This window comes from Vibrio sp. 947, from assembly GCF_033339115.1.
In the GTDB taxonomy this organism is placed as follows: domain Bacteria; phylum Pseudomonadota; class Gammaproteobacteria; order Enterobacterales; family Vibrionaceae; genus Vibrio; species Vibrio alginolyticus.
On record NZ_JAWOTX010000023.1, the window covers coordinates 1 to 57,671 of the forward strand.

The 57,671-nt window shown below is 46.1% G+C and carries 54 protein-coding genes (1 of these 54 running past the window's edge); 18 read left to right on the plus strand and 36 right to left on the minus strand.

The window, feature by feature from the left end:
* Positions 1-269: 269 nt before the first annotated feature.
* Together R7Q39_RS22440 and R7Q39_RS22445 are read left to right on the plus strand one after the other, a co-directional pair.
* Positions 270-2,048 carry a S8 family peptidase gene (locus R7Q39_RS22440; RefSeq protein ID WP_318076886.1) on the plus strand — a complete coding sequence of 593 codons (1,779 nt, stop codon included), beginning with the start codon at positions 270-272 and terminating at the stop codon, positions 2,046-2,048.
* A 12-nt stretch (positions 2,049-2,060) separates the two neighbouring features.
* Positions 2,061-2,516 carry a hypothetical protein gene (locus tag R7Q39_RS22445; protein WP_005375850.1) on the plus strand — a complete coding sequence of 152 codons (456 nt, stop codon included), beginning with the start codon at positions 2,061-2,063 and terminating at the stop codon, positions 2,514-2,516.
* 146 nt (positions 2,517-2,662) lie between these two features.
* Here R7Q39_RS22445 and R7Q39_RS22450 read toward each other — a convergent pair whose 3' ends face one another.
* The 3 genes from R7Q39_RS22450 to R7Q39_RS22460 form a co-directional block, all read right to left on the minus strand.
* Positions 2,663-3,592, minus strand: a complete 930-nt coding sequence (locus R7Q39_RS22450) for an SRPBCC family protein (RefSeq protein ID WP_318076887.1) — start codon at positions 3,590-3,592, stop codon at positions 2,663-2,665.
* A 137-nt stretch (positions 3,593-3,729) separates the two neighbouring features.
* Positions 3,730-4,971 (minus strand): sensor histidine kinase, encoded by a 1,242-nt coding sequence (locus R7Q39_RS22455; protein WP_017634216.1) that lies wholly within the window; start codon positions 4,969-4,971, stop codon positions 3,730-3,732.
* A complete protein-coding gene (locus R7Q39_RS22460) occupies positions 4,943-5,611 on the minus strand; it encodes a response regulator transcription factor (protein ID WP_017820242.1) in 669 nt (222 codons plus the stop codon). The genes R7Q39_RS22455 and R7Q39_RS22460 overlap by 29 nt, the downstream gene beginning before the upstream one ends.
* An 89-nt stretch (positions 5,612-5,700) precedes the next feature.
* Here R7Q39_RS22460 and R7Q39_RS22465 point away from each other — a divergent pair, with 89 nt between their 5' ends.
* On the plus strand, positions 5,701-6,900 hold the full coding sequence (locus tag R7Q39_RS22465; RefSeq protein ID WP_318076888.1) for a DUF5666 domain-containing protein: 1,200 nt from the start codon (positions 5,701-5,703) through the stop codon (positions 6,898-6,900).
* A 149-nt stretch (positions 6,901-7,049) separates the two neighbouring features.
* Entirely contained in the window at positions 7,050-7,346 is a 297-nt protein-coding gene (locus R7Q39_RS22470) for a hypothetical protein (RefSeq protein WP_086047333.1), read from the plus strand.
* Between the two features lie 96 nt (positions 7,347-7,442).
* Here R7Q39_RS22470 and R7Q39_RS22475 read toward each other — a convergent pair whose 3' ends face one another.
* The gene (locus R7Q39_RS22475; protein WP_086047332.1) at positions 7,443-8,492 is read right to left on the minus strand and encodes a Preprotein translocase subunit SecY; all 1,050 of its coding nucleotides are present in this window, start codon (positions 8,490-8,492) and stop codon (positions 7,443-7,445) included.
* Between the two features lie 439 nt (positions 8,493-8,931).
* Between R7Q39_RS22475 and R7Q39_RS22480 the strand changes: the two genes are divergently transcribed.
* Complete coding sequence (locus R7Q39_RS22480; RefSeq protein ID WP_005388493.1) at positions 8,932-9,393, plus strand: hypothetical protein; 462 nt, start codon at positions 8,932-8,934, stop codon at positions 9,391-9,393.
* Positions 9,394-9,486: 93 nt separating this feature from the next.
* Positions 9,487-9,960: a copper chaperone PCu(A)C gene (locus R7Q39_RS22485; RefSeq protein WP_318076889.1), complete on the plus strand. Its 474-nt coding sequence runs from the start codon at positions 9,487-9,489 to the stop codon at positions 9,958-9,960.
* A 340-nt stretch (positions 9,961-10,300) separates the two neighbouring features.
* On the opposite strand, the gene yegD is transcribed toward R7Q39_RS22485, so the two are convergent.
* The 4 genes from yegD to R7Q39_RS22505 all read right to left on the minus strand — a co-directional run bounded on the left by yegD (position 10,301) and on the right by R7Q39_RS22505 (position 13,636).
* The gene (gene yegD / locus R7Q39_RS22490; protein WP_005375838.1) at positions 10,301-11,653 is read right to left on the minus strand and encodes a molecular chaperone; all 1,353 of its coding nucleotides are present in this window, start codon (positions 11,651-11,653) and stop codon (positions 10,301-10,303) included.
* 121 nt (positions 11,654-11,774) lie between these two features.
* Positions 11,775-12,398, minus strand: a complete 624-nt coding sequence (locus tag R7Q39_RS22495; RefSeq protein ID WP_086047331.1) for a hypothetical protein — start codon at positions 12,396-12,398, stop codon at positions 11,775-11,777.
* A gap of 326 nt (positions 12,399-12,724) precedes the next feature.
* The gene (locus R7Q39_RS22500) at positions 12,725-13,045 is read right to left on the minus strand and encodes a DOPA 4,5-dioxygenase family protein (RefSeq protein ID WP_005375836.1); all 321 of its coding nucleotides are present in this window, start codon (positions 13,043-13,045) and stop codon (positions 12,725-12,727) included.
* Between the two features lie 396 nt (positions 13,046-13,441).
* On the minus strand, positions 13,442-13,636 hold the full coding sequence (locus R7Q39_RS22505) for a hypothetical protein (RefSeq protein WP_127891143.1): 195 nt from the start codon (positions 13,634-13,636) through the stop codon (positions 13,442-13,444).
* A gap of 65 nt (positions 13,637-13,701) precedes the next feature.
* On the opposite strand from R7Q39_RS22505, the gene pdhA reads away from it, so the two are divergent.
* Genes pdhA through R7Q39_RS22520 form a run of 3 tightly spaced genes read left to right on the plus strand, consistent with a single transcriptional unit; the run spans position 13,702 to position 16,917 of the window.
* Positions 13,702-14,796 (plus strand): pyruvate dehydrogenase (acetyl-transferring) E1 component subunit alpha, encoded by a 1,095-nt coding sequence (pdhA, locus tag R7Q39_RS22510; protein WP_025998586.1) that lies wholly within the window; start codon positions 13,702-13,704, stop codon positions 14,794-14,796.
* Entirely contained in the window at positions 14,789-15,772 is a 984-nt protein-coding gene (locus R7Q39_RS22515; protein ID WP_017634235.1) for an alpha-ketoacid dehydrogenase subunit beta, read from the plus strand. Before pdhA ends, R7Q39_RS22515 begins: the two co-directional genes overlap by 8 nt.
* Complete coding sequence (locus R7Q39_RS22520) at positions 15,769-16,917, plus strand: dihydrolipoamide acetyltransferase family protein (RefSeq protein WP_085568971.1); 1,149 nt, start codon at positions 15,769-15,771, stop codon at positions 16,915-16,917. Before R7Q39_RS22515 ends, R7Q39_RS22520 begins: the two co-directional genes overlap by 4 nt.
* 67 nt (positions 16,918-16,984) lie before the next feature.
* Here the strand turns inward: R7Q39_RS22520 and R7Q39_RS22525 are convergent, their stop codons facing one another.
* On the minus strand, positions 16,985-17,950 hold the full coding sequence (locus R7Q39_RS22525; RefSeq protein ID WP_005375829.1) for an electron transfer flavoprotein subunit alpha/FixB family protein: 966 nt from the start codon (positions 17,948-17,950) through the stop codon (positions 16,985-16,987).
* A 137-nt stretch (positions 17,951-18,087) separates the two neighbouring features.
* Between R7Q39_RS22525 and R7Q39_RS22530 the strand changes: the two genes are divergently transcribed.
* Complete coding sequence (locus tag R7Q39_RS22530) at positions 18,088-19,749, plus strand: electron transfer flavoprotein-ubiquinone oxidoreductase (RefSeq protein WP_258490102.1); 1,662 nt, start codon at positions 18,088-18,090, stop codon at positions 19,747-19,749.
* Positions 19,750-19,808: 59 nt separating this feature from the next.
* Here the strand turns inward: R7Q39_RS22530 and R7Q39_RS22535 are convergent, their stop codons facing one another.
* The gene (locus R7Q39_RS22535) at positions 19,809-20,693 is read right to left on the minus strand and encodes a LysR family transcriptional regulator (protein WP_206957571.1); all 885 of its coding nucleotides are present in this window, start codon (positions 20,691-20,693) and stop codon (positions 19,809-19,811) included.
* A gap of 117 nt (positions 20,694-20,810) precedes the next feature.
* Between R7Q39_RS22535 and R7Q39_RS22540 the strand changes: the two genes are divergently transcribed.
* A complete protein-coding gene (locus tag R7Q39_RS22540; RefSeq protein WP_005375824.1) occupies positions 20,811-21,482 on the plus strand; it encodes a type 1 glutamine amidotransferase domain-containing protein in 672 nt (223 codons plus the stop codon).
* Positions 21,483-21,566: 84 nt separating this feature from the next.
* Here R7Q39_RS22540 and R7Q39_RS22545 read toward each other — a convergent pair whose 3' ends face one another.
* Positions 21,567-22,214, minus strand: a complete 648-nt coding sequence (locus R7Q39_RS22545; protein WP_005375815.1) for a glutathione S-transferase family protein — start codon at positions 22,212-22,214, stop codon at positions 21,567-21,569.
* A 118-nt stretch (positions 22,215-22,332) separates the two neighbouring features.
* On the opposite strand from R7Q39_RS22545, the gene R7Q39_RS22550 reads away from it, so the two are divergent.
* Complete coding sequence (locus R7Q39_RS22550) at positions 22,333-23,163, plus strand: LysR family transcriptional regulator (RefSeq protein WP_213916930.1); 831 nt, start codon at positions 22,333-22,335, stop codon at positions 23,161-23,163.
* Positions 23,164-23,172: 9 nt separating this feature from the next.
* On the opposite strand, the gene R7Q39_RS22555 is transcribed toward R7Q39_RS22550, so the two are convergent.
* The 5 genes from R7Q39_RS22555 to artP all read right to left on the minus strand — a co-directional run bounded on the left by R7Q39_RS22555 (position 23,173) and on the right by artP (position 26,798).
* Positions 23,173-23,745, minus strand: coding sequence for a protocatechuate 3,4-dioxygenase (locus R7Q39_RS22555; protein ID WP_318076890.1), 573 nt, complete (start codon positions 23,743-23,745; stop codon positions 23,173-23,175).
* Between the two features lie 136 nt (positions 23,746-23,881).
* Complete coding sequence (artM, locus tag R7Q39_RS22560; RefSeq protein ID WP_005388569.1) at positions 23,882-24,550, minus strand: arginine ABC transporter permease ArtM; 669 nt, start codon at positions 24,548-24,550, stop codon at positions 23,882-23,884.
* The gene (gene artQ, locus R7Q39_RS22565; protein ID WP_005388570.1) at positions 24,547-25,236 is read right to left on the minus strand and encodes an arginine ABC transporter permease ArtQ; all 690 of its coding nucleotides are present in this window, start codon (positions 25,234-25,236) and stop codon (positions 24,547-24,549) included. Before artQ ends, artM begins: the two co-directional genes overlap by 4 nt.
* 1 nt (position 25,237) lies before the next feature.
* A complete protein-coding gene (locus tag R7Q39_RS22570; RefSeq protein WP_005388572.1) occupies positions 25,238-25,981 on the minus strand; it encodes an arginine ABC transporter substrate-binding protein in 744 nt (247 codons plus the stop codon).
* Positions 25,982-26,069: 88 nt separating this feature from the next.
* On the minus strand, positions 26,070-26,798 hold the full coding sequence (artP, locus tag R7Q39_RS22575; protein ID WP_154203907.1) for an arginine ABC transporter ATP-binding protein ArtP: 729 nt from the start codon (positions 26,796-26,798) through the stop codon (positions 26,070-26,072).
* A gap of 425 nt (positions 26,799-27,223) precedes the next feature.
* Between artP and R7Q39_RS22580 the strand changes: the two genes are divergently transcribed.
* Together R7Q39_RS22580 and R7Q39_RS22585 are read left to right on the plus strand one after the other, a co-directional pair.
* Complete coding sequence (locus tag R7Q39_RS22580; protein WP_318076891.1) at positions 27,224-29,458, plus strand: hypothetical protein; 2,235 nt, start codon at positions 27,224-27,226, stop codon at positions 29,456-29,458.
* A gap of 141 nt (positions 29,459-29,599) precedes the next feature.
* On the plus strand, positions 29,600-30,595 hold the full coding sequence (locus R7Q39_RS22585; RefSeq protein WP_138940348.1) for an ABC transporter substrate-binding protein: 996 nt from the start codon (positions 29,600-29,602) through the stop codon (positions 30,593-30,595).
* A gap of 82 nt (positions 30,596-30,677) precedes the next feature.
* On the opposite strand, the gene R7Q39_RS22590 is transcribed toward R7Q39_RS22585, so the two are convergent.
* The 7 genes from R7Q39_RS22590 to R7Q39_RS22620 form a co-directional block, all read right to left on the minus strand.
* Complete coding sequence (locus R7Q39_RS22590) at positions 30,678-31,055, minus strand: nuclear transport factor 2 family protein (protein ID WP_318076908.1); 378 nt, start codon at positions 31,053-31,055, stop codon at positions 30,678-30,680.
* Between the two features lie 142 nt (positions 31,056-31,197).
* Positions 31,198-31,929, minus strand: coding sequence for a DUF3726 domain-containing protein (locus R7Q39_RS22595; protein ID WP_025767672.1), 732 nt, complete (start codon positions 31,927-31,929; stop codon positions 31,198-31,200).
* Positions 31,926-33,662: a hypothetical protein gene (locus R7Q39_RS22600; RefSeq protein WP_318076892.1), complete on the minus strand. Its 1,737-nt coding sequence runs from the start codon at positions 33,660-33,662 to the stop codon at positions 31,926-31,928. The genes R7Q39_RS22595 and R7Q39_RS22600 overlap by 4 nt, the downstream gene beginning before the upstream one ends.
* Before the next feature lie 101 nt (positions 33,663-33,763).
* Positions 33,764-35,365 carry a BCCT family transporter gene (locus R7Q39_RS22605; protein WP_318076893.1) on the minus strand — a complete coding sequence of 534 codons (1,602 nt, stop codon included), beginning with the start codon at positions 35,363-35,365 and terminating at the stop codon, positions 33,764-33,766.
* A gap of 109 nt (positions 35,366-35,474) precedes the next feature.
* Positions 35,475-36,464, minus strand: coding sequence for a membrane dipeptidase (locus tag R7Q39_RS22610; RefSeq protein WP_017634252.1), 990 nt, complete (start codon positions 36,462-36,464; stop codon positions 35,475-35,477).
* Positions 36,465-36,533: 69 nt separating this feature from the next.
* Positions 36,534-37,994: an aldehyde dehydrogenase family protein gene (locus tag R7Q39_RS22615; protein WP_017634253.1), complete on the minus strand. Its 1,461-nt coding sequence runs from the start codon at positions 37,992-37,994 to the stop codon at positions 36,534-36,536.
* Positions 37,995-38,067: 73 nt separating this feature from the next.
* Positions 38,068-38,466, minus strand: a complete 399-nt coding sequence (locus tag R7Q39_RS22620; protein WP_017634254.1) for a RidA family protein — start codon at positions 38,464-38,466, stop codon at positions 38,068-38,070.
* 155 nt (positions 38,467-38,621) lie between these two features.
* Here R7Q39_RS22620 and R7Q39_RS22625 point away from each other — a divergent pair, with 155 nt between their 5' ends.
* Positions 38,622-39,512, plus strand: coding sequence for a LysR family transcriptional regulator (locus tag R7Q39_RS22625; RefSeq protein ID WP_318076894.1), 891 nt, complete (start codon positions 38,622-38,624; stop codon positions 39,510-39,512).
* 80 nt (positions 39,513-39,592) lie between these two features.
* Here R7Q39_RS22625 and R7Q39_RS22630 read toward each other — a convergent pair whose 3' ends face one another.
* The 13 genes from R7Q39_RS22630 to R7Q39_RS22690 form a co-directional block, all read right to left on the minus strand.
* Positions 39,593-40,699, minus strand: a complete 1,107-nt coding sequence (locus tag R7Q39_RS22630) for an NADH:flavin oxidoreductase (protein WP_017634255.1) — start codon at positions 40,697-40,699, stop codon at positions 39,593-39,595.
* 671 nt (positions 40,700-41,370) lie between these two features.
* Positions 41,371-42,285 (minus strand): heme o synthase, encoded by a 915-nt coding sequence (cyoE, locus tag R7Q39_RS22635; RefSeq protein ID WP_318076895.1) that lies wholly within the window; start codon positions 42,283-42,285, stop codon positions 41,371-41,373.
* Positions 42,246-42,557, minus strand: a complete 312-nt coding sequence (gene cyoD / locus R7Q39_RS22640; RefSeq protein WP_017634258.1) for a cytochrome o ubiquinol oxidase subunit IV — start codon at positions 42,555-42,557, stop codon at positions 42,246-42,248. Before cyoD ends, cyoE begins: the two co-directional genes overlap by 40 nt.
* Complete coding sequence (gene cyoC / locus R7Q39_RS22645) at positions 42,557-43,159, minus strand: cytochrome o ubiquinol oxidase subunit III (RefSeq protein ID WP_318076896.1); 603 nt, start codon at positions 43,157-43,159, stop codon at positions 42,557-42,559. The genes cyoD and cyoC overlap by 1 nt, the downstream gene beginning before the upstream one ends.
* Complete coding sequence (gene cyoB / locus R7Q39_RS22650; RefSeq protein WP_005375781.1) at positions 43,149-45,185, minus strand: cytochrome o ubiquinol oxidase subunit I; 2,037 nt, start codon at positions 45,183-45,185, stop codon at positions 43,149-43,151. Before cyoB ends, cyoC begins: the two co-directional genes overlap by 11 nt.
* 5 nt (positions 45,186-45,190) lie before the next feature.
* Positions 45,191-46,072: a ubiquinol oxidase subunit II gene (gene cyoA / locus R7Q39_RS22655; RefSeq protein WP_005388604.1), complete on the minus strand. Its 882-nt coding sequence runs from the start codon at positions 46,070-46,072 to the stop codon at positions 45,191-45,193.
* Positions 46,073-46,870: 798 nt separating this feature from the next.
* Complete coding sequence (locus R7Q39_RS22660) at positions 46,871-47,629, minus strand: SDR family oxidoreductase (protein WP_005375778.1); 759 nt, start codon at positions 47,627-47,629, stop codon at positions 46,871-46,873.
* Positions 47,630-47,739: 110 nt separating this feature from the next.
* The gene (gene mmsB, locus R7Q39_RS22665; RefSeq protein ID WP_005375775.1) at positions 47,740-48,645 is read right to left on the minus strand and encodes a 3-hydroxyisobutyrate dehydrogenase; all 906 of its coding nucleotides are present in this window, start codon (positions 48,643-48,645) and stop codon (positions 47,740-47,742) included.
* Positions 48,646-48,656: 11 nt separating this feature from the next.
* A complete protein-coding gene (locus R7Q39_RS22670) occupies positions 48,657-49,796 on the minus strand; it encodes an enoyl-CoA hydratase/isomerase family protein (protein WP_025767666.1) in 1,140 nt (379 codons plus the stop codon).
* A gap of 8 nt (positions 49,797-49,804) precedes the next feature.
* Entirely contained in the window at positions 49,805-50,590 is a 786-nt protein-coding gene (locus R7Q39_RS22675; RefSeq protein ID WP_025767665.1) for an enoyl-CoA hydratase, read from the minus strand.
* A 38-nt stretch (positions 50,591-50,628) separates the two neighbouring features.
* A complete protein-coding gene (locus R7Q39_RS22680) occupies positions 50,629-51,783 on the minus strand; it encodes an acyl-CoA dehydrogenase family protein (RefSeq protein WP_318076897.1) in 1,155 nt (384 codons plus the stop codon).
* 19 nt (positions 51,784-51,802) lie between these two features.
* The gene (locus tag R7Q39_RS22685) at positions 51,803-53,296 is read right to left on the minus strand and encodes a CoA-acylating methylmalonate-semialdehyde dehydrogenase (RefSeq protein ID WP_238972472.1); all 1,494 of its coding nucleotides are present in this window, start codon (positions 53,294-53,296) and stop codon (positions 51,803-51,805) included.
* Between the two features lie 23 nt (positions 53,297-53,319).
* Positions 53,320-54,531 (minus strand): acetyl-CoA C-acyltransferase, encoded by a 1,212-nt coding sequence (locus R7Q39_RS22690; RefSeq protein ID WP_262635906.1) that lies wholly within the window; start codon positions 54,529-54,531, stop codon positions 53,320-53,322.
* A 275-nt stretch (positions 54,532-54,806) separates the two neighbouring features.
* Between R7Q39_RS22690 and R7Q39_RS22695 the strand changes: the two genes are divergently transcribed.
* The 3 genes from R7Q39_RS22695 to R7Q39_RS22705 form a co-directional block, all read left to right on the plus strand.
* Positions 54,807-55,181 carry a MerR family transcriptional regulator gene (locus R7Q39_RS22695; protein WP_262635907.1) on the plus strand — a complete coding sequence of 125 codons (375 nt, stop codon included), beginning with the start codon at positions 54,807-54,809 and terminating at the stop codon, positions 55,179-55,181.
* 66 nt (positions 55,182-55,247) lie between these two features.
* Complete coding sequence (locus tag R7Q39_RS22700) at positions 55,248-56,417, plus strand: isovaleryl-CoA dehydrogenase (protein ID WP_318076898.1); 1,170 nt, start codon at positions 55,248-55,250, stop codon at positions 56,415-56,417.
* Positions 56,418-56,442: 25 nt separating this feature from the next.
* A protein-coding gene (locus R7Q39_RS22705; RefSeq protein ID WP_262635908.1) for a carboxyl transferase domain-containing protein crosses the window boundary here: on the plus strand, positions 56,443-57,671 show its 5' portion. It continues 376 nt past the right edge of the window; the window shows 1,229 of its 1,605 coding nt (coding positions 1-1,229); it begins with the start codon at positions 56,443-56,445; the stop codon falls past the right edge of the window.

Sequence of the window (57,671 nt, forward strand, 5' to 3'; positions counted from 1 at the left end):
GGCTACGATGCTTGATGGGTGTAGCCGATCAGATCGTATCTTTTTGATTTAGTTCCATCGATTTAAGCAACAAAGCCTGTTCGATGCGACATATAAAAACCTCATAGTTTCAGTAAATTAACAAAGACTTATGTTGTCCATCGAACTTTTAATGTAAACAAGTTGTAAATGGTTTTCGTCCTTATTCTTTGTCGTTAGCTTTGTTTGTTCCTGTTAGCGGAATATGAAACAGGAACTAAAAAATTCCAAACAAAGACATGAGGTCAAAAATGGAAATACGCATTAATCGCCTATTTGCTGCTATGTTGGCAGTAGGCATTGCACCTGCCGTCTCGGCGTTTGATCCACTCTATTCTGAACAATGGCACTTAGACAACACGGGGCAAACTGCGTTTGCGGCTAATCCTGCTGTTGCTGGGAACGACTTAAACACTAAGCTCACTCAGGCAATGGGGATTGCAGGTGTTGGTGTGAAAGTTGCTGTTATTGATTCTGGAGTGCAGATCGATCACCCCGACCTTGCAGGTAATATAGTTACAGGTAGCAGAAACTTCGTCGAAGACTCTTCATTCCCACCAAGTTATCCGGTTGATACTAATGGTCATGGCACTGCTGTAGCCGGTTTGATTAGCGCCGTCGGCAACAACGGTGAAGGCGGACGCGGTGTCGCTTATCACTCTTCCCTCATCGGTTTTAACTGGTTAGCCAACCAGACATTAGAAGGCTGGTTAATCTCCCATGGCATGGACCCAGCAACACGCGATGTTCGCGTATTTAACCAAAGTTACGGTTTCAGCCCTATAAACCCGATTACTTTTGATGAAAGCGACCCTCAGCTAAAACTTGAAATGGACGTGATGAAAAACGTCAGCGAGAGTAACGCATGGGGTCGAGGTGCTGTATTTGTAAAGTCAGCAGGTAATGGTTACCGTTATTTCAATGCAGGGCGATTCTTCGTATTGCCAAGTAACTTCTTTGCTGGTGGAGACAATCAAGGCTTACCGATGCACAACTCTGCTCAGTCTTATGATAACGCCAATTACTTCAATCTAGTCACTAGTGCATTGCGAGCGGATGGTACGAGAGCGAGTTACTCATCGGTGGGGTCGAACGTGTGGGTTGCAGCACCAGCAGGTGAATATGGGCAAGATTTCCCTGCTATGGTCACCACTGATTTAATGGGTTGTGAAGAAGGGCAAAATACCAGTGATGGCCTTGGCATTAATGGGTTACACGGCGGAACGGAGCTCGATCCGAACTGTAACTATACCAGTACGATGAACGGAACCTCATCGGCTGCGCCAAACACATCGGGTGCCATCGCGGCAATCATGTCAACCAACCACGCACTTTCTGCTCGTGATGTACGTGCTTTACTAGCGGAAACAGCAAAAGTAACGGATAAAGCGCATCCAGGCGTACAGCTTGAATTTACTAACCATAAAGGTGAACAGGTTAGCTACGAGGCAATTGCCCCTTGGCAAAAAAACGCAGCAGGCGTAGATTTCCATACTTTTTATGGCTTAGGCGCTGTAGATTTAGATGAAGCGATGCAACGTGCTCGCATGACGAATCGTGTTTTGCCAACTCAAGTCATTACGCCATGGGTTAATAACGCTACAGAAGTAAGTGTACCCGATGCAAGTCTAGTTGGTGGTTCTTCAAGTATCGCCATTGCCGATGAGCTGACAGTAGAATCCGTTCAAGTGACATTGACACTGGACCACGCTCGTCTGCCCGACTTAGCTATCGAGCTCATTTCGCCATCAGGGACTCGTTCCGTTTTGCAAACACCGCGCAATGGTCTTGTTGGTCAATCTCTTGATTCATCGATTACTGGCTACAAAGATCAATTAATGTTGTCTAACCAATTTTATGGCGAAGATGCAAAAGGCGAATGGACGTTGCGAGCAATAGATACGAACGGCGATGAAGTCTATTCTTACATTGCATATTTCAACTCTTCCACCATCTATGACGTTCCGATGGCAAACAACGCTCAGCCCGGTGTTATTAAGAACTGGTCGATGCGCATATTTGGACACTAAGGAGTCAATAACATGAAATACAAATCATTTTCTATGCTGGCTCTCGTTATCATGACGTCGAGTGTATACGCTGAGCAACAGCTCTCTCAACAGCCTGCACCAGAACTGTTTGTGCCATCAGAAGCGGTTGAGATTAATGGCCAAGATTATCGAAAAGTGCAAACTGGCACTATTAGAACCCTATCTGAAGACGTAAAACTTCAAGCGGGTGATGAGGTGTTTAAGAATGCGTTTAGTAACGTATCCAAAGCCACTGGACTGGTTTATATCACCGTAAACAATCCTAACGAAGCGAAAGCAGTCGCCAAAGAGTTAAAATTAGAAGTTATCTTCGCAGAGGGGGAATCAGCGGTGTTAAAAGCATCTCAAGATCAAGATCTGCTAAGTATTAGCGACTACCTAAACGCAGACAGCCGGGTAAAAGCGTCTAAAATTGAACTAAACAGCGGTAAATACCGTGCACAATAATTCTCTAACAAGAGAAGTTGGCCTGTAAAACCATGCCTCAGCGATTGCTGAGGCATTTTTATGGGTAGGAACAGATAGGCTATTATTCTTTAATAACATTTCGCATAACCAGTATGATACCTAAACACCCTACTCGCCTGCGCCTGTCATTTCTTAAACAAAATAATTTCCGTTCTTAGCTCTTCTTCCGTGGTTTCCTTCGGGCTATTCAGATAGCGTTCGATTCCTAAAGGACTGGTTTTGACTTTCATACCACTCTGAAGAACCAAGTTCATCGCTAAAGCCCATGCATTTCCCAAAAACTGATATTCACCTCGGTGTTCAACGACAAATGTTTCACTCTCAGGAATGGTACCGGTAACCGCCCCTTGAGGCGCTGGTACTGAGTTATGAAGAGGAAAGCAAGTGATAAACTCGAATGTACCTTTCTGCATATCCATCGACTGGTAATAACAAAACAATTCACCATTCACGGATAGGGTTTCGTCACTAATTAACTGTTCTAGTTGCTGAACATGCTTCTCAATTACCGAACCTAATTCCTGCAAGCTAGCCACACCCTTGATCCCAATGTAATGAATTTGAGGCAACGTTCGGTTACCTATTTCGACTAAGTCTGAATGCACTCTTCCGGTTTCAAGCTTACTTTTGAGCATGCGTAACCCACGTTGATAATCCATCTCTATCATCGACTTAAACATACTTTTCAGAAAGAACAGATACCAAGGGACGCGAGATTGCATTTGCCATTCGACTAAACAGCCATTTTGTGACGGCGTCACGATTAGAGTCACCTTTCCATGGCTCTTGATTGGGCGAAAGAAATGTAGCTCCATATCTAATCGATGCTCTTGAGTACTTTCCAGTACAATCGCGCCAGTCCCAATACGCTGACCATTCCATTGATAACCAGCTCCAACGTGGCCCTGATTATCACTGAATGTCAGCTCGCAGCTTGGTTCAAGAATGATCCATGGTGACCAGCTGGGCCAGTTATTGAAGTTCTTGAGATAGCCAATAATTTCACTTTGATTCTTATTAATTTCAATACTTCGGCTGACCTGATAAGAGAGCATAACGGTTCCTCGAGTTTCCGCTTCACTAACTTCAGTCTAATTCAAATTCCAGTTTTTTCTTGTTTGACTACGGATTAGATGCGTACGACAAGAAAAATCCAGAGCGTTAATTCTCACTTGAATCAATACGCGCAAAGCTAAGAGCAGAACTCCACTTTTGCACTAAATCGAACACCATCATCGTCCAGTACTAACGCCCACCCCATCCGTTCACATATTCGTTGTACGATAACAAGCCCACAACCATAACCAGCGTTGTACGTCTCGTTGCCATCGTGACGGTTTAGGATCTTAAGCGCATGACCTTTCAACTCAATTTCAATATCTCCCACACTATAGCTAAAGGCGTTTTTAATCAGATTGTTGATAACAATGGTCACAAAACTCTCTGGTGCCTTCACTACACCACTATGTTGTTCGTGCAAAGCGTAGTTCGAATCTTGCTTGGCAAATAAAGGAGCCAGCTCTTCCAGTTGTTTTTGTAAACAAGTAAGAAGCTGATGCTCTCCGTAATGTTGAGGCTCTATTTTCTCTTTACCAAGTAAGAGAAACGCTTCTGTCAGTACACGCATCTCGTCACAAGCTGACTGCATCCTCGTGATGGCTTTTTGCGCAACTCGAGGTTGATCAGGGAGACGCGTCAGAATGTCTGTTGAGCCTTTAATCACCATGATTGGCGTTCTCAACTCATGCGATGCAAAACGGCTAAATTCTTGTTCTCGTTTGAAATAGCCCGCGATATCGTTCTTATTATCCAGCAAAGTCTGCTCTATCTGGCGTGTTTCGCTGAACTTAGTTTCAACTTGGAAAGCGGGTTGATCCGGTGACATTTGGCTAATTTTGTCTTCAATTTGCGCTAATGGCCGAGACAATATTCGCACCATGTAAATGCCATACCCAACCATGACAAATGAAAACAAACCACCGAGCAGCAGCGTAAACTGATGCAGCGAGCTTTCGTATTCGTCCAAGTAATCATCGGAGTCATCTTGAAATACAATGTACATAAGCCCCTTCCCTGAGGGGTGGTTCAATACAACAAAGTGTTTGTCTTCTTCACCAAGCAGGTATTCGTAAAAACCAGGTGAAGTAAAAGAGAGCAACCAATCGGGTGTCGGTGCTTCACTCCAATATGAGTTGAATTCCAATACGTTTGGCAATGGCGCATCCCAGCCCTGTTTCTCGAAATTCTCACTATAAAGCGCAGCTTCAGTATCTAGCCAGTGATGTAAACTCAGCACTTCCAGTTTGTTTTCTGCCACATAAATCAGCGACCAAAAAAGAGTAAACATCACAAACGTCATGACCCCAAAACCCCAACGGATCTTGCGATAAATGCTTGGATATTCGTTATGCTTTAAGTCGGTAACCTTGTCCATGAATAGTCTCTAATCGTGATTCTTCAAAACCTTTGTCTAGCGCGGTTCTTAAACCGTAAATATGGCTACGAAGTGCATCACTTCCGGGTGGTTCGTCTCCCCACACACTATCGATCACTTCTGTGCGCGAGACCGCTGCTGGAGCACGTTGGAGGAGCAATTTTAAAATTTTAGTTTGAATTCGACTCAGCTTAATTTCTTTGTCTTTTCTCGTTACTTTTCCTGTCCGCGCATCTAAACAAATATCTGCAAATTTGAGCGTTCCGATATCTTGTCTTGGACCACGATTAGCCAAAGCATGAACACGCAAACTGAGCTCTTCCATCGCAAATGGCTTCATTAAATAATCATCTCCCCCCGCTTTAAAAGCCGCGATTTTGTCCTCTAGCGTATCTTTTGCCGTTAGGAAGAGAATTGGCGTTCCACATAACTTATCTTGTCGAAGCTTCTGTACCGTACTGATGCCATCGAGCTTCGGCATCATGATATCCATGATGATTACATCGTAATGATTTTCCTCGATTAACTTAATCGCAGCCTCTCCATGAAACGCACAATCGATAATCATGCCTTCTAGCTCAAGATAGTCTGCAATCGTCTCCGAGACGTTATGGTTGTCATCTACAATTAAAATTTTCATAAAATCACATTTCTTCACGATCTCTTCACGATATGCCCAATAAGATACAGGCAATTTCCTAAACTCGCTCGTAAATTGAGGTTAATACAATGAAAAAACTCGCTCTTATTTCTGTAGTAGGTTTGGCATTGTCTGGTTGTGGTGGTTCAGGTGGTGGCAGCAATAGCGATAGCACATCAACTCAACCAGCAGTGAAACCAAGTGTAGCGATTGGCTCTGTTGAAGCGGTCAACGCTGAAGAAAGCACGTTAACCGTCAATGGACATACGTATCGTGTGTCTGAGGTGGTTTATGACGACACACAAGTGCAACTGGCCGATGTAAAACCAAAAATGGTGGTTCGCGTAGGTTCAGATATTCGGCAAACTTCGGACAATGGCGTCCGAGTCATACTTGAACCAACCATTACTGGACGTGTGACAGCAATTGATCATGTGAAGAAAAAATTCACGGTAAACGGCGTAGAGCTGCAGTTTGACGATTTAAGTGATGATATAGAGGTCAACGACTGGGTGATGGTGTCATCATTGCCAACTGCTGATGCGGGTTATCGAGTGTTGTCTGTGGTCGAGCTCGACGTAGATAACGATTACCCAGCACTTGATAACGACTACGAACTGGAAGGCCGTATTACCAGTATCGATGCAAATGCTGGAACATTTAAGTTAGGTGGAAAAGTAACGGTGACATATAACAACGTTAACCAGCTTAGCATTGGTCAATGGATTGAAGCCGAAGGTGAAATGCAAAACGGTATCTTCATGGCACATGAGGTAGAAGTTGAAGGCTACGACGTCATAAGCAATGACAGCGATGTGGAAGGCATCGTCACTTGGGTTGCAAATGACTACAGTGAGTTCTCACTAAACTACCGAGGTGCATTCTTCATCGATAACGCAACACGATTTGAAGATGGCAGCAAAGCGAACCTAAAACAAGGCCAAGAAGTGGAAGTAACGTCTGTCATGAAAAATGGCAATCGCATCGCTACCGTTATTGAGTTTGAGCAACCAGACTTTGACGATAACAACCAATGGCAAGGTAAAGAATTTGAATGTGAAGGATACGTATCAAACTACGATGCTGAAGCAAGAACATTTGAAATCGAGCATTGTGAGAATGATGCTGATCAAGTACTAACTAACACCACCGTTGTGATTGATGCACAAACACGCTTCCAAGGCATTGAAGAACTTAACCTAAATGGTGCTCGTGTCGAAGTCGAAGGTGTGATCATTAACGAGCAAAATATTGCCCGTGAAGTGGAGTTAGACGTTTACGACAACTAATCCCTTCTACGCTTAAGAAAAAGTGTCACTTCGGTGGCACTTGTTCTTTTCACCTTACTTTGCTTCCCAAGCTCAAACCAACAAATTCTCAGTCAAAGCCTTTTCTCTCCGTTACACTTTACCTATGTTTCACAACATTGGTGACGAATATGAAAAAACGCAACCTCATTTTGTTAATCTTGTTTTTTGGTTCAGCCACGAGCTTAGCTAGCGTTATGGATCCTGACTGCGATGCAGAAAAGGCAGCTAAAGCCGCTGCGACAAAAGCCGTGGTTGGTGTTGGTGGTCGCTGTACGCCTAAAGAGGCACTGAAAGATACCGCAGTTGATGCAGGAAAAGACAAATTGCCAGATGAAGGGGTGGCGGGTAAAGCTGTTGATGCAATTACACCGGAAAAAGAGAAGAAAACGGTGAAAGACGTAACCAAAAAGCTCAATAAAGATTGATACGCTTTCTTGTCGTTAACTTTAATAGCGAAACTCCCCCCTCCCCAAAAAAAGAGCGCCGATTGACGCTCTTTCCGAACTCTAATAGATAACCAATTATGCGGTTTCTGCTTCACCTATCCAATGATAATGGTGGTTAGCTTTTTTCCCCACTAAACCGAGCTCTGCCAATTCTTCAAATACCTTGTCTACCTCTTCCGCAGACAGCCTAAACTGTTTAGCAACGGCTTTTTTGGTGCACGTAATTTGATGCGTTTTAAGTGCATCGCTAACTTGCTCTAACAAGGTTTTCGGTTCCTTTGGTTCTTCTGGCTCCGGCGCTACTGGTATTTCTTGCTCTTCTTCCTCTTTTATATGAGGAAGATAACCCGCAGGCGCTGGGTCTATATCGCGAACTGTTTTCAATATCATGCCCTCATTTCTGCGATAGAAATATCGGAACCGTTGCTCTTCACCAATCAAGCCAACAAAAAATGCAGCAAAGAAGTCCAAAAGAATCGAAAGAAATACAACCAAGCCAAGCTGAGCTTGCTGAGAGGTGGTACCAAATGCGTTGGCTAGGCTATCAATCAAACCAATCACTGAGCCTTGCGTAACCGGCGGTAAACTATCACGCTCCATAGCCAAGCGTTGCTGCTCTTCACGTAAGGTTTTGTTTTGATCCTGAATGCGAGTTACACCAGTCGCGATACGCTCCATCTCGATGTATTTCTGCGCTGCCATATTGTTGAGCTCAATCTGCTTATCGATTGCCGCAATCTGACGATTAAACGCTTCCACTTTCGCCTGCTCTACCGAAATATGACTTTGTGCACTATTGGTTGCACTATTAATGCCACCAATACTACCGCCAATGGAAATCGCAGCTAAGACTAAATAAAACACGAGAGCGGTTGCTGCTCCTGTGTAGTTGCGATGGGCTCGGCGCTCACCGTATTCATACCAAGCGTAAAATTTACCCGCTTCAAAAATGATCGCTAAACCACCAAATAAGGTTTGCATCATCGGATTTTCGTCGATAGACAAAAATAGCAATAGAGAAAAAATAGTCGATGCTAAAATCGCAGCACCAGTGAATGCGTATACACTCACCATGGCAAATCGACCTTTAGGGTATCGATATCCAATCTGTTGTTCGTATTTCATTTGAGAAATTTCTTAAGATTAATCGCCCCTCCTACTAAGTAGGACGGACGTTTCTGGCATGTACAAAGGAGCGCAGAATACCGTATCCTTTATTAAATTACTGTCATAATTCCGTTAATGGAAAACAAGTGAAGATTCGGTAGGCATTTTGAATCGATATCAGCCAAATCTAGCACGTAAAAACACCACCACGACACCCACTAACCGAAGCTTCAGTGACATATAAGAGAGATTAATTCGGTATCTTCAAAAGCGACTAGGCAAGACTGACAAGTTGAATTGGAGGTTGTGAATATCAGCCGAATCAAGACATTAAAGCGTTAAAAATAGACAATAAAACAAATAACGCACACTTGCATCACCTTTTAGTAAACTGATAATTACATTGTTTGGTTAATTTGTTAGTATCCCGCGCCGAAGAAGATAAGCACTCAATTGTATGGAAAACACTCTAATACAGCACAAACACCATCGCTTGCACGCTATTGCGGTTATTATCGCGGTGTTGTTTCAGTTGTATTTAGCGTCCACAGCCGCTCTTAACCCTACACAAGTTCACAGCACAACTTGGCTCAACAAAGTCCAAAGTGAAAAGGTTTTACTGTGTACCGCAGATGGTTTCAAATGGGTGGATATCAATACGTTGATTGAGGCTAACGCTCAATCTTCTTCTAAGCTTATCCAAGATCTTAACTTACACGACGGCTTTCAGTTTGAATGCCCGCTTCTTCAAGCTGTTCAATTCTTTCTTCTGGTTGCGATTGGGCTTTACCTGACAACCATCCATTGGCTGCGCCGAGTAAAGTATGCACTGACGACTTATCACTTTTCAAAATGCGATAAGCTCGTTTACAAACACATCGCGCCTAAGCACTCTCCGCCGAGTGTTTTTCCTGCCTAACAGGCATCTAATCATTGACAACTTTATTCAAAAATAACGATGACTCTGTTTGTTGTCCATTCAGAGAAGCTATTAATTCAAAAGGAAAAACACATGCTTAAATCATTAAAAACCGCCGCTATCGCGCTTATTGCTGTCATCGCTAGCCCACTGAGTTTAGCGCACGATTATGAAGCAGGAAAAATTCATATCGACCATCCATGGAGCCGCGAAGCGCCACCAAACGCACCTGTTATCGGTGGTTTTTTTCAATTAACCAACCACGGTGACAGTGAAGATGCATTGATCGTAGCAGAAAGCCCAATCGCAGGGCATGTCGAAATTCACACGCATAAGAAAGAAGATGGTGTGATGAAAATGATTAAGATTGACGAAGTGCGCGTTCCAGCCAATGACTCAGTGTTGTTTAAGCCAGGCAGCTTCCATTTAATGATTTTTAACCCAACACAAACTCTTAAAGAAGGCGACCGCTTCCCTATGACGTTAACATTCAAAAACGCGGGTAAAGTGGAAGTAGAAATGGCGGTTGAAAAACAAGGTCACATGGAAAAACACATGCACCATTAATGACGTAAACAAAAGTGCCCGCTGATTTAGCGGGCATTTTTATCTCAGCTTAGTCAAAATCATTATTCCGGTAGATCCTAACTCGACTCTTCAGAATAATGGTGATGAATAACGCTCGGCGAAACGGGGTCACATATCATAACAGCGTGCTCGGGCAAGAGATTCTAAATCACGCTCGTCCCTCACTATTCAGAATGACCTTGAAAGACTTAAGATCCTAAAAAGGTTCCCTACCCGCTTAAAACTCAACCTCTCGACAAAGTTCTCCAACCATCACTTGGCAAGCCTAAATGAAATCATAAGTTTGGCAACAAAGACCCACTGTTAATCGGCTTTCTTTCTACTTGAAACAAACCTCAGCCCAACGAGCTAAGCCGGCAGTTACTGAGCCAAAATAGTTTCCACTGACAACCGGAATACTTGGCAGTACGGTTTGCACCGCATCGCGCAAGATTGGCGAGCGTGCCGAACCTCCAGTCATAAAGATAGCATCGGGTTTAACTCCAGCTTGCTCTACCGCTTCTGTCACCAACGCCGTCATTTTATTCTTTGGCGACTGGATCGCTTCGATCATTTCGTCACGTTGTACATCAACTTCAATCGTTTCTGATAGTAAGTTGATGCCAGTTCGGTAAGAAGCTTGTTCTGAAAGTGCCACTTTTGCCTCTTCGGCACGGCGAACAATGTTGTAGCCTAAAGACTCATGATACACCTCTAGCAAACGAGCAAGTTTTTCTGGCTCTTGAGCCTGCTTTTGAAGCAACTTTAACGCTGATAGGTTCTCTCGCGAATAGAAGTCACTCTGCGCTTCTACATTATTGATTGCTATCGGGTTCCAGAATTGGGTAGTCGGCATCACAATGCCTGACTCCATTTTACTTCCCATGCCAAAAGGGAACATGAGCTGCTTAAATGCTAGCGCGATATCAAGATCATTCCCGCCGACACGCTGGCCACTGTGAGCTAACAAGCTTGCGGTCCTATCTGCTTTGCCGCGCCAAGACGGTCCCATTTGGATCAACGAACAGTCCGTTGTACCACCGCCAATATCGACTACTAGAATGATTTTATCTTCGCTGAGTGTCGCTTCATACTCTAGGCCCGCCGCGACAGGCTCAAACTGAAACTCCACATTTTGGAAGCCCGCACGTTTCGCTGCCCGCAACAAAATGCGTTCAGCCTGAATGTTAGCCGTTTCACCGCCACGCCCATGAAAGTTAATTGGTCTGCCGATCACAGCATCGGTAATACTTTGCTGCGCATCGTTTTCGGCTTGAGACTTAATATTGTCCATCATCGCGCAGACAAGGTCTTCGAAGAAAGCCAATTGCACATCACGCAAGCCAGATGCACCAAGAAAAGACTTCGGCGATTTCACATAATAGATATCGCGAGGATCTTCCAAATAGAGATTAAGTGCAGCCTGACCAAACGCGATGTCGTCGGATTCTAAGTCAATACTTTCTTCTCGGTTTAAATTGATTGCCCGGCGTAAAACCTGCTCACCAACTTGATCTAATGGTTTAATATCTCGATGGCGAAATAAATGCTCGGATACCGATTCACGAGTCGGTGCAGCAAGGGTGGAAGGAATAAAAGGGCTGTTTCCTTCCAGATTAAGCAGTACTGGATCACCCGATTCCATTTTAGCCACTGAACAGTTTGCAGTACCATAGTCAAAGCCGATAAACATTGTTTCTCCCACTGTCCCACTGATTAGTGGCCTTTTGAGCGTTAAAAAGCTGGCAATGCTAACTTAATGGCATAAGAATTACTATCCCAAAATCAAGTGCAATTTAACGTGGAAAATCTATCTAAGGTACACTACTTTCTCTTTTTGCAGATGGCACAACAACCGCTACCAGTAAAGCTAACAGCAGGAACACAGGGCTAAGCATTAATCCATGCCAGATTGAATACCCATCATGGAACAGCCAGAATATACCAAGCGTCAGTAGGTACGAAAAGTAGCTGCAAAACACCAAGCTAATCGCGACAAAGCGCTTTTGATTAATAATAAGAATCCGCACTAGATACTGGCTAAGAATACCAGAGCAGCGCATGGCAAGTTGCCAATTAATGATAAAGAAAGCAAGCGCAATAAACCCAGCTACGACCAGTGCATCATGCGTACTTAAAATGAAGTAGCTACCAAATCGGCTTATGATGACCGGATAATCGCCTTCGTATATCGTTGACCAAGATATTGCGTTCGCTGCTGCTACGTAATTGGCAAAATAAGCAATAGCGTAGAAAGTCGTTTGAGAACTGAACGGCTGAAATACATCCCTACAAAATCCTCGCCATTCTTCTTTGTTGGCGGTAGGCCCAACCCAGTCACGTTTTTTTTGAGCGGTACGCCCGGCAAACGCAGGCCCGTTGCGAAACAACAGCCAAAATATATAGAGTGCAAGTATAACCAAAAGTATTGAAAACATACCCTTCCCCCTCATAAATTATCGGCGCCACTGCCAATGGCGTTGGGGTCGTAAACTGCACTTCCCTGCTATACCTATTTGATTTATCAAAGACTTATTATTTTATTACCACCAAAATTCATTTAATGGCATGCTAAACAGCAACATTTTCACGCTTTGTGCGTGAAGTTCGAAAGCCTACTTTTAGGTTTAGCACAAAAATAACTACAGCAAAGCGTAAGAGAGGGATTCCGCACCCATCAATGAAGATGAGGCGTTAAGCAGAAGCTGTGACCGCAATGAGAAGAGAAGGATTCAAAGCGGCCATGCATGGGCAAGAGGAGCAACTATTTCTCTAATTTTTCTTCAAATACACCAATCTCTCTGCCCAACCAAATCGCGCGTTCTGTGTGATCGAGCAACTCTTCTTCGCTTACTGGGTGAATGAGCACAGAAAAATCGCCTCGAATCGTATCAAGCCACGCCAAGAACTCTTCACTCAATGATTCTAGGTGAATTTCAAACATCGGCATTTTGTGTGGGCCAACTAACCTTCCAACTAATGGAAACACACGCAGCACATCTTGACGCTCTTGACGGATGATCTCGTTCAAGGCTTGCGCTTTATCTTGTTCTCTTAGGGGAAAATAAACATGAGCGTGGTACATAACTTCTCCATAATCACTTCCGCTTGAGCACCACCTACTTTGGATAAGCTCAAGGACTGCCGAGGGTATACATTTGTAATGCCGTCACCCTACCTTGATTCCACTCAGTTGGGAAGAAGTTATGCATTCTCATAAGGTCGAGGCTTCGAGCACAACAAAAATTTGCAATTCATCATATAGCAACTGTTTGAGTTGATTCATTAATAATGACTCACTTTGTCAAATTTTACAGCCAAATTTTGTTGCAAATATGTTTCATTAACCAGTAATTAAATTCGAGTTTAAAAATACCACCAACAAAATAGCAGCATATTACTCTGCAAAATCAGGGTGTAAGCAAAACTTTACTACTGAGCGAAAGTCAAAATGAAGCATAATTTAACAATTTGTTTACACTTATTGTATCTGGCTATACCACGATTTAGTTAGAGGGTTAGATACAGAAAAGCCTTTCTCTGTATCTTGCGGTGAAATGGTCGCAGCGATGTTATCGACAAATAGTTTAAGGGACGAACAGATGCCTACCGCTATCGAAAGCACACGCAACCTTAGGTATGGCCTTTGCGCTGATATCAGAGTTTGAGTACCCATACAAACTCTGGTTTTGTATGAACAGCTGCAGTCCAAAAGACCCGCAGCGTCAAAAGGAGCTTGAGATGAACGTTCAGGCATTACCCATGCATCGGTTTATCGACCATCGTGGGGACCTAGTCGGCCAACTACCCAACTGGGCTGACACTGAAACATTGGTCGGGTTTTACCGAGATATGGTATTAACTCGCACTTACGACAACAAAGCAGTTGCCTTGCAACGCACCGGTAAGCTAGGGACCTATCCCTCACACTTAGGCGCGGAAGCCATAGGCATTGCGGTCGGCAGAGCACTTAAAGCCGATGATGTGTTTGTCCCTTACTACCGCGATATGCCTGCGATGTGGTGTCGTGGCATTGGCATGGAAAAGAACCTTCAATACTGGGGTGGCGATGAGCGCGGGAGTGATTTTGCTCCTGAGGGCAGTCCGGTTCCTAGCCGAGACCTTCCCTACTGTGTACCCATAGCGACGCAATGTACGCATGCTGTCGGGGTGGCTTCCGCGCTAAAAATTCAAGGTAACCATGAAGCTGCGCTAGTCATGTGCGGCGATGGTGGTACATCCAAAGGGGACTTTCTTGAGTCAATAAACTGCGCAGGTACTTGGAATATTCCACTTGTTTTCGTCGTAAACAATAACCAGTGGGCAATTTCAGTGCCGCGTAGTCTCCAATGTGCCGCCGATTTCTTATCAGAAAAAGCGCAAGGTGCAGGTATACCGGGTATTACTGTCGATGGTAACGATGTCGTCGCCGTTTATGATGCAACTAAAACCGCCCTTGAGAGAGCAAGAAAAGGGAAAGGCGCAACACTCATCGAAGCGGTGAGTTACCGACTGAGTGACCACACTACGGCCGATGATGCGACTCGTTATCGTAAAGAAGATGATGTTCAAACTGCATGGCAATACGAACCTATCGCACGCCTTAAAACGTATCTCCTTAATCAAGGCGCTTGGAGCGACGAACAAGAACAGCAATGGCTAGATTACTGTAAAGAGCAAGTAGAGTTAGCTGTTGAACGCTATCTGAGCTTACCGCCACAAGCACCAGAAACCGGTTTCGATTACTTGTATGAATCGCTACCTCAAGAGCTTCATGCACAAAGAGATGAACTCATCAACAAGGCAATGAGAATGCAGGGAGGCAGACATGGCTGAGCTAACGTTGGTTGAAGCAGTAAACCTTGCCCTGCACCACGAAATGCAACAAGACCCCAATGTTGTCGTACTAGGTGAAGACGTGGGCGATAATGGTGGTGTATTTCGTGCCACTGTTGGACTCAAGCAAGAGTTTGGTCTTAAACGAGTCATCGATACGCCACTCGCTGAAGCCTTAATCGGCGGGGTTGCGGTCGGTATGGCAACGCAAGGATTACGACCTGTCGCCGAATTTCAGTTTCAAGGTTTCGTTTTTCCTGCGATGGAGCACTTAATGTGCCACGCGGCTCGAATGCGTAACAGAACTCGCGGTCGGCTCACTTGTCCCGCGGTTTTTCGTGCGCCATTTGGCGGCGGTATCCACGCTCCGGAACACCACTCAGAAAGCGTGGAAGCGCTATTTGCTCACACTGCTGGATTTAAAGTGGTGATTCCTTCTTCTCCACAACGCGCATACGGCTTACTTCTCGCTGCAATTAGAAGCAATGATCCCGTCATGTTCTTCGAACCGAAGCGCATATATCGCACCGTTAAATCTGAAGTCGTTGATAACGGCGAAGCACTCCCACTCGACACCTGCTTCACCTTGCGTAAGGGGCGAGATATCACGCTCGTTACTTGGGGCGCATGCGTCGTAGAGTCACTTCAGGCCGCGCAAACCTTGTCTAGTCAGGGAATTGAAGTCGAGGTGATTGATTTGGCGAGTATTAAGCCAATTGATACCGCGACGATTTTCAGCTCACTAGAAAAAACTGGACGTTTACTCGTTGTTCATGAAGCGAGTAAAACTTGTGGTGTGGGCTCTGAGCTATTAGCTCGAACCGCTGAACATGCCATGTGCTTACTTAAAGCCCCACCTAAACGAGTAACTGGAATGGACACCATTATGCCTTATTACCGTAACGAAGATTATTTCATGGTTCAGGAAGAAGACATTGTGACCGCGGCGCGCGAACTCGTGGAGGATTGGAAATGAAGACGTTTAATTTACCCGATCTCGGTGAAGGTCTCGCTGAGTCAGAAATTGTCAAATGGCACGTTAATGTCGGAGACATGGTTAAATTAGATCAAGTGATCTTAACCGTAGAGACAGCAAAAGCGACGGTAGACGTCCCTGCCCCCTATTCGGGCCGTGTGGTCAGCCGTCATGGTGAGGAAGGTGAAATCGTCAATATTGGTGCATTACTGCTAGAGATTGATGAAACAGGTGCCGGGAGAGAAGTAATGGCAGAGAAAAAAGCCACTGCTGACGCCGCAACCGTCGTCGGTAGCGTTTCTCACCAAGCGCATCATGTTAACGTTGATGATTTCTGGATTGGTGGCAACCACAACACGACAGAAAGCAACCTCGTTACCGCCCTGCCTTCGGCTCGCTTGTTGGCACAAAAACTTGGGGTAGATCTTAACCTCGTGTCAGGTAGTGGCCCGAACGGACTTATCGTTGATGCCGATATTTACGACGAAGCCGGAAAACAGCGTCCAGGCACCGAAGTTTTGAAAGGCGCTCGACGTACCATGGTGTCGTCTATGACCGAATCGCATGAACATGTTGCAGCCGTAACCATTACGGAAGAAGCGTTGTTGGAAGATTGGCTGCCAAACGAAGATATCAGTATCCGCCTTGTTCAAGCTATTGTTCATGCGTGTCAAGAAGAGCCTGCTTTAAACGCTTGGTTTGATGCCGAAACCATGACACGCTGCGTACACACAACGGTCAATGTAGGAATTGCAGTAGATAGCCGTCATGGATTGTACGTACCAGTTTTGCGCCACGCAGATGAATATGAGCCACAAGATATTCGTCGTTGGCTCGATCAAACCGTTGAAGGGATCAGAGAGAGAAAAATCGGTCGTGAGCAATTGCAGCACGCGACGATTACGCTTTCCAACTTCGGCGCGATTGCCGGTATTTACGCAACACCTGTCGTCACACCGCCACAAGTCGCTATTGTCGGCGCGGGCCGAATACTCGACCGAGTTGTGATAAGAAATGGTCAAGCAATTTCGGTGAAAGCAATGCCGCTATCCGTAACGTTTGATCATCGCGCTTGTACTGGTGGTGAAGCTGCAAGGTTTACGAAAGTACTTGCAGAGCACCTGCAACGTCCGAGCGAAAAGTAACTTATTAAAATCAAATGATAAAGGCTTCCAATTTGGAAGCCTTTTGTTTTAGGGAACAAGACTATATCTACAGCTTCTCTAACAGCTCAGGCATTACCACAAACAAATCGCCGACCAATCCATAATCTGCAATGTCAAAAATAGGCGCATCAGGATCGCTATTAATTGCAACAATCACCTTGGAATCTTTCATTCCCGCCAAATGCTGGATCGCTCCAGAAATTCCGACGGCAATGTATAACTCCGGTGCAACAATTTTGCCGGTTTGCCCGACTTGATGGTCATTAGACACATAGCCCGCATCGACCGCCGCTCGTGACGCCCCTACCGCTCCACCTAGCTTGTCCGCCAATTGTTCTACTAAAACAAACTTCTCTTTACTCCCGAATGCACGCCCCCCCGACACCACTACTCTAGCCGCTGGCAATTCTGGTCGCTCACTTTCTGGCGTTTGTTGCGAAACAAACTCACTAAGTTTATTGATAATCACCGTGTCGACTTGAGTAAGCTTAGGGACAACTGGCGTGTCAGATAGCTCTGCGGCATCAAAAGCCGTACTTCTTATGGTCATCACTTTATAGGGATCATTCGACGTGACTCTCGCCAATGCATTTCCAGCATAAATTGGACGAATCACCGTATCGATAGACTCGATTGTCATCACGTCAGAAAGTTGACCAACATTAAGCAACGCCGCCACACGAGGCATCACATTCTTACCAAATGTACTGGCAGGAGAAAGAATATGTGAGTAGTTTTTGGCTACTTGTGAGATCAAAGGTGCGATATTTTCCGCTAATCCATGTTCATATCCCTTCGCATCAACCCAGATAATTTCTGCAACACCCTGAACACAATTCAACTCATCCAAAACTGATTGGCACTGATATCCAATAAGCAACACAGAAACAGGAAGCGATTTATCATCATCCTTAATCTCAAATGCCGCTTTAATTGCACACAGCGTCCCTACAGCCAACGATTGGTTGTCATGCTCTGCGAGCACAAGTGTTGCTAATGGTCGGTCTTCCATGGTCATGCCTCATATAACACGTCAGATCCATTACTTGAGCTTAGTCCACTTCACGTTAACGTCAACTGAGCTATAGTTTTCTGTATAGAAACCAAAACCTGTCACGCAGATGACGATAATAGAAAGGAAGCATAAAGATGGAACGAGAATGCATGGAGTTTGATGTCGTGATCGTGGGGGCCGGACCTGCAGGCTTAAGCGCCGCTTGTCGGCTAGCTCAACTCAACCAAGACAGTGAAGGTGACGCACTTTCAATTTGCGTTGTAGAAAAAGGCTCAGAAGTGGGCGCACATATTTTATCTGGCGCTGTTTTTGAAACTAGTGCCTTAGATGAGCTTTTCCCCAATTGGAAAGAAATGGACGCCCCGCTAGCAGCCTCAGTTCAACGAGATGATTTCCTTTATCTTACTACTGAACAAAACCATATTCGCGTTCCCCACTTCCTTACACCGCGTCCAATGATAAATGGCGAGAATAATTACGTAATTAGCCTTGCCAACCTTTGCCGTTGGCTCGCTAACCAAGCAGAAAATCTTGGGGTGGAAGTTTTTCCGGGCTTTGCCGCTGCAAGCATCAATTATGATCAGACTGGCGCCGTGACAGGCATTAACACGAGCGATATGGGACTAGATAAGAACGGCCAGGCCAAACCTAACTTTGAACCAGGTATCGAGCTAAGGGCAAAATACACCCTTTTTGCTGAAGGTTGTCGCGGACATCTGGGTAAAGAACTTATTCAAAGGTTCGACCTAGACGCAGGAAAGCAACCACAGCACTACGCGCTTGGCCTAAAAGAGATATGGGAGTTACCCACTGACAGTAAGGATGTATCTGGCAGTGTTATCCACTCCGCTGGCTGGCCCTTGAGTGAAACAAATACCACAGGCGGCGGTTTTCTCTATCACATGGAGAACAACCAAATCGCCGTCGGGCTTATTGTCGACTTGAATTACAGCAATCCTTACTTGAGTCCGTTTGACGAATTTCAACGCTTTAAGCACCATCCTGCTATTGAACCACATTTGAAAGGTGCTCAGCGCATCGCTTACGGCGCAAGAGCCATTGCGAAAGGTGGGCTTTCCTCTCTGCCGAGACAGCAATTCCCTGGCGGTTTATTGATTGGTTGTGATGCGGGGACTTTGAACGTCGCAAAAATTAAAGGCAGCCACACAGCAATGAAGTCCGGAATCATTGCAGCAGAAGCGGTACATACGGCCCGACAAACTGGAGCTTCTGAGCCAGACTACCAGTCGTTGTTTGAATCATCATGGTTGTATGACGAACTCGCCGAAACGCGTAACTTTGGCGCGAACATTCATAAGTTTGGCAGCATACTTGGCGGTGCTCTTTCGACTTTTGAACACAACCTGTGGCAACCACTGGTTAAGAAGCCGTTACCTTGGTCTATCAAGGACTATTCGCACGATCATGAGCAGTTAAAACCTAAACAAGAGTGCCACCCAATTGCATACCCAAAACCAGATGGTGAAATCAGTTTTGATAAGCCTTCGTCGGTATTTTTGTCGGGAACACAGCACGAAGAGAATCAACCTTGTCACCTTGTTCTGACTTACCCTCACATTCCAATTGATGTGAATTTAGGTATGTATGACGAGCCGAGCCAGCGCTATTGCCCTGCAGGGGTTTACGAAGTGGTGGAAGTTGAGAGTAAGTTGAAGTTTCAGATAAATGCCGCCAACTGCGTGCATTGCAAAACCTGTGACATCAAAGATCCTTCGCAAAACATCACGTGGAAAGCACCAGAAGGTGGCGGCGGACCAAGCTATCAAAACATGTAGATACGTTAGTATGTTGACGATCTAACAAATGGATAAACAAACCGATTGGCAGAGCCTCATTACTCCTGCCAATCGACAAAATGATCAAGCAAGAAGTCGATAGCCAATCGCGCTCGTAGTGGTAGAAAGTGACGATTCTGATAAACAATCCAGCTGCTGTTGCCGCTTCCCCAATACGGCTCTAGTATTGGCACCAAACGACCAGACGAAATAGCATCGTTGAAACTACTCTTCGGTAAGTACGCCACACCTAATCCTTCTGCACAGGCTTGCAAGACCGTGTGTGCGTTATTGCTCTTCCATCTGCCCTGCACTTTTACGCCATCTAAAGGCTTGCCGTCTTTTTCAAACAACCAAACGTCCTTATTGGCAATAATGCAGCTATGACGCTTGAGTTGCTCTGGGTGCGTTGGTAAACCATGTTCATCGAGATAACGCTGACTGGCTGCCGCTGCCATGGGACGATCCACCAGCTTTCTCGCAACCAAGCCTGAATCACTCAACCTGCCGTAACGAATGGCAAAATCGAAACCATCTTCAATAAAGTTGACCATGCTGGTGTTGAAGTTAATTTCAACCGTGAGATTAGGATGTTGCTTGGCAAACGCCATCAAGGCAGGCGCTACATGGTTCTCAGAAAACGCACCAGCGGCACTCACGCGTAACGTACCACTCAACTGAGTTTGCTGCGTGGTGAGCTGTTCATTGGCTTGCTGAAGCCAAATCACCAATTCTTTACACTGCTGATAATACGCTTGCCCCGCTTCCGTTAGACTCACCATTCTTGTCGAACGGGCTAACAAAGCGACACCTAATCGCTCTTCTAATCTTGTGACTTGGCGACTGACATGACTGGTACTGCAACCTAACTGTTTTGCCGCTGCAGAAAACCCTAAGCTCTCAGCAACCGTAACAAACTCATTGATGCCTTCAAAACTGTCCATACTTACCTTTGCTATATAGCAATAATGTTTTGCCAATTAATCGTATTATCACTTATTTGTTTAGCAATTAGTATGAAGGTGTTCAACAAATACACGTAAGCCAAAAAGGAAACCATCATGAAGAAAGTACTCATCATTGTGACGAACCATGCGACTCTTGGTGAAACTGACCAAGCAAACGGAACTTACGCGCCAGAGCTCACTCATGCCCTTAGCGAGCTACTAGGTGCAGGCTTCGATTACGACATTGCCTCTATCAAAGGTGGACAAGCACCACTGTACGGAACCGACATCGAAGGCGACGCAGTCAACGAGAAAATTTTGGCGGATGATGATTTCCAGAACCGCATCAACAACACGATTCCAGTGTCACAAATCAACGGTGACAACTACGATGCGATCTTCTATCCGGGTGGTTTTGGTCTTCTTTCAGACCTAGCGAGCAACGAAGATTTTGCCAAGATTTCTGCAAAACACTATGAAGATGGCGGTATTGTGGCTGCAGTTTGTCATGGTCCGGGCGCTCTTCTACCTATCACGCTTAGCAATGGCGAAAAGCTACTTTCGTCTAAATCAGTAACAGGCTTCACTCGTGAAGAAGAGATCGACTTCGGCACCATCAACGATATCCCATTCCTATTGGAAGAATCTCTTGCACGCAGCGCAGCGCGCTACTCTAAAGTGCAACCATGGCAAGAGTTTGTAATTGTGGATGATCGTGTCATCACAGGTCAAAACCCAACGAGCGCACACGGCGTAGGCAGAGCGATTGTTGAACACCTAGCTTAAACGCGCCGGAAAGTACAACCATCCTAGAAGAGGAAAGCGTGCTTTGTCATGCTTTCCCTTGCTACAGGCGATCGCAAGATGCGCTTATACTTCTACCCCTGCTTCATCTTCTTCTACGATATCCGTTTCTTGGTTCGCCTCTTCCAACCATTGCTGTAAAGATTCACTTGCTAGCACCTTTTGTTGGTAAGCTTTGGCACCTTCCGATAACTCGATGCCGTAAGTTTGGAAACGCAATGCCACAGGTGCATACATAGCATCCGCTATCGACCATTCTCCAAATAGCCAACCGTTTGGATGCAGTTCTGCTTGCTCTGCCCAAATGGCGTCAATACGAGCAATATCTTTAAGCGCACCCTTCGCTAAGTCGACTTTTCTGTGTGCGCGGATGTTCATTGGGAGTTCGTTTCTTAAATCAAAGAAACCCGAATGCATTTCTGATGCAATGGCGCGTGCTTTAGCTCGTTCTGCGGAGTTGCTTGGCCAAGCTTTACCTTGTAAATATTGCTCGTTAACGTATTCCAAAATCGCTAATGAATCCCACACGGTTGCGTCACCATCCACCAAGGTAGGTACTTTCGCGGTTGGTGTAATACCTTCCAAGGTCTTATAAAAATCTTCTGTGAATAATTTGAGCTTGGTGACTTCGACATCTAGTTTGAATTGAGAAAAGATCAACCATGCGCGCAGTGACCAGCTTGAGTAGTTTTGATTAGCAATAAACAGTTTCATGACGCCTCCATGCGGTTCGTGTTTTGATTACCCATTCACAATATCTGATTGTATTTAAGGGGACTAACGGATAGTTTTGATGGAACACTTCAACAAAAACGATGGATGAGTTTTAGATATGGATATCGATGCGTTACGCAGCTTTCTGGCTTTTGTAGAAACGGGCAGTTTCACTCGTGCAGCCAAGCAGATTAATCGTACCCAATCAGCGTTCAGTGCACAAATGCGTAAGCTAGAAGACGAACTCAGCGTCAGCTTGTTTGAAAAAGAAGGTCGCAACCTAGTATTGAGTGAAGCAGGGCTGGCACTGCGCTCTCACGCCGAGCAATTGGTTAACTTGCACAATCAAGCACTGAAACAGGTGAAACGTTATGAAAACAAGCGCCCTCTTCGCTTAGGTTGCCCTGAGGATTACAATGACAATATCTTGCCTAAAGTCATCCGCGTATTACAGCAATCTGAGCCCACATGTTCGATTCAAGTCTTTAGTGAGCCGAGCATCACCTTGAGAGAAAAACTTGATGAAGGAAAGCTAGACGCCGCTATTGTGACAAGAGCACCGGACAGTGAGGAAGGTTACTGGCTAGCAAGCGACAAAGGCGTGTGGATTGCTCATCCTGATTTTGACATCGAGCAAGCCCAACCTCTCCCTCTCGCCCTATTCCAAACCGACTGTAAATACCACGCGGCAGCGGTAGACGGATTAACCAAACGTGGCACTCCTTATCAACTACTGGCGTGTTGCAATACGGCCTCTGCACAACGAGCGATTGTACGTTCAAGCATGGCTATCGGTGCGATGGGCAGTATTAGCGTTAGCGAGGATCTTAAGATCTTAGACGATATGCCATCGCTGCCTTCCGTGGATATCGTGTTGGTCACGGGTGTCGAGCCTCATCCGATACTGGATAAAGAATGCTTGGCGCAATTGGTTGAGTTAATGGCTTAACTGGATTCGCTAACCAATCACAAAGTTAAATTCGCCCGTTAATCGCCCGTCGATTCGTATAGTCTCAAACTGTAGATAATCACGGGCTTTGCCACCCCACCATTCATCACCAGTATTGCCTCTTAAGTACAACTGAGTGGTCAGAAGCTCTTTGTTACCCCGCCACAACTTAACGTGAATGTGCGGCGGACGAGAGGCATAAGGCACGGGGTACAAAGTCTGAAACAAGTAACGACCATCCGATTGGGTTTCTGCCGCGCCAAAGCCTGCAAAGTGGGCATCAAACTTATCATTATTTGGCTGCTTAGGATGATCGTAAATCCCCTGCCCATCGCATTGCCAGATTTCTACTTTGATGCCTGAAACTGGGTTTCCCGATATATCTACGACTTTGCCTTGCAGCACGATAGGCTCACCGACCAAGCCCTCCGATTGCAGAATCAAGTTTTGACGAAGAGGAATGTCCACTACTGGATAAAATGGCCCTTCTGTTTGTGCAGGCGTCGGCCGCATTGGTGTCGTCGCTTTTAAAGAGGGTGCGAACAACAATGTCCACAGCGCTAAAAAGTGTCTTCTTTCCATGGTGCCACCAATGCAATTACGTTGAATTAAGTTTGGTGGAACTTGAGAAATTTGCCATGACGAATATAAAAAATGCCCCTGCAAGAGAGTCATTTGCAGAGGCACTGTGGAACTAAATTGAGTGTTGATTGAAGGTTTATGCGGCTTCGAACGCCAATGCTTTCTTCTCTACCTGACGGAAAATGAGAGTTAGCACACCATTTACCGTTAAATAAAATGCGCCCGCAATACCAAATACCGTCAACGTATCGTAAGTTTGTGCATTAATGCGCTGCGCGTAACCCATCAGATCCATGATCGTAATCGTGCTTGCTAGTGACGTACCTTTGAAGACCAAAATCACTTCATTCGAGTATGCCGGAACAGCACGACGAATAGCGTATGGCAACAGCACTTTCAGTGTGGCAGTTTTGTTCATGCCTAATGCACGACACGCTTGCCATTGACCGGAAGGAATCGCGTTAAACGCCCCTTTGAACAACTGAGTACTGTACGCCGCGGTATTCAACGCTAACGCCAACATCGCACAGAACCAAGGTTGGCTTAACCATGTCCAGAATACGCTTTCTCTTACAGCATCAAACTGACCCGGACCGTAGTACACCAAGAAGATCTGTACCAACAAAGGCGTACCAGTGAACAAGGTAATGATGCCACGGCTTACCCAATGCAAACCCGGAGTACGTAGGATCAGAGTCAGCGTCATCATCAGAGCTAAGAGACAGCCCACCACCAAAGAAGCAGCGGTCAATTGAAGGCTAGTGCCTAAGCCATCCAGCATTTGCCAAACGTGTTGTTCGTTCATGCGGTTGCCTCCTGTCCCATACTCATGCCTTGAATTGAGAACTTCTTATCAATCAGTTTTACAGCACGTTGCGTAATCAAAGTAATGCCTAAGTAAATCGCCGCAGCAGTTGCGTACCATGTAAACGCTTCATGCGTCGCTGCAGATGTTAGCTGCGCTTGCTTCAACAAATCCGTTACGCCAATCAGTGATACAAGTGCGGTATCTTTCAGCAAAACCAACCATTGGTTAGTTAAACCTGGTAGTGCGTGTCTTACTGCTTGTGGCAAAACAATGCGAACAAAAGCGTGTGCTTGACTGATGCCGAGTGCACTTGCTGCTTCTCTCTGCCCTCTTCCAACGGCTTTCAATGCGCCACGTAGAGTTTGAGAAGCATAGGAAGCGAAGATCAATGACAACGCCACCACGCCAGACAAGAACGGGCTAACTTCAATAAAGTCGCCGGTGATTAAAAACAGAACCTGCGTCGAACCAAAATAGATAAACAACACGACAAGGATTTCTGGCAAACCGCGTACAATCGTCACAAACGCCGTCATTGGCCATTTAACGAAAACGCGGCGAGACATTTCACCACTGGCGAATACCACTGCCAGAATCAAACCGACTAAGAGGCTTGTGAAGGCTAGCTGGACAGTCATCCAACTAGCTTGAACAAGCGATAAAGAGTAACCCGTTAGTGCCATATTACTTACCGAAGTATTTGTTGTAGATTACGTCATATTCGCCGTTTGCTTTCACTGTTTTCAGTGCTGTGTTCAGCTTGTTCACTAGCTCGTCGTTACCTTTATTTACTGCGATACCGAAACCGTTACCGAAGTATTTAGGGTTAGTTACGTGCTCACCCACGTAAGCTAGGTTGTCTTCTTTCTTGAACCATTCTGCTACGACTGCTGTGTCACCGAATACAGAATCAATACGGCCATTTTTCATATCGATGAACGCGTCTTGGTAGCTTGAGTAAGGAACCGCGGTTACGCCCGGCATTTGCTCAATCAGGTAGCTTTGGTGTGTTGAACCGTTTTGAACACCAACACGCTTACCTTCTAGTGCTTTTTGATCAGCCACTTTTTCTTTGATAGAAACAAACGCTGCTGAGTTGTCATAGTATGCATTCGTGAAATTCACTTGCTCCAAACGCGCCTCAGTAATGTCCATTGCAGAGATTGCCGCATCGTAGCGCTTGAATTTTAATGCTGGGATCAGGCTGTCAAAAGATTGGTTGTGGAAGGTGCATTTTGCTTCGATTTCTTTACATAGTGCATTCGCCAGATCCACATCAAAACCTTGGATTTGGTTGTTTTCATCCATGTATTCGAATGGTGCGTACGTCGCTTCCATCGCGAATTTGATCTCTTCTTGTGCTGCTGCGTTTGCCGCCATAGTTGCAGAAGAAAGGCCGATTAGTGAAGCTAGTAGAATCTTTTTCATTGCAATACTCCGTGTGTACTTAGTGGGCTGACACTCGCAATGACAGCCGAGCTTATCTGTTAAATAGACTGAACTTTAAAAACGTGATTTAGTGATTTAAGTAGTCAGCAAACTGGGCGGTTTGCGGGTTAGAAAACGAATCATTTGTGCCGTGCTCAACGATGTGTCCTTTTTCTAAATACAGTACGTGACTAGCGATTTTCTTGGCGAAATCCACTTCGTGCGTCACAACTACTTGTGTAATTCCGGTTTCGCTTAAATCTTTAATAATCTTAACGACTTGGTTAGTAATTTCCGGATCAAGCGCAGCGGTCGGTTCATCAAAAAGCAAGACTTCCGGTTTCATCATCAATGCACGAGCAATCGCCACACGTTGTTGCTGACCACCAGAAAGTTGCATCGGCCATGCATCCGCTTTGTCTGCCAAATGCAGCGTTGCGAGAATTTGCATTGCTTGGTTCTTCGCTTCTTCTTTATCCATGCCAGATACTTTTACCGGAGCCTCAATCAGGTTCTCCATCACTGTCATGTGCGGCCATAAGTTGTACTGTTGGAACACCATGCCTACTTTACGACGAAGTGCTAAACCTTGTTTCTCTTTGATTTCAGTAGAGAAATCAAAAGCATCATTTGCGATGTTTAGCTTGCCGTTATCCGCCCCTTCAAGAAGGTTAAGAACTCGTAGTAGAGAGCTCTTCCCTGCACCACTCGGACCGAGTAACACCAGTGTTTCGCCGCTTTCACACTTAAAGCTGACATCGTGAAGCACTTGTGTCTCACCGTAGGATTTATTGATTCCGCTTACCTGAATAGTCATGCTGACATACCGCATTAATTGTCACTTGGCATTTATATTACTCAAAAGGATTTTTTATGCAATAAAAATGTATAAAAATTAATTTTGTTAAATTTTTGTATGATAAGCAATCAATACAACAGAGAATATGACTGGTTTAATCAGTTGGTTTTAACTGAAATTGTTGATGAAAATCCAACAATATGATGGCAATCGAAACAAGGTTAAAATTCTGGTTAATTTTGTGCTTGTGTAGACGGAATTTTGAGTCTTTGAACGTACTACACCCGACGCAGACCTTCTCATTTTTGCCGGGCTTCCCCCCTCGATTTCCGGTAAAGCCTTCTATCGGCGGGTTCCTGATTAGGACTTTGTGAATGGACTATAATTTCTCTTTGTATTCTGGCCCTTAATTCGAGTCATCTAAGTATGAGTGAGATAACCCCATGTTGAAGTCGCATTGTTTTTCTCTCATTGCACTTGCTTCTCTGAGCTTACTTTCTATACCCAGCGTTTGGAGTAGAACAGCAATCGTGTTACCTGGATTGCATGAACAGGGTATTGATCTTCAAGATAAGCCTATCTCTGCTGCCGCTGCACTTGAATGGGAGTTGGATAATGCCGATATCGTGTTTGGAGCTTACGAAAATAAGAGTGATAACGAGCGTGTAAAAGCGCTTGGTTACATGTACAACCAAAAGCTGGAACTTAACTCAGGTTGGCTGGAAAACGATATACGTAACCAAGCAGAACTGAGTGGAATTGACTACGAAGATTTCTTTCTCCACTTTTCTGAAAACACCATCATCGCAGAGGTAGACTCTAGCCATGGTGAAAATACCTTACTCAATCGAAAACCGATGATCGTTGGTTATACCGCCAGTGCTGACCACGCCGGTTTTTGGCTATATCAACAGCCACCATGGGATGCTGACGTATTTGGTCAGGCGAATGATGGTGGCGCGCTCTATGTTTATCACTCAGAGAAGTTCGACCGCTTAGCATTTACGTTCTCTCAGTTTGCTCAAGGCGGCAGCTTCACGATTGAATACCCTTCTGCTATCGACTCGTTTGGTCGGGTAACTGAATGGAAAAGCTTCGCGATTAAAAAAGACAAAACTGAGAACATGACTAAAAACCAAACAGTAAGCTGGTCTGTTCCTTCGGATTGGGTTCGCGCTACAACGCATGATGGTAGCGGAAAAACTTATGGTGGCGGTCAGTACTTTGGCTCCACCTTTTTACGCGACGGCGGCCGCCTTTACGTTGCGAAAATTACTTGGCATGACGACAACATAGAAAACCGCCCACGTCTCGAAAACATTCAACTCAAAGATAGCTTCCCTGCCGTCAATATCTCAGGAGCACCAACGGAGACACCTGAAGGTCAAACCATTCAACGCTGGCGTAAAATTCGTGGCTTTGACAAATCTGCAGATCGAAACCAAGACAATTATCTTTCTTGGAATGAATACAAAAACCGTTCGAATAAGAATGCAACGGCACGATTTCGTTGGGAGTCACGGGTTATTCCATTTGGTCGTATGTGGAATCAAACCTCTTCTTGGGCATTGACCAATCTCGGTAATCCCGTTTTTACCAATACAATGCGCCACTATTACCAAGCTGAATGGGCGAAACAAGGTTTAAATGGTGCGTACAACGACGACACGAATAAGTTACTCGGAGAAAATCAGTTCTACGTTTATTCCGGTGGTACGGTGGATGAGCTTGGTTTGGTGGCGGGTAGCCAAGCTGCTGACGATGCGTACAAAGCGCAATTCTCGGCGTTCTTGAATAAACTGGCAACGCTGGATGAAGATGCGTTAATTGGCCTCAACATAGGTACGGCAAACTTATTCGGTCGTAATGGGCAAAACCACTTGGTTAACGCTGGCTCCTTGTACTTGCGCGAGCACTACCTTTTCCCTTCTACCGGCTTTAGTGGCTATGCTGGGTTAGCTAAGTTTTGGGATAACTCTGCACTCGCCAAAGCTGGCCAGAAAGTGATTTATCAAGCGACAACGCGTTATGGTCGCGTTCAATACTTTGGGAACACAGAAGACAATTGGAAACAGGACCAATACTCTGCACTAGCGGTGTTCTACTTAAACTATCACCCTGAGCGCAGTTACTTTAATCAGTGGAACAATGGCTACTTATATGGAAGTAATAACACAACAAGTGACAACTTCTGGAAGGCAGGCGTACCAAAGAATATTGCTTATCAACCTAGCACCTTGCTTGCCATCGATTTAGGTACGCCAACCAATCAAATCCCAGATGGGTATCAGGCGACTCCGCTAATGATGTCCACCAGCACGCCCTATTCCGCCGATTACACGGTGATTGGAGATGCTTCTATGAGCAAAGTGGCTCATCCTGACTTGCCTAATGGCGCTATCGATTTGTTACCAACCCATACGTACTTTGCGTATCACTCAGACGATACGGTAGTGATGCATGGCCCTACAGAGATGGTGTTAGCCCGCGAATTCACCAAAGGCCGAGTGCTGTATCGGACTGATTTCTTTGGCAAAAATATCGATTACTTCTCCTCACCGAAGATAACTATCGCACTTCCAGAGCCTATGCGACCTGTAGATCAAGACGGTAACATCGGCGACTATGTTTCTCATATTGAGATTGGCGGCTACGAAGGAGTGTTCTTGCTGTATTAACGCCCTTTAAACCCCTCTCACCAAACGCTTCATAAATCACCGTTTTTATGCTTAACGTCACTGAAAAAAACTTGTTCACTGAATCTTTATAAACCGATGTATATACTGAAGTAAATGACAACGACAAGGAAATTCAGTCACATGAAGACGACACCTTCAATGCTCTCTGTTCTGCTGCTATCAGCATTATCTACTCATGCAAATGCGGACGAATGCGGAAAAATAACCATCGCAGACATGAATTGGAATTCGGCCAGCTTAATGGCGCACATCGACCAATTTGTCTTAAATGAAGGCTACCAGTGTGATGCGGAATTGATCCCTGGTGATAGCGTTCCTACAGGCACCTCAATGATTGAAAAGGGGCAACCTGACGTTGCGCCAGAGTTATGGACAAACGGCATTAAAGAAGCACTTGATAAAGGGATTGCGGATAAACGCTTGCGTATCGCTGGTGAATCGCTTGTCAATGGCGGTGAAGAAGGGTTTTGGGTTCCCGCCTATCTGGTAAAACAGTATCCAGAGCTCGCGACGATAGAAGGCGTCATCAAGCACGCCAAACTATTTGAACACCCAGAGGATGATGACAAGTTCGCCTTTTATAGCTGCCCTGCTGGTTGGACATGCCAAATCACCTCCGGTCACTTGTTTAATGCATTAGGGTTAAGTGAGCACGGCTTTGAGATGGTTGACCCAGGCTCTGGCGCTGCACTAGCTGGTACCATCGCCAAAGCCTATGATCGCAAAATGCCTTGGTTTGGTTACTACTGGTCACCAACACCCGTATTGGGCAAGTATGATATGGTCAAAGTGGATTTTGGTAGCGGAACAGATTTGGAAGAGTATCGCAACTGTACCACTCAGCCTGATTGCGCTTCACCAAAAGTAACAATGTACCCACCTTCTCCAGTTCGCACAGTAACAACTGAGGCGTTTGCGAGCAAAGAACCCCAAGCATTCGCGTACTTGCAGAAACGCGGATTTACCAACGAGCAAATGAGTGAAATGCTGGCCTGGATGGAAGATAACTACGCGGACGGTGAAGAAGCGATGTTTTACTTCTTTAATACCTACCCTGACTTGTGGAAAGGCTGGGTATCTGAAGACGTCGCGGTGAGAATCGAAAAAGCGCTTTGATGATTAATACTTCGAGTGCCACAAATCATTTAACCTCCCATACCGTTTGAATAAACGGCATGGGAGACTAATCAACGACTCGTTAATACATGGTGTGACCATTCAATGTTTCTTTAGGGATCTCTTGCAGAGCGTCCCAGTGTTCGACGATTTTCCCATTATGATCAAAACGAAAGAAATCCATCGTCACGTATTCAATATCATTAGGCCATGTTTGGTGAGTGTGTAGTGCCACCAAATTCCCTTCAGCAATGGCTCGCACAAACTTAATGTCTTTATTGGGATACTCGTTTTGCATCCGCTCAAAATACTCGATAAAAGCCTCGGGGCCATTTCCAACTAATGGATTGTGCTGGATGTACTCATCACCTACGTAGTCTTCAACTGCCTTTCTTGGGTTACCTCTATAGGCGGTTTCGTAAAACGCAATGGCATTTCTTTTATTCTCTTGCAGATCCATTTTTCTTACCTGTGTTGCTCCATCTTGCGGATAACGGTAATCATAGTCTTTGAACTTCAGAAGTGACCAAACTTCGCGCACAAAAAAGGCCGCTAAAGAGCAGCCTTCATCACTTCTACTTGGAATCATCGCCTTTCATCGCTTAAACCACACCGCCAGCACCGAGCATAGAACGCTCACTGTTCTCCACCAGCAACGCGGTTGCGGTTTGTTTCAGTGTTTCCCATTCTTGGTCTTCGACAAAGATACCATTTTGCCAAGAAGCTTGTTGCGTGCGGCTTAACTCATCACCTTCAATGTGGGTGGTATACCCTTGTGCACTTTTCTCGATATCGAAATCGTTCACGGAGAGCTCGATAACCATACTATGCAAATCCGTATCATGCCCATCAAACTGATCCGAGAAAAAGACTTCTGGTGCGATTCGTCCACGGTTTAACACATAAAGTGTTCGCTTGGGACTAGAACCATTGACCCATTGTGCGCGACACGCGATGCCTTTCGCAGAGAGCTTCAACAACTCACTGAAACCCAGCCAACGGTTATGGCACTGCTTCAACGTGATAGTAATCGACTTACGGTTAATCATTTTCTCGAGCGCGAAATCCAACACCGCGGGTAAATGACACGCTACACTCCCGTTGTGCAGTTCTACCTCTATGCTTGACGGCGTGCTGTTGGTCACCGATACGGCGCAGTCTGAATCTAACCCAAGAAACAGACTGGCGTTATTAAAATGGCGAACTCCATGTAAGCCAACCATTTGCAAGTCCGCCACCATGTTCGCAATGACATCCGCCTCACCACAGTGACGGCGCATGCCAAGAAATGCCTTATTAACGGCGGCCACCAATTCGTTGTGAGAGACGATCATAATTCAAATCCTCCACTGATTTTTTGATTATCACTTTGCGCAATTTCGTCACGCGGCGGCATGCTAGGGAAAATCCATGTGTCTGCCAGTTTAGGATCGTGAATTTCATCCAACAGCGGCGCGCCTTGGAAAAAAGTTACTCGAACCCAACGATCCGAGCGTGGATCAAATTTAGTCGCACCAAAGATCGCCAATTTACAACGCAGTAAGTGCATTGGTAACGCATCTTTACGCAGCACATTCATTTGAATATCCCCCATCGCACGGTTGCCTAGCGTCCATACGCGACGTGTGATCGAACGATAAGCCGGTTTTTGCAATAGAAACTCTGCTACGGACATTTCTACATCACAGTCAAGCAAGGCCTGGTACAAGCGATTCACTTGTCTGCCGATATCAAGCGGCAGTTCTTTTTCTTCTCCAGCCTCTTCCCCGCGAACACCAAGCCTTGGCTCTTCTTTGTCTTGTGAACGATACCAGAACCAATAATTGTTCTCGGCCAGTGAGTAATCCGCATCAATCGCCCAGCGGTATTTGTTTTGCAACACTTCCAGTAAGTCTTGGATCTTTTTCCCGCCCGGAATCGATAACGTTTCATCCGTATTCATTTGGCTAGCAAATTCGTCCACCAAAGATGGGTAGAGTTCGATCAAGCAAGAGGTGAGGATTTCTTGGGCTTCCACACTCATTGTTTTCTTATGCTCGACCAAACTCGCCCAGTTCGGATGTAATGCCATTAACGTTGTTAGCTCTGATAGCAGTTGTTTGATGTCTGATATCGCTTGATGATTGAGCCTGTCTTGATGTTCATTGATGGTGATGACTTGCTCTAAATGACGCTGTGCTTTTTGTAGTAATCCTTGCAAAGGAGCATGGAATGAAGCTTCACATGGTATCGCAAAGACTCGCGCTACCGCACGTTCGCGAGAGGTCATCCATTGGTCAACGATGCACGGGTGATTAATCAAGTATGGAGCCATGCCTAAGCCAGTCGCATTGCCGACACCAAGGTAGCGCTGCAAGCCACGATGCAAAGCCACCACGTTGTCGCCACCTTGTTGAAGTGCCAGATAGTGCACCCAATCTAGGCTGAATTCACGCAACATATATACGGCACACATTTGCGCACTAAAAGACTGGCTGAAATCTGAGTTGTTCTCTAACAGTTTGAAATCGGCGATACCAAACTTTCCGTTACCATAAACAGCTGTGGTACGCAGGATATAACCCACTTCCGCTAACTCTTTCGGCTCAGGCTGCTCGCCTTGAGAAAGCGCGCTAACAATGTGCTCAAACACGCGCACACTTTTGTTTGCGCGAGCAAGAACAAGTACGTTGTTTGGATTACGTCCCGCTTCTTGCAGCGGTACATTTTCTCGCAATCTTTCCAACAAAGTAACATCAACATCGCCTTGAACCAGTGCAAATGTGACGTCCCACTTTTCAGCAATTACGCGATCATTACGCTCGTCGTCGGCAATTTCATCACAGAATACCACCAAATGATAAACGTGCTCTGGCGTGGTCAATTTGTAAATCACATGACCATAACCACGAGGACAAAGCTGCCACTCATGCTTGGTTACTTGCCAGTTTTGGCTTGCCATATTACGAATCAGACTGCGAACAAAGCTGATTCGGTTTTGGTGCATTGCGCCAAGCCTTTCGGCTGCCATGACAATCGCTGCATCGCGCATAGTTGCTTCCGTATAAGTAGAACGATGTGCATCCATTTTGCTCACCACCTATTTGTTATTGTAAGAATACTAGGGTTTGTGCGGATGCAGGAGGAAAACACCCGCACAAGCTCCACGTTGTTTGAATTAGATAATTGTTATAGCCCTTGCTCTTTCGCCATTTTGATTGCGATTTGCGGCGCATTCCAAAGTGACGGTAACAGAATCAACGAAACCGGAACCGCGGTAATCACAATGAAAGATTGCAGTGCAGAGATGCCACCAGAGCCAAGAGAAATCAGGATTAGTGCCGTCACACCCATCATTACGCCCCAGAAGGTACGGATGATCGCATTCGGCTCCGTTTCACCACTGATCACGACACTGATTGTGTAGGTCATTGAGTCGCCCGTCGTGACGATGAAGATCGTGGTTAAAATCAGAAATAGAATTGAAGTCAGCATTGGCATTGGTAGTTGCTGAGTCACCGCAAGCAAAGCACCTGGCAGGTTAAAGCCTTCGAACGCCGCACTCACGCTACCCGGTTCAGCAATTTCAAACGCAAGGCCTGAGCCGCCCACAATCGTGAACCAAAAACAGGTGGTTAACGGAGCCACAATACTGATGGTGGAAATGATTTGGCGGATAGTTCGACCACGGGAAATACGCGCAATAAAAATTGCCATCATCGGACCATAACCAAGGAACCAGCCCCAGAAAAATACTGTCCACCAGCTTAGCCAACCTTCATCACCACGGTAGGTCGCCATTGGGATAAAGTTATCCAGCATGCTCCCTACACCTTGAATGTATCCGTTAAAGATAAAATTCGTAGGGCCAAAAAACAGGATGTAAACCATCAATGCCATTGCCAGAATCACGTTGTAACGACTAAGCAGTTGCATGCCTCGGCTTAATCCACTGAGTGCTGACAGGGTGTAAAGAGCAATCGCAAACAAGATGATGATAAGTTGAGTGGTAAAGCCATCAGGAATATCAAACAGCGCATTTAACGCGTAGCTAACCTGCAAGCCTAGAAACCCAATGGGCCCGATGGTGCCCGCGGCTACCGCGATAATGCAGCATGCGTCAATCAATGCACCGAGTTGGCCTTTAAGTGCTCGTTCGCCCAAGACTGGGTAAAGCAAAATACGGGGTTTTAGTGGTAAACCTTTGTCGTAATGTAGGTGCATCACCACGATGGAAGTTAAGCTACCTACAATCGCCCAAGCTAGAATGCCCCAGTGCATAAAGGATTGCGACAACGCATTCACCGCACCTTGCTGCGGGTTATCTTGCGCGCCGTACAAAGGAGGTGGGCTAACATAATGCGCGATAGGCTCAGCCGCGGCCCAGAAAACGCCACCACCAGCCAATAAGGTACAGAAAATAATCGCCATCCAGCGGAAAGAATCCATTTCTGGTTTTGCAATCCCGCCCAACATCACCTTGCCTGTTCGCCCTGCAGCCAAGCCAAGACCAATAAGAAAAGTGAGAAGCAGCAGTAACTGCCAGTATGGACCAAATACCTGAACTGCCCAGCCAAAGCCAGCGTTAACGATCGTAGATAACAGCTCGCCGTCATAAAGTGCAATAGCAACGAACAACGCGATGAAACCACCGCTATACCAAAAGGCCGGGTTATTCAGTCCTAATTTGTCCGTCGTGTTTTCTGTTGTTGATGTGTTGTGTTTTGCTTTCGACTTGCCCGATGACACGCTCATCGTGGAAGCTTTCATGCTATTGGTTAAATCAGACATACTCTGGCTCCAGAGGTTCTTTGCAGCAGCCAAAGACTGGCTACAAATGTGAGTTTTACGCCTGCCGTATTGTTATTATGTGGGCAGGCGGTTCCTACTTTGGGGAATGCTATGAAAAAGGCTCTAATCCTTCTTTAAGGAAGTTGAACCAGTTTTCACCCAATATTTTTCCAGCCTCAGATTCACTGAATCCGTGACCCATTAATCCGTTGTAGATGTTCTCCATCCCTGCGCTGCCGCAGAACCATGGCAGCGCATCTGGCCATCCCGAGTTACTTGCTGAACCTTCGCCGTAATCCATCGCTTTTGACCAACGCCCGTTGCGCATCCATTCCAATACTTGTTGCGGTTGGTTTAAGCACAGATCACTACCGATGCCTAAATGGTCGACGCCAAACATGTCTGCGGTTTTCGCTACCATCTGGCAGAAATCATCCAGCGTGCACTGGCTGCCATTTGGCAAATGGAATGGATATAAACTGAATCCAATCAAACCACCGCGCTCCGTCAGTGCTTTGATCACGGTGTTGGATTTGTTGCGCAGTGCGTCATGCGCAAACGTCGGGTTAGCATGGCTGATACAAATTGGACGCGAAGAAAGATCGATGGCTTCCAACGTAGAACGCTCCGCACTGTGGGACATATCAATGATCATCCCGACTCGGTTCATCTCTTCAATAGCTTGCTTACCAAAGCGAGTTACGCCGGAATCGTTTTGTTCGTAACAACCTGTCGCCAGTAAGCTTTGGTTGTTGTAGGTCAGTTGCATGATCAGCAGACCTTGGCGGCGCATCACTTCAATCAGACCAATTTCATCATCGATTGGTGAGCAATTTTGCGCGCCGAAGAAGATGCCGACTTTGCCTTCTGCTTTGGCTTTTTCTACATCTGCCATTGAATAAATAGGCATGATGAGGTCCGCATTTTGCTCGAAGCGCAAGTTCCACTCAGCAAAACGCGTTAAGGTTTCGCGCGCAGTTTCGTGGTAGACGATGGTGGCATGAACGGCGGTAATGCCACTCGCCTTAAGCGTTTGGAAATACTCTCGATCCCAATTGCAGTACTGCAATCCGTCAATCACAATCCGTTGTTGGTACATAACCACTCCTTAAACAATTTCTTAGCCTTTCAGTGCGGGTAACTGACACCATCAGCTACCCTGCTGTTCTTAGTAAGGGCGCTGATAAGCGGTTTTCACCACGGTGTAGAACTCTTTGGCGTACTGCCCTTGCTCACGAGGGCCAAAGCTAGATTCTTTACGGCCACCAAATGGGACGTGATAATCTGTACCCGCAGTTGGCAAGTTAACCATGACGCAGCCCGTTTGGACTTGCTGTTTGAAGATCGCGCTATTGCGCAGACTTTGCGTGATAATGCCGCCTGTCAGGCCAAAGCGCGTATCGTTCGCGACTGCAATCGCCTCATCCAAATCAGAAACGCGAATCACGCTTGCCATTGGTGCAAAGACTTCTTCTTGGTTCACTTCCGAGCTGTTTTGTGTGTTCAAGAACAGGGTTGGTGACATATAGTAACCGTCATGCTCTAGGCTCAGACGCTCACCACCGAAAGCCAGCTCCGCGCCTGCTTGGCGTGCGTTTTCGATCCACTCAAAGTTCGCATTCAGCTGGTTACCATCAACAACAGGGCCCATGAACACGCCCTCTTCTAGAGCGTGACCCACTTTAAGTTCGCTCATGCGTTTGATTAGCGCTTCAACATACGCGTCGTGAATTCCGTCCATAACGACAAGACGAGAAGACGCGGTGCACTTTTGACCTGCACCCGAGAATGAGCCTGCGATTGTTGCTTCGACAGCAATCTGAATGTCCGCATCATCTGCCACTACGAGCGCATTTTTGCTACCCATCTCTAGCTGACAACGCACAAAATTTGGTGCCGTTGCCGCTGCAACTTTACGGCCTGTGTCCACAGAACCAGTGAAGCTCACGCCGTTCACATCCTTCGAATTGATAAGGGTATTACCTACTTGCGAACCGCTACCCAAAACGAGGTTAAACGTGCCAGCAGGTAAACCTTGGCGATGGATAATCTCTGTCAGCGCAACGGCACTTGCTGGGGTTAGGTTGGCAGGCTTCCAGACGACGCTGTTGCCAAACGCAAGTGCTGGCGCGATTTTCCAAGCCGCTGTTGCTGTTGGGAAGTTCCAAGGAGAGATAATGGCGATAACGCCGACGGCTTCGCGAGTAACTTCAACGGAGACACCTGGACGGACGGAAGCAGCGCTATCGCCAATTTGACGCAGAACCTCAGCAGCAAAGTATTGGAAGAATTGGCCAGCACGGTATATCTCACCTCGACCTTCAGAAAATGGCTTGCCTTCTTCACGCGAAAGCAAGGTGCCCAATTCGTCACATCGTGCAATGAGCTCATCACCAATCGCTTGTAGCACTGCTTGCTTGCGCTCGATTGGTGTTTTTTCCCACTCTGGCTGCGCTGATTTAGCCGCTTGAATCGCTTGCTCTACTTGCGACACACTCGCTTGTGCGAAATCGCCAATGTTTTCGCTGATATCAGAAGGGTTAATATTGGCGATGGTGTCCATGCCCGATTGCCATTCACCTGCTATATAGAGGGATTTTTCTGCTTGAACATTGTTAATAAAAGTCATGGTTCTTTCCTTGTTCTTCCGATTTGTGATGGCAAGCCACTCACTCACTGATCTCTAATCATTCTCGTTGGATTTATTCTGGTTGGCTTGCCGACGCGTAGACAACAAACTCCACCAACATCTCTTCTCGCGCTAACCCTGCAACCACCATGGCGGCGCGATTTGGGTACGGCGCTTCAAAATATTCCGCGTACACTTGGTTAACGGTCTTTAAGTATTCTCTGTCAGTCACATAAATCAGGACCTGCAACACCGAGTCCAAAGACTCCCCTGCACACTCCAGGGTGTGAATGAGATTGTTAAAGGTTTGACGTGTTTGTACTTCGATACCGCCTTCCACAACCGCGCCTGTGTCATCAATAGGAATTTGAGCCGTATACAGGGTTCCGTTGTTGACTATCGCCCATTCAAGCGGCGCTTTAGAAGCAAATAGACTGGTTTTAACTGGGTGTTTTTTAGTAGGAGTGTTCACGTGCCCTTCAACCTTTGTAACAGCTTTGTTTCAATATGGTTAAATGATGCACATTGACAGGCGATAAATCTAACGGTAAATTTTTGACATTTGATAAATTAAACTTATCACTCTGTTTAAAATAACGTAAATAAAGGGATTAAGAGGCATTAGGGATGAGTATTAAGCTTCAACAATTAATGCATTTTGTGATGGTAGTCGAGGAAGGAGGCTTTCGAGCCGCTTCACATCGTGCAAATCGTTCTCAGGCGGCACTGTCCACATCGATAAAAGAGCTTGAAAAAATTCTAGGGCAAACGCTGTTTGAACCCGGAAACAAAACCAAATTGACCCCGTTTGGTGAAATTTGTCTGCCCAAAGTGGTTCAGTTTCTCAATATCTACAGTGCACTAGACAACGATCTCAAAGCAGCCGCTGCCGGACAGCAAGGGAGAGTGCGAATTGCGAGCGTTCCTTCTGTTGCAGCGAAGCTCATCCCTAGCGTGTTGGGTGCCTTTTGCGAACAGTATCCAAATGTAGAAGTAATCTTGATAGACGATAATGCCGCTGGCGTCGAGGCTCGCCTACTCTCCGGTGAGGTCGACTTAGCGCTCGGTAACCCCTCTCACCTCGATGAGGGCGGCATTGACTTTACGCCACTGTTAGCCGATCCAATAGGCGTGGTATGTTTAAAGGATAACCCTATTGCGAGTCATCCAGAAGGAATCGAGTGGCAAACTTTGTTGGAACAACCCTTTATCCGTAACGGCACTTGTACACTTCTCGATCCAACCCCAGCAAGAGCTCTGAGTCAGCAAGCGCTCTATTCGGTCGAAAATATTACTTCGCTGTTTTCTGTCTTAGAACTTGGGATTGGTGTCACGACCCTACCGAAGCTTGCTTTCCCAACCAATGAAACACGCTTGGTTTGGATTCCGCTTATCGATCCACCACTTGAAAGGCAAATTGGTATATTTACGTTAACCGATCGCACGATCTCGCCTCAAGCTAAAGCATTTCACGATCTTTGTGTGCATTATTTAAACTATCAAAAAGAAGATAAATAATGGTTCGATTAACATGCGGATAATTAAAAGCCTCCATATTCAGAGTGGAGGCTAATTTGTATTTGTGTATTCGCTTCGTTCTATTTTTTGCGACGATTTCGGTTCTTATACACCACGCAAAAGTTACCACGCTTGGTACGACACTTTGAGCAACGTTCGCAATCTACTGGTGCGCGATTGCCTTCTTTCCAACGTTTGATCAACTGTGGCTCAGCCAATAAAGGGCGTGACACAGCAAAAAATTGGATACCTGTGTTTTCTGCAATTTTCTCAATCGCATCAATGTCGCTCAGCCCGCCGACAGTAATCACCGGTATGCTAACGTCCTGACTGATCACGTGACCATATTCGTGAAAGTAACCTTCTTCTTGTAGTGTGTAACCATCGAACGTTTGACCAACAAGTTCGTTTGCTTTGCCGTGAACATTGCCAGATACGATGATCGCATCAACGCCTACTTCTTCAAGTTTCTTACAGACGACGCGAGTTTCATCGAACGTTAAACCGCCGTCAAAGAACTCTGTTGCCGTCAGTTTAACGAGGATGGGAAATTCGCTTCCAACCAGCTTTCTGGTTTCAGAATAAATTTCTAAAAGAAAGCGCATGCGATTTTCTAAGTCACCGCCATATTCGTCTTCTCGACGATTATAGTACGGGCTTAAAAACTGGTTAATTAAATAAGTGTGCGCCGCATGAATCTCTACGCCGTCAAAACCAGCGTCTTGAGCACGTTTACTCGCCAATGCGAATGCCTTTACGATGTAGTCTATTTCGTCCTTTGTCATCGCTTTGCCTTGCGTATTTGTACCACGCTCAGGCACGTCACTCGGAGCGAAGATGACACGCTCACCGACGTTATGGGTGGTTTTGGTGCCACCGTAAGCAATTTGCATCACGATTTTAGAATCTAGTTGATGTACTAGCTCTGTTAGCTTTTTGTATTCTTCAATAAAAGAGTCGCTGTAGATCCCCATCATACCTGCGTTGGGTTTCTCTTCTTCAACGATATTGGCATAACCCGTGACAATAAGCCCAACTTCCCCTTTCGCAAGCGTTTCGTAAATATCGTAAAGCTTTGCCGTCATGTGACCATCTTCGGTCGCCATGTTCTCCCACGTTGCGCTTCGCACAAAACGGTTCTTTAGGGTCATGTTGCCAATGCGGGCTTCGGAAAACAAAATGCTCAAAACCAGTCCTCTTAAAGTTGTCTTTATGTTTTATCTTTTCGCAAGTAAACAAGAACAAAAAAGGAACAGCGATACACAACGTATGGCTGTTCCTTCTCTGAATCCGTGAGACCTGCAAACTACAGGCGCACCTTAATGCCTCGTGGGTGGCAAAACTTTAATCTGGGTTAAGGTTTAGTGAGTTTTTAGATTATGTAAAAGGATGATTCTTAATCGTGTTCATTTCACTGGAGCTAAGATGCTTCGTCACCCACTTTCAGTCGTAAAGCTTTTGTATTTCGCTAGCTGGTGATTCAACTCAAACATTCACATTGTTAGTTTGTATGCTGCCATGGGAACTAGCACTCCCCCCAATGTTTACATTACAAACTATCGATATTGAATTCTCATATGGTAAGTAGAGTTATTGCGCTGTTTATACTTTTTGGCTTAATCGTCGCTATCTCTTGGCATTATTACGCGTCAGCGGAAACGCGCGATCCACTATGTTTTACACACTGGTTGTTTTTGCTTTTAGATATGAATACGTGATAGTGAAGCTAGAGGAGGAACAGGAAAAACAGTGAAAATAAAGGACAATAGAAAGTTAAATGACCTTACTTCCAGGTAAGGCCATTCATGCATTCAGCAGCAAAAGATATTGGCGTTTAGCAAACGCTTAGGTTTGGTTGTTACAGAGCTAGAGGAATCAACTCGACACCAAGCACACCACTGATCCCCATCACCACTAGCAGTGAGACTTTAAACACCGACTTTGACCAAGCGATGTAGTTGTTGTCATCAATGCTGCGAAAGGTCACTTTCGTCCACATAAAGCAAACAACCGCTGCAACCGCTAAGTATTCATACCCGGCTTCACCTAGTAAAAATAACCCCAACGATACTGCTCCAAAAGCCACGACATACGCTTTCATGTGTCGATGCGCTTTATGAATGCCTTCTTTAACTGGCAATACGGGAATCCCGGCTTCTCGGTAGTCTTGCATGCGGAACATGGCAATGGCATACGAGTGCGGCATTTGCCAGAGACAGAACATGGTAAAGAGTAAAATCGCTTCCAAGCTAATGAAGTTTGTTACCGCCAAGTAACCCACCAATGGCGGAACTGCGCCTGAGATACTTCCCACTAAGGTTCCATACACCGAGTTACGTTTGTACCACATCGTGTAAAAGAACACGTAATACACGTAGCCAAGCAACACGACGACAGCGGATAGTGGATTCACTCGGATAAATAACAGTGCGGTTCCTACCAGCAATAAAGCAAGTGCATAAACAAACGCAATATCGATATTGATGTTGCCTTTCACTGTTTCACGATTTCGTGTACGTGCCATCTTTTGGTCGATTTCACGATCGAAAATATTATTCACCACACAACCTGAAGCGATGACTAACCCAACACCAACTAACGTCGTAACGAACAACATTAGACTGGCTGGTTCTGTTTTTGCGGCGAGGAAGAACCCCGCCGCAACAGAAATCAGGTTGCCGAAAATAATGCCCGGTTTAGTGATAGACAAATAACTTTTCAGCATACCTTGACCTACAACTTCATGTTGACGTTCATGTTGTAGATGATCCATACCGAGCCAGCGATAAGGATAAGTACAACAATGACGGTAAACATCAGTGATACAAGGTTCCAACGTCCGTCGGATGTTTTTGTTTCCATGTGCAAGAAGTATTTAAAGTGAACAAATATCTGCACTAATGCACATCCAAATAGAATCGCATAGGTCGTTGTATCTGGTAATGATTTCGTCCAAACAAAGTAGAACGGAATTACCGTCAGAATCAGTGAGGCAATAAAGCCTTTCACGTAATCTGACGAACTGGTTTCTACATGTTGATCCATTACATTACCCCCAGTAAGTAAACGATGGTAAAGACACAAATCCAAACGATATCTAGAAAGTGCCAGAATAGGCTTAAGCAGTTAAAGCGCATTGCCATATTGTCGTTCAGACCTTTCGTCGACAGTTGATGATACGCTACCGCTAACCAAATCAGACCAAAGGTTACGTGCAGGCCGTGCGTACCAACCAACGTAAAGAATGCCGATAGGAATGCACTTGTTTGTGGCCCATAGCCTTCTTCAATCAGGTGATGGAACTCATAGACCTCCATACAGATAAAGCCAAGACCAAGCGCGAACGTGACTAACATCCAACGTTTGAGACCAGCAACGTTGTTGCGCTTCATCGCGATAATGCCAAAACCAAATGTGATACTGCTAAACAGCAGCAGCATGGTTTCGACAAAAACGAATGGGAGTTCGAAAATGTCTTTACCTGTTGGGCCCGCAATTGAATTGCTCGACAGCACAGCGTAAGTCGCGAAAAAGGTCGCAAACAGTACACAGTCACTCATCAGGTAAACCCAGAAGCCAAATAGCTTGTTGCCATTCGTGTCATGGTGGTGATCATGGTCGTGATGTGCTGCGATATTAGTTTGCATACGTCACCTCCAGATCATCTTTACTTTCGCTGTCTTTCACTGAGTTTTTCTTCGCTTCTTCAAGCTGAGCTCGACGTTCGGCCTCAATTGCTTTGATCTCTTCAACTTCCACGTAGTAATCCACGTCATCGTTGTAGCTGTGCTGAATACACGTCACGATAATACCGACCAAACTTGCCGCCGCTAGCCACCAGATGTACCAAATCATGCCGAAGCCAAATAGGAGCGACCAAGCCGACACGTAGATGCCTGTTGCCGTGTTTTTTGGCATATGAATACGTTCGTATTCCACTTCTTTAGTTGGATCGAACTCGCCACTTTGTTTCTGGTACCAGAAGGCATCCAGCACATCACCTTTTGGTAGGTGCGCAAAGTTGTAGAACGGCGGTGGAGACGATGTTGCCCACTCAAGAGTACGTCCACCCCACGGGTCACCAGTTAGATCACGGTTTTGCTCGCGGTCACGGATACTCACGTAAATTTGGATGAACTGAGACAATACGCCCAGCGCAATCACAACCGTACCTGCTGCGGCAATCGACAACAGTGGGAAGTATTCTGGGTTGATGTCTTGGCTTAAACGACGAGTCATCCCCATGAAGCCCAGCGCGTAAAGCGGTAAGAACGCCATTAAGAAACCAATAATCCAAAGATAGAACGCGCGTTTGCCCCAAGTTTCATTCATGGTGAAACCGGTCGCTTTCGGGAACCAGTAAGTGATCGCAGCGAAACATCCAAACACCACACCACCGATGATAACGTTGTGGAAGTGAGCAATTAGGAATACTGAGTTATGCAGAACGAAATCTGCACCCGGAACAGCCATTAGTACGCCCGTCATACCACCAACAGTAAAGGTGATCAGGAAGCCCACCGTCCACATCATTGGCGTCGTAAAGCGGATGCGGCCTTTGTACATGGTGAATAGCCAGTTGAAGATCTTCACCCCTGTTGGGATAGAAATGATCATCGTGGCAATACCGAAGAAGGCATTTACGTTCGCGCCAGACCCCATCGTAAAGAAGTGGTGTAGCCAAACGACAAAGGCAAGAATCGTGATAACTACGGTAGCCCAAACTAGCGATGTGTAACCGAACAACTTTTTACGTGAGAAGGTTGCGGTGACTTCTGAGAACACACCAAAAATTGGCAAGATCAAGATGTACACTTCTGGGTGACCCCAAGCCCAAATAAGGTTGACGTACATCATTACGTTGCCGCCAAGATCATTGGTAAAGAAGTGCATGCCTAGGTATCTATCCAGCGTTAGCAGAGCGATAGTCACCGTTAGGATTGGGAATGAAATGATGATCAAAATGTTTGCACACAGAGACGCCCAAGTGAAAACTGGCATCTTCATCATTGGCATAGACGGTGTACGCATACGCAAAATGGTCGCGAAGAAGTTCACGCCTGTTAACGTCGTACCAACACCTGATATCTGCAGCGCCCAAATCCAATAGTCGACCCCGACTCCTGGGCTAGCCTCAATACCTGAAAGCGGCGGATACGCCAACCAACCGGTGCGACCAAATTCACCTAAGCCGAGAGACATGTTTGTTAGGATGACACCAACAACAAACAGCCAGAAGCTCAAGTTATTCAGATACGGGAAAGCTACGTCACGCGCACCAATCTGTAATGGCACGATGATGTTCATCAGACCAATAACCAATGGCATCGCTACGAAAAAGATCATGATCACGCCATGGGCAGTAAAAATTTGATCGTAGTGATGCGGTGGCAAGTAACCTGCTTCACCCGCAGAAGAAAGGAGTTGCTGACTACGCATCATGACTGCGTCAGCAAAACCACGAACAAGCATCACCATCGCTACTGCGATGTACATGAAGCCAAGTTTTTTATGGTCTACTGAAGTAAACCATTCATTCCACAAATATTGCCACTTTCCGGCTTTGGTCACCGCGTAAACTACGGCTAAACCAACCAGCGCCACAACCGCTAGGGTGATGACAATAATAGGTTCGTGGAATGGAACTGAATCAAGAGTTAATCTTCCAAACATTACGATTATCCTTGGTTTTCAGGCAAACAGTTCATTGAACCAGGATGCTGAGTCACAACGTCGGTGAACAAGAACGGAGGAACGCTAGAGAACAAAGTGACTGGCTCTGCGATACTTGGCGCTGCCAGTGAGCTGTATTGCTCCCAATCTTCAATACGATCAGGGCTCGCCTTCACTTTCTGCACCCAATTTAGGAACGCAGCACGATCAGACATTGCTGAAGCTGTGAACTTCATTTGCGAAAAGCCTTCGCCGCTGTAGTTCGATGCAAAACCCTTGTAGTCACCTTCGTGGTTCGCTATGAGGTTGAGCTTGGTTACCATGCCTGGCATCGCGTAGATCTGTGTACCTAAGCGAGGGATGAAAAACGCGTTCATGATGTTGTCCGAAGTCAGTTTGAACTGCACTGGCACGTCTTTCGGGAACGCCACATAGTTCACCGTCGCAATGTTTTCTTCTGGATAGATGAACAACCATTTCCAATCGAGTGACACCACTTCGATGGTCATTGGTTTAACATCACTTTCCAAAGGTTTGGATGGCTCTAGTTCATGAGTCGAACGCCATGTGATCGTCGCAAGAATCGCAATGATGATGATTGGAATTGTCCATACCACCACTTCGATTTTGGTCGAGTGTGACCACTCGGGTGCGTACTCTTCTTCAGTGTTAGAGGCGCGGTATCGGTAAGCGAAGTAAATCGTCATTAAAATCACAGGGATTACAACGATCAACATCAGCAAAAGAGCAGTAATAATTAACTCTTTTTCTTGCACACCAATGGCACCTTTGGGGTCAAGTAAAGCTGAATTACATCCTGAGAGCATAAGTATGACGGACGCCAAACTTCCCCTCGACAAGATGCGTTTATATCTTGAGGCTTCCATTAACTTTCTCGATGGTTGTCTGGTTTCAAAGCAGATGCCAATCAAAGTAAATAAAAGCTCACAAATAGCGCAGAGGTAATGTATGAGAACAAGAAAAAACTTCGATAAGTATTTATTCTACTTACAATTTTTCAACTTCGTCATCAAGCATTTAACCAGCTAGAATGAACCGTTATTTGCTACGATACGATTGATATCAAGCCAAGAACCAGTTGTTATAGTCATTAGAATGTTTATGTGTTGAGCATGAGTAACGTCGGGCTCAGAGCGAAACAAAACGGAATTGAGTGGAGATCAAAACCACACTCTTAGTGTGAGTTTATTGTTACACTTTGAAACACTATGTTACATTTGGCGCATTATGAGGAGTAAAAAGTTAAAGCTCATTAGCCACAACTGGAAACTAACCTTCCATTAATGGAAGTTACACACTTTAAATCGAATATTAACCTCAACACGAATTTCTCGTGCTTCAACAATTAATTATTTAAAAACAAATAGTTGAAACTTAAAATTGATGAGACTGACTATCAACTTCATTTACGCAGATAGCCTTAATGAGAAGCGGAAACTAAAAAACCAAAAGTGTGACCAGCATCAAATTAATGATTTCACTTAATATTTGAGTGGTATTTACATCTCTTTATTGGATTGTGAGAAATCATTCTCAAGGTAAATCCAAACATAAGTTGTAAATACATTTGGGTTGCGCAGAATGAGCACTCCACAACATAGAAAATGTTGAAATGGAAAGAGACTTATTATTCAGGTCTATCAGAGCCTTATTTCAGTGATCACTTACATACGAATGCCGCCATCCACTTCTAAAACCCTGCCAGTAAAGTAATCACTCTCAATAATGTATTTTACTGCATGCGCGATTTCGCTTGTTTCGCCCATCCTGCCAACTGGGATCATCTTTTCTAATCGCTCTATGGCTTCGGGTTTCATTTGCTCTGCCATCGCGGTATGAACTACACCTGGTGCAACCGCCGCCGCGCGAATACCGTATCTTGCGAGCTCACGAGCCCATGTTGTCGCCATGGTCGCGACCGCCGCTTTTGACGCAGAATAATTGGTTTGTCCGATATTCCCTGCTCTCGCAACACTAGAAATATTGATGATAACGCCTTGGGAGCCACTCTCAATCATCTTGACGGCAGCTTCACGCCCACACAAAAACGTTCCTGTCACGTTAACGTTCATGACCAAGTTGAATTGATCCAAAGACATCTTACTGATCACGCCATCTTTTGCTTTTACAAGTAACCCATCTCTTAACACGCCAGCGTTATTGACTAACCCATTGAGTTGACCAAAATCTTGGATAATCGCTTCAAACGTGGTTTCAACGTCGATTTCGTTGGTGACATCCACTTGATATGTCAACGCTTTCGCACTCAGCATTCGACACTGCTCTTGTGTTTCCATTAAGCCACTGGCGTTTACATCCAACAACGCTAAATCAGCGCCAGCTTGAGCAAGGGTAATGGCCATCATTTGCCCAAGCCCCTGCCCTGCTCCTGTAATGGCAATAACACTACTTTTTATGTCCATATTGGTGCACTCCATAGCTCGTAATGTTCTATACCTCAACCAGTCTAAGTTGGCCGAAATGATGCGCATTTTACGTCACCATCTCGGGCTGGTTTGTCACAAAACTCGGTCTAGCCTTTCTTACTCTTGTATAACTCAAATAAGCTTGAGAAATCGAGCTCGCCGTGGCCGCTCGCGTTGTGGAAAGAATATAAGTTGCGCGCTAACGACCCCATCGGAACCGAAGAATGTGTTTGTAACGCCGCATCTAACCCCAAGCCGAGATCTTTTAGCATGAGTTTGCTCATAAAGCCCGGTTGGTAATCGTGACTGGCTGGCGCACTGTCCATCACGCCTGGGCAAGGATTGTAAAGCTCCAATGCCCAATTTCGGCCAGAGCTTTGCAGCATGATGTTTGATAGCACTTTTGGATCGAGTCCATGATCGATACCTAGGTTTAATGCCTCGCACGTACCAGACATTAAAATGCCGAGCATAAGGTTGTTACAGATTTTTGCCATTTGACCATCGCCTGCTTTGCCAGCATGGAAAACATTTTTTCCCATATACTGCAAAATCGCATTGGCTTTAGAAAACGCTTGATCCGAACCACCAACAATAAAGGTTAATGTCGCCGCTTTAGCGCCAGCAACGCCCCCCGAAACGGGCGCGTCGACAAACAACACGCGTTTATTTGCCGCTTCATTGGCGACTAATCGCGCAGAGTCCGGATCAATGGTTGAACAATCAATCATCAAGGTACTTGGCGAGACAAGATTGAGGACACCTACGCCACCGTGTAAGTCACCAAGATACACGGAACGAACGTGAGACCCTGCTGGTAGCATCGTGATGACTGTGCTAGCACCATCTACTACCTCTTCGATAGAGCTCGCCACCACCGCACCAAAAGGTACTAGTTGCTTTGCGGCTTCGCTATCGACATCGAATACTTGCACGTTAAATCCAGACGCGAGTAAGTTTTGCGCCATAGGATGCCCCATCCTTCCTAAACCGATAAATGCGATGGTACTCATGATCATTCTCCTTATTGACCTAGTGTTTGTTCACCCAAATTAGCAAGCGGATGCTCGTTATCTGACCAAAGCGAGGTAAACAAAGTATCGATAACATCTTCATCGACTTCACTGACACTGTTAAATATCCAGCTCGGCTCGCCATCCCGGTCAATGAGCCGAGAACGGACGCCCTCTTTAAACTCACCTAATAAGGCACTGCGAACCGACAAACTCAACTCTAAACGGAAGCAATCTGCAAGCGGTAAGCTGTGGTACTCTTTCACTTGTCTAAAGCAAATATGCGCGGTGATCGGACTGCCCGATGCGAACGTTTGTTTCGCGTTTTCTATCCACTGACTGTTCCCGTCGATAGCCATGATTCGCTGTGCTATCGCATTAAGATCAAAGCCTTTGCACGCTTCCTCTATCTGATCTAAGTATGGACAAATTTGCGTGGTTGGTTTGCTATCAATAACCTGTTCTTCCATTAATTGTAGTAGCGCAGTTACCAACTCTTTCGCATCTTCTTTGCCCCACTGGAGCCGCTTTAGCTCATCCAGTAAGGTGGGATACTGCTCTTCCAACAGTAACCAATCGGCCAAACCAATAGTGACAGCGTCACTTGAATTTACCATTGAACCTGTCAATCCGAGGAATAAGCCCACTTGCGGATCTATCTGGCTTAAAAACCACGTACCTCCCACATCAGGATACAGTCCGATATTGATTTCTGGCATAGCAAGGCGTGATGTTGTTGTCACAACTTTATGGCTGGTTCCCATAAAAAGCCCCATCCCACCGCCCATGACAATACCTTCTCCCCAACCGATAATGGGTTTGTTGTAAGTGTGGATGAGATAGTCACACTCATACTCCAACGAGAAATAGTTCGTACAGAACTCTACGATTTTTTCTTTACTCTCGTTATGCATGACGTGATACATAGCTCGAACATCACCACCAGCACAGAATGCTTTTTCTCCAGCGCCAGTGAGTACCACACAAGTCACATGCGGATCGTCTTGCCACTTGATAAGCTGATCGTTAAGTTGGACTAACATGTCATACGTCAATGCATTCAATGAAGCGGTGTTGTCTAACGTTGCGATACCAATGCGGTGCACGCCATCTAAGCACTCTATTTCACTGATGGTTACCATCCCTGCCATGTGGCCTCCTATCGGTTTTTCCATTGCGGTGGGCGTTTTTCTAAAAAGGCGCGAACACCCTCGACTTGATCTTCCGTATCAAAAAGATTCAGAAACAACTCTCGCTCTTTCATTAAGCCGTGCTGAAGTGGCGCAGAGCGCATATTTTGAATGAGCGCCTTACATGCGGCGACAGAAGATGGCGACTGGTTCGCAACAGATTCAGCAAGTTCCAGCGCTTTACTTAAAGCTTCACCTTTGGGAACCAACTCCTCAACTAGGCCTAGTTCTTTTGCTTTGTCAGCGCTGACTTGCTCTCCACATAAAATGATACGCTTTGCCCAGCCTTCCCCTACTAACGCTGTGAGGTTTTGGGTACCGCCAGCGCAGGGCAAAAGTCCGACTTTGGCTTCTGGTAAAGCAAGTACCGCTTGCTCTTCAACTACTCGAATATCACAAGCTAATGCCACTTCTAAACCTCCGCCCATGGCGTAACCATTAATGGCGGCAATGGAAACACCACGAAATTCCGAGAGCGTTTCAAAGGCTTCACCAAAGCATCGCGCCATGTCTAACGCAACCGCTTTGTCACCGTCAGAAAATAGCTTGAGATCTGCACCAGCAGAGAAAAACTTTTCTCCACTGCCGGTTAAAACCAGTGCGTAGACCTGCTTATCATTGTTAAGTGTGAGTATCAGCGACTTCAGTACCTTGAGGCTCTCTGCTGTCCACGTATTGGCTGGCGGGTTGTTCATTGTCACCACCGCAACGTGATTAGTGATCGTATGTTGAATGGCTTCTTGGGTTAATGGCATATCTGAATCCTTTCTCAATGAGCAAATCCAATACTTCGCTACAGCAAGGCCGATTCCTCAGAGAGCAAACGGCGCGCGATGATCAAGCGCATAATTTCGTTCGTTCCCTCCAGAATTTGATGCACACGCACATCTCTGAAATGACGCTCCATTGGATACTCTTTGATGTAACCATAGCCGCCATAAAGCTGCAGCGCTTGGTCGCAAACCTGAAAACCTACATCGGTTGCGAACCGTTTTGCCATCGCGCAATAAGCCGTAGCATCAGGGTCATTTCGGTCGAGTTTACTGGCGGCATAGCGCACCAACTGCCGCGCAGCCACTAGCCCTGTCGCCATGTCTGCCAATTTGAATTGTAAGGCTTGAAACTGCGCAAGCGACTTGCCGAACTGCTTACGTTCTTGAACGTACCGTGCCGCCTGATTAAGGGCCTGTTGAGCCGTACCGACGGAACAGGTCGCAATATTTATACGCCCTCCATCAAGCCCTTTCATCGCAAAGACAAAACCTTGCCCTTCTTCGCCCAGTAAATGGCTAGCTGGAATAACGACATTTTCAAAAGTAACCGCTCGTGTTGGTTGGCTGTTCCAACCTATTTTGGGTTCTTTGCGCCCATAGCTGATACCATCAGCGTGAGCAGGAATAACAAATGCGGACACGCCTTTGGCACCCGCTTCTCCGGTTCGCGCCATCACGACCAAAACATCTGTCTCTCCTGCGCCAGAGATAAAGGTTTTGCCGCCATTCAGCACGTAAGTATCACCTTTTTTGCTCGCGGTTGTGGCCAACGAAGCGGCATCCGATCCCGTATTAGGCTCGGTTAAGCAATAGGAGCCTAACCACTGCCCCGTAACTAATTTCGGACAGAACTGCGTTTTGGCTTCATCGGTAGCAAAACTGGCTATCATCCAACTGACCATGTTGTGAATCGTCATAAACGCCGTAGTGGACGTACATCCCATGGCCAGTTGTTCAAAGATAATTGAAGCATCCAAGCGACTCAGCCCTAGGCCACCTTGCGCTTCTGGAGTGTAGAGACTGAGAAACCCCAGTTCCCCCGCCTCTCTCAATACGTCTTTGGGGAAGATCTGCTTTTCATCCCACTCCGCCGCCATCGGTGCTAAACGCTCATCGGCAAATTGTTGAGCGGTATCGGCAAATGCACGTTGATCTTCATTAAGTTCAAAGTCCATAAAAGCTCCTTTTATTCACTCAGCGCAGTTGGATGGTCAGATTGAGCCCCGTTGGAATATCGTCATCAAACCAACGTGCCGTCACCGTTTTGGTCTCGGTATAAAAACGCACTGCTTGTTTACCATACGCATGTAAATCACCATAGAAACTGCCTCTCCAACCAGTAAAGGAGAAAAATGGTAAAGGGACTGGAATTGGCACATTAATCCCCACTTGACCGACTTGAATGTCATGCTGATATTTTCTCGCAGCAGCGCCATTAGCAGTAAATATAGAAGTTCCGTTGCCGTAAGGGTTGCGATTCACTAACTCAATGGCCTCTTGCAACGTTTCGACTTCCATACAAACTAAAACAGGGCCAAATATCTCTTGCGTGTAAATCGACATGTTCGCTGTTACACCGCTAAACAAGGTTGGGCCAATCCAGTTTCCATCGGGAAAGCCGTCCACTTCACACTGACTGCCATCGAGTTCACACACTGCGCCTTGTTGTTTGCCATCTTCGATTAGGTCCAATACGCGTTGCTTGGCTTGCTCACTGATCAGTGGGCCATAAGCAGCCTGTTCATCATCCCAAGGCCCTGGGTGTACTTTCGCCATCGCCAGTTTCAGGTCCGCAATCCATTGTTTTGAATCGCCGACAAATACCGCAACAGAAATTGCCATACAACGCTGCCCCGCAGCCCCTACGGAGGCTCCGATTAGGTTATTCACCACTTGATCTTTGTTTGCATCAGGCATGATCACCATGTGATTCTTTGCACCAGCAAAAGCTTGAACCCGTTTAAAATGTTTAGTCCCTGTAGTGTAGATATAACGGGCAACGGGAACCGAGCCAACAAATGACACCGCTCGAATATCAGGATGAGCCAGAAGAAAGTCGACTTGCTCTTTGCGGCCATGAACGACCTGCAACACTCCTTTCGGCGCGCCAGCTTGCTCAAATAGTTCAGCTAAACGAATAGAGGTCAATGGCACTTGTTCGGAGGGTTTGAGCACAAACGTATTGCCCGCAGCGATAGCGATTGGGAACATCCACAACGGAATCATGGCTGGAAAGTTAAACGGCGTAATGCCGCAACACACACCTAGGGGCTGAATCATTGAGTAACTATCAATATCCGTGGCAACGTTTTCGACGGTTTCTCCCATCATATTGCTGGCAATGTTTGCAGCCTGCTCAACCACCTCGATACCACGCCACACATCGCCTTTGGCATCCGCTAAAATCTTACCCGTTTCATGAGAAAGCAGTGTGGCAAGCTCATCATGATGCTCTTTGAGCAAGTGCTGATAACGCAGCATAACTCGGGCACGCTCGGATATTGCCACTTCCTTCCAAGATTGGAATGTCTCTTTCGCATTATCAATGGCGGCTTCCATCTCGTGCTCTGTGGAACATGGAACGTACGCAATGACATCATTAGTGGCGGGATTGGTTACCTCAACCCAATCCGATGTTTGAGATTCACGAAACTCGCCACCAATAAACAAGGGAACCAAACGAGTCATCATTTACTCCTTTCTAATTTCAATTAAAGCGGTATTTCAATGCCTATCGCCGTGGCTTCTCCACCACCGATACAAAGTGACGCAACACCCCGCATCACTTTTTTGGCTTCGAGATCACCATTGGTGCCTAGCGCTTGTAGCTGACGCAAACTGTGAATCAATGTCACAAGAATTCGTGCGCCACTAGCCCCTATCGGATGCCCAAGCGCACAAGCTCCACCTTTAATATTTACTTTGCTCGTATCTAGTCCAAGTTCCGCCACCGCTATTTGTGTCACGACGGCAAAGGCTTCATTGATTTCCCACAGGTCCACTTCATAAATTGACCAATCTAGCTGGAACAGCAGTTGCTCAATTGCGTAGACGGGTGCCAAAGTAAATTCTGCAGGTTTTCTGGCATGTGTAGAGTGCGCCTTGATGATCGCAAGTGGTTTAAGCCCCTGATGACGCGCAGTGTCTTCATCCATAAGCACAAAAGCCGCTGCGCCATCTGAAATGGCACTCGAATTAGCAGCGGTCACCGTACCTTTTTCATCGAATGCAGGTTTGAGTTGAGGAATTTTACCAAGGTCAATCGAGCGAGGGTGCTCATCGTAGTCCAGCACCGCTTGTTCTGACTTGGTATTGAGTGAAACCGGCGAAAGTTCATCGGCAAACAAGCCTCGCTCTTGAGCTTCCAACGCACGTTTTGCCGACATCACGGCCCATTCATCCATTTGCTCTCTGGTGAACTTAAGCCTGTCAGCGACTTGCTGAGCATAAACACCCATTAAGTGCCCTTCGTAAGCATCTTGTAGCCCATCGAGAAACATGTGGTCATACGTAGACTGGTGCCCCATACGCATTCCCTTTCTCGCCTCCCTCAGCAAATACGGCGCATTGGTCATACTTTCCATACCACCAGCAATGGCAGAGCGAATCGTTCCAGCTTTAATGAGATCGTGCGCTAACATGACGCTCTTCATGCCAGAGCCACACACTTTGTTAATGGTGGTGCACCCTACGCCCAAAGGAAGATCTGCCCCCATAGATGCTTGCCTAGCAGGAGCTTGTCCACACCCTGCTGGAAGCACACATCCCATGAACACTTCATCCACCGAAGTCACATTCACTTCGTGCATTGCCGCCTTGATCGCCAGTGCGCCTAATTGAGGAGCAGAGTAAGTTTGCAACTTGCCTTGAAAGCGCCCAATTGGCGTTCTTTTCGCGCTGACAATCCAGATGTCTTTTCCCATGATTCGCATTCCCTTAAGGTATATGTGAACACTTGGCAGACTGATGACACCCTACATAGAATTACTCACCAAGCGCCACACCAGCCTTTATCGCCTTTTTCACTAACAAACTTTCATTCCGCGATTTCTTGACGTTTACGTAAGCATAGCACTAGCCTTTACAATGAGATGAAAAAACACACCAAGCAGACGTTTATATTTCAAAGTTGATGTTCGGCCTTCCCATTTAAGGTTCGATTTCCAGAAACTGGATTTTTATTCGAGGTAAGTATGTTATGGAAAAATACAAGATCAGTGACCTCGCCAAGGAGTTTGATATTACTACTCGCAGTATCCGGTTTTATGAAGACGTGGGTCTGATTGAACCAGAGCGAAAGGGCAATATGCGCGTTTATCAACGCAGGGATAGAATTCGCCTCAAACTGATTTTAAGAGGGAAACGACTCGGTTTTTCGTTGGCAGAAATTCGTGAACTTTTCGAGCTCTACGACATGCAACAAACCGACGGACAGTTATTGAAAATGCTCAATATCATTGAAGAGAAACAAGCCGTCCTACAGCAACAACTCAACGACATCAGCGTCGTTATGGCAGAGTTGAATGCCGCTAAGGAGCGTTGTATTCAAACACTCAAAAGCAAGCAGACATAAACGCTATACTCAATTAGCAACACCGCTACAGGCTTTTCCACCTTACCTCTGATACCGGGAGACGTTATGAAAAGCACCTATACCCCACTCAATTTCGGACTTGGTGATACCATCGATATGCTCCGAGAACACGTTAATGCCTTTGCTACGGAACATATTGCGCCCATCGCCGCTGAGATAGACCGCGATAACCAGTTCCCGAATCATTTATGGCCTTTGTTGGGAGAAATGGGGTTGCTTGGTGTGACCGTCGATGAAGAGCTTGGTGGTGCAGGCATGGGATACCTCGCTCACGTTGTTGCCATGGAAGAAATCAGCCGTGCCTCTGCGTCTGTCGCTTTAAGCTACGGCGCTCATTCTAACCTGTGCGTCAACCAAATCTTTCGTAACGGCACGCCTTCTCAACGCGAAAAATACCTTCCAAAACTCATTGATGGTACGCACGTTGGCGCCCTAGCGATGAGTGAGCCCAATGCAGGTTCAGACGTGATAAGCATGCAACTGAAAGCGGAGAACAAGGGCGACCATTTTGTACTGAATGGCAACAAAATGTGGATAACAAACGGGCCCGATGCTGACGTAGTGGTGCTTTACGCTAAAACGGATGTCAGCGCAGGTTCACGTGGCATTACCGCATTCATTATTGAACGTAACTTCGCAGGTTTCACTCATGCTCAAAAGCTGGACAAGCTAGGCATGAGAGGCTCGAATACTTGCGAACTTGTATTTAACCATTGCGTAGTGCCAAAAGAGAATATTCTTGGCGAGTTGAATAAAGGCGTCGAGGTGTTAATGAGTGGGCTGGATTACGAGCGCGTCGTCCTTGCTGCCGGACCACTCGGGATAATGCAAGCTTGCATGGACATTGTGGTCCCGTACGTACATGAACGAGAGCAGTTTGGAAAATCCATTGGCGAGTTTCAGTTAGTTCAGGGCAAGATCGCCGATATGTACTCTCGAATGAGTGCAGCAAAAGCGTATGTATATACCGTCGCAGCGGCTTGTGAACGAGGTAACGCAACACGCAAAGACGCCGCTGGCGCGATTTTGTACAGTGCAGAACTCGCCACACAAATGGCACTCGATGCAATACAACTGCTCGGTGGGAATGGCTACATCAATGAATACCCTGCTGGTCGTTTGCTACGTGATGCAAAGCTTTATGAAATCGGCGCGGGTACCTCAGAGATTCGCCGCATGTTAATAGGCCGAGAACTGTTCGAAGAATCTCGCTAACGGAACATACGACAAGGAAGTCATTATGGCCATTATCAAAAGTAAAACTAAGCCAACTGACGAGTTATTTCTTTCCAATAAAGCCGTGATGGAAACGTTGGTCACTCAACTTAATCAACACATCGAGACCATCAAACAGGGCGGCGGTGAAAAAGCCATTGAGCACCAGAGGCAAAAAGGAAAACTCCCCGCACGAGAACGCATCGCGCGCTTGCTTGATGACAACACTGACTTTCTTGAAATCAGCCAGTTTGCCGCCTGGCAAGTGTATGACGAAGCGATCCCCTGCGCTGGTGTTATCGCCGGCATTGGTATCATAGAGGGGATTCAATGCATGGTCATCGCCAACGATGCTTCGGTAAAAGGCGGAACCTACTACCCACTCACGGTAAAAAAACACCTTAGAGCGCAAGAGATTGCCCAACGTTGCCAACTCCCCTGCGTGTACTTGGTGGACTCCGGTGGCGCAAATCTCCCTCATCAGTCCGACGTCTTCCCCGACAAAGAACACTTTGGTCGCATTTTCTTTAACCAAGCGAGAATGTCGGCGAAAGGCATCCCCCAAGTTGCTGTTGTGATGGGGCTTTGCACTGCTGGGGGCGCGTACGTTCCTGCCATGGCGGATGTGTCCATTATGGTTAAAGAGCAAGGCACCATTTTTTTGGCGGGGCCACCTTTGGTGAAAGCGGCCACTGGCGAAGTCGTGACGGGTGAAGAGCTCGGCGGTGCAGACGTGCATTGTCGAAAATCTGGTGTCGCAGATTATTACGCTGAAAATGATGAACATGCCCTAATGCTTGCGAGAGAAGCCATTGCCAATGCCAATAGAACAAGACCTGTTAAGCCAGAAAACACCGTGCTTTCTCCCCGCTACGACGCAGAAGAAATCTACGGAATTGTGAATGCCAACTTACGACTGTCATTCGACGTTCGAGAAATTATTGCCCGCATCGTCGATGATTCTGATTTCGACGAATTCAAAGCCTTGTACGGCAGAACGCTAGTGTGTGGCTTCGCTCGTATTCAAGGACACTTGATTGGTATTGTGGCAAACAACGGTATCTTGTTTTCTGAATCGGCACAAAAAGGCGCGCACTTTATTGAGCTGTGCGCCAAACGGAAAACACCGCTTCTCTTTCTCCAAAACATTACCGGCTTTATGGTCGGAAAAAAGGTTGAAGAAGAAGGCATCGCAAAACATGGCGCCAAGCTAGTGATGGCCGTCGCTTGTGCTGACGTGCCGAAGTTTACCGT

What these genes read in the sequence shown, in the direction of transcription:
- cyoE (WP_318076895.1), bottom strand. Translation starts at nt 42,285, where the DNA reads ATGGATCATCTACAACATGAACGTCAACATGAAGTTGTAGGTCAAGGT.
- R7Q39_RS22535 (WP_206957571.1), bottom strand. Translation starts at nt 20,693, where the DNA reads ATGGACAGTTTTGAAGGCATCAATGAGTTTGTTACGGTTGCTGAGAGC.
- R7Q39_RS22445 (WP_005375850.1), top strand. Translation starts at nt 2,061, where the DNA reads ATGAAATACAAATCATTTTCTATGCTGGCTCTCGTTATCATGACGTCG.
- cyoD (WP_017634258.1), bottom strand. Translation starts at nt 42,557, where the DNA reads ATGGATCAACATGTAGAAACCAGTTCGTCAGATTACGTGAAAGGCTTT.
- R7Q39_RS22505 (WP_127891143.1), bottom strand. Translation starts at nt 13,636, where the DNA reads ATGGGTACTCAAACTCTGATATCAGCGCAAAGGCCATACCTAAGGTTG.
- R7Q39_RS22465 (WP_318076888.1), top strand. Translation starts at nt 5,701, where the DNA reads ATGAAAAAACTCGCTCTTATTTCTGTAGTAGGTTTGGCATTGTCTGGT.
- R7Q39_RS22625 (WP_318076894.1), top strand. Translation starts at nt 38,622, where the DNA reads ATGAGTATTAAGCTTCAACAATTAATGCATTTTGTGATGGTAGTCGAG.
- R7Q39_RS22670 (WP_025767666.1), bottom strand. Translation starts at nt 49,796, where the DNA reads ATGGCAGGGATGGTAACCATCAGTGAAATAGAGTGCTTAGATGGCGTG.
- R7Q39_RS22450 (WP_318076887.1), bottom strand. Translation starts at nt 3,592, where the DNA reads ATGCTCTCTTATCAGGTCAGCCGAAGTATTGAAATTAATAAGAATCAA.
- R7Q39_RS22615 (WP_017634253.1), bottom strand. Translation starts at nt 37,994, where the DNA reads ATGACTTTTATTAACAATGTTCAAGCAGAAAAATCCCTCTATATAGCA.
- R7Q39_RS22660 (WP_005375778.1), bottom strand. Translation starts at nt 47,629, where the DNA reads ATGGACATAAAAAGTAGTGTTATTGCCATTACAGGAGCAGGGCAGGGG.
- R7Q39_RS22555 (WP_318076890.1), bottom strand. Translation starts at nt 23,745, where the DNA reads ATGGAAAGAAGACACTTTTTAGCGCTGTGGACATTGTTGTTCGCACCC.
- mmsB (WP_005375775.1), bottom strand. Translation starts at nt 48,645, where the DNA reads ATGAGTACCATCGCATTTATCGGTTTAGGAAGGATGGGGCATCCTATG.
- R7Q39_RS22680 (WP_318076897.1), bottom strand. Translation starts at nt 51,783, where the DNA reads ATGGACTTTGAACTTAATGAAGATCAACGTGCATTTGCCGATACCGCT.
- R7Q39_RS22690 (WP_262635906.1), bottom strand. Translation starts at nt 54,531, where the DNA reads ATGGGAAAAGACATCTGGATTGTCAGCGCGAAAAGAACGCCAATTGGG.
- R7Q39_RS22610 (WP_017634252.1), bottom strand. Translation starts at nt 36,464, where the DNA reads ATGTACCAACAACGGATTGTGATTGACGGATTGCAGTACTGCAATTGG.
- R7Q39_RS22470 (WP_086047333.1), top strand. Translation starts at nt 7,050, where the DNA reads ATGAAAAAACGCAACCTCATTTTGTTAATCTTGTTTTTTGGTTCAGCC.
- R7Q39_RS22495 (WP_086047331.1), bottom strand. Translation starts at nt 12,398, where the DNA reads ATGTTTTCAATACTTTTGGTTATACTTGCACTCTATATATTTTGGCTG.
- yegD (WP_005375838.1), bottom strand. Translation starts at nt 11,653, where the DNA reads ATGTTTATCGGCTTTGACTATGGTACTGCAAACTGTTCAGTGGCTAAA.
- R7Q39_RS22540 (WP_005375824.1), top strand. Translation starts at nt 20,811, where the DNA reads ATGAAGAAAGTACTCATCATTGTGACGAACCATGCGACTCTTGGTGAA.
- R7Q39_RS22700 (WP_318076898.1), top strand. Translation starts at nt 55,248, where the DNA reads ATGAAAAGCACCTATACCCCACTCAATTTCGGACTTGGTGATACCATC.
- cyoC (WP_318076896.1), bottom strand. Translation starts at nt 43,159, where the DNA reads ATGCAAACTAATATCGCAGCACATCACGACCATGATCACCACCATGAC.
- cyoB (WP_005375781.1), bottom strand. Translation starts at nt 45,185, where the DNA reads ATGTTTGGAAGATTAACTCTTGATTCAGTTCCATTCCACGAACCTATT.
- R7Q39_RS22590 (WP_318076908.1), bottom strand. Translation starts at nt 31,055, where the DNA reads ATGGATCTGCAAGAGAATAAAAGAAATGCCATTGCGTTTTACGAAACC.
- R7Q39_RS22500 (WP_005375836.1), bottom strand. Translation starts at nt 13,045, where the DNA reads ATGTACCACGCTCATGTTTATTTTCCCCTAAGAGAACAAGATAAAGCG.
- R7Q39_RS22440 (WP_318076886.1), top strand. Translation starts at nt 270, where the DNA reads ATGGAAATACGCATTAATCGCCTATTTGCTGCTATGTTGGCAGTAGGC.
- R7Q39_RS22685 (WP_238972472.1), bottom strand. Translation starts at nt 53,296, where the DNA reads ATGACTCGTTTGGTTCCCTTGTTTATTGGTGGCGAGTTTCGTGAATCT.
- R7Q39_RS22675 (WP_025767665.1), bottom strand. Translation starts at nt 50,590, where the DNA reads ATGCCATTAACCCAAGAAGCCATTCAACATACGATCACTAATCACGTT.
- R7Q39_RS22520 (WP_085568971.1), top strand. Translation starts at nt 15,769, where the DNA reads ATGAAGACGTTTAATTTACCCGATCTCGGTGAAGGTCTCGCTGAGTCA.
- R7Q39_RS22460 (WP_017820242.1), bottom strand. Translation starts at nt 5,611, where the DNA reads ATGAAAATTTTAATTGTAGATGACAACCATAACGTCTCGGAGACGATT.
- pdhA (WP_025998586.1), top strand. Translation starts at nt 13,702, where the DNA reads ATGAACGTTCAGGCATTACCCATGCATCGGTTTATCGACCATCGTGGG.
- R7Q39_RS22525 (WP_005375829.1), bottom strand. Translation starts at nt 17,950, where the DNA reads ATGGAAGACCGACCATTAGCAACACTTGTGCTCGCAGAGCATGACAAC.
- artM (WP_005388569.1), bottom strand. Translation starts at nt 24,550, where the DNA reads ATGAACGAACAACACGTTTGGCAAATGCTGGATGGCTTAGGCACTAGC.
- artQ (WP_005388570.1), bottom strand. Translation starts at nt 25,236, where the DNA reads ATGGCACTAACGGGTTACTCTTTATCGCTTGTTCAAGCTAGTTGGATG.
- R7Q39_RS22570 (WP_005388572.1), bottom strand. Translation starts at nt 25,981, where the DNA reads ATGAAAAAGATTCTACTAGCTTCACTAATCGGCCTTTCTTCTGCAACT.
- R7Q39_RS22485 (WP_318076889.1), top strand. Translation starts at nt 9,487, where the DNA reads ATGCTTAAATCATTAAAAACCGCCGCTATCGCGCTTATTGCTGTCATC.
- R7Q39_RS22605 (WP_318076893.1), bottom strand. Translation starts at nt 35,365, where the DNA reads ATGTCTGATTTAACCAATAGCATGAAAGCTTCCACGATGAGCGTGTCA.
- cyoA (WP_005388604.1), bottom strand. Translation starts at nt 46,072, where the DNA reads ATGGAAGCCTCAAGATATAAACGCATCTTGTCGAGGGGAAGTTTGGCG.
- R7Q39_RS22595 (WP_025767672.1), bottom strand. Translation starts at nt 31,929, where the DNA reads ATGATCGTCTCTCACAACGAATTGGTGGCCGCCGTTAATAAGGCATTT.
- R7Q39_RS22475 (WP_086047332.1), bottom strand. Translation starts at nt 8,492, where the DNA reads ATGAAATACGAACAACAGATTGGATATCGATACCCTAAAGGTCGATTT.
- R7Q39_RS22600 (WP_318076892.1), bottom strand. Translation starts at nt 33,662, where the DNA reads ATGGATGCACATCGTTCTACTTATACGGAAGCAACTATGCGCGATGCA.
- R7Q39_RS22580 (WP_318076891.1), top strand. Translation starts at nt 27,224, where the DNA reads ATGTTGAAGTCGCATTGTTTTTCTCTCATTGCACTTGCTTCTCTGAGC.
- R7Q39_RS22530 (WP_258490102.1), top strand. Translation starts at nt 18,088, where the DNA reads ATGGAACGAGAATGCATGGAGTTTGATGTCGTGATCGTGGGGGCCGGA.
- R7Q39_RS22545 (WP_005375815.1), bottom strand. Translation starts at nt 22,214, where the DNA reads ATGAAACTGTTTATTGCTAATCAAAACTACTCAAGCTGGTCACTGCGC.
- R7Q39_RS22455 (WP_017634216.1), bottom strand. Translation starts at nt 4,971, where the DNA reads ATGGACAAGGTTACCGACTTAAAGCATAACGAATATCCAAGCATTTAT.
- R7Q39_RS22480 (WP_005388493.1), top strand. Translation starts at nt 8,932, where the DNA reads ATGGAAAACACTCTAATACAGCACAAACACCATCGCTTGCACGCTATT.
- artP (WP_154203907.1), bottom strand. Translation starts at nt 26,798, where the DNA reads ATGACTATTCAGGTAAGCGGAATCAATAAATCCTACGGTGAGACACAA.
- R7Q39_RS22515 (WP_017634235.1), top strand. Translation starts at nt 14,789, where the DNA reads ATGGCTGAGCTAACGTTGGTTGAAGCAGTAAACCTTGCCCTGCACCAC.
- R7Q39_RS22550 (WP_213916930.1), top strand. Translation starts at nt 22,333, where the DNA reads ATGGATATCGATGCGTTACGCAGCTTTCTGGCTTTTGTAGAAACGGGC.
- R7Q39_RS22695 (WP_262635907.1), top strand. Translation starts at nt 54,807, where the DNA reads ATGGAAAAATACAAGATCAGTGACCTCGCCAAGGAGTTTGATATTACT.
- R7Q39_RS22585 (WP_138940348.1), top strand. Translation starts at nt 29,600, where the DNA reads ATGAAGACGACACCTTCAATGCTCTCTGTTCTGCTGCTATCAGCATTA.